At 59.2% G+C, this 56193-nt stretch carries 51 protein-coding genes, 4 tRNA genes and 2 pseudogenes (1 of these 57 only partly in view); 31 read left to right on the top strand and 26 right to left on the bottom strand.

Annotated elements, in window-relative coordinates:
* A partial coding sequence (locus tag AEQ67_RS25150) for a hypothetical protein (RefSeq protein WP_059406491.1) occupies positions 1-325 on the bottom strand: 325 nt, incomplete at its 3' end.
* Between the two features lie 265 nt (positions 326-590).
* Between AEQ67_RS25150 and AEQ67_RS34245 the strand changes: the two are divergent.
* A pseudogene (locus AEQ67_RS34245) lies at positions 591-1214 on the top strand (glutathione S-transferase N-terminal domain-containing protein).
* 118 nt (positions 1215-1332) lie between these two features.
* Here the strand turns inward: AEQ67_RS34245 and AEQ67_RS25160 are convergent.
* Positions 1333-1773: a CBS domain-containing protein gene (locus AEQ67_RS25160; protein WP_046056085.1), complete on the bottom strand. Its 441-nt coding sequence runs from the start codon at positions 1771-1773 to the stop codon at positions 1333-1335.
* 427 nt (positions 1774-2200) lie between these two features.
* Between AEQ67_RS25160 and AEQ67_RS25165 the strand changes: the two genes are divergently transcribed.
* Entirely contained in the window at positions 2201-4561 is a 2361-nt protein-coding gene (locus AEQ67_RS25165) for a DNA polymerase II (RefSeq protein ID WP_161807484.1), read from the top strand.
* Here the strand turns inward: AEQ67_RS25165 and AEQ67_RS25170 are convergent.
* Entirely contained in the window at positions 4526-4996 is a 471-nt protein-coding gene (locus tag AEQ67_RS25170) for a DUF1810 domain-containing protein (protein ID WP_059406494.1), read from the bottom strand. The two genes, AEQ67_RS25165 and AEQ67_RS25170, sit on opposite strands and share 36 nt — an antisense overlap.
* A 28-nt stretch (positions 4997-5024) precedes the next feature.
* A complete protein-coding gene (locus AEQ67_RS25175; protein ID WP_059406495.1) occupies positions 5025-5846 on the bottom strand; it encodes an aldo/keto reductase in 822 nt (273 codons plus the stop codon).
* A 434-nt stretch (positions 5847-6280) separates the two neighbouring features.
* Between AEQ67_RS25175 and AEQ67_RS25180 the strand changes: the two genes are divergently transcribed.
* The 5 genes from AEQ67_RS25180 (at position 6281) to AEQ67_RS25195 (ending at position 11233) form a co-directional block, all read left to right on the top strand.
* Complete coding sequence (locus tag AEQ67_RS25180; protein WP_059406496.1) at positions 6281-7030, top strand: hypothetical protein; 750 nt, start codon at positions 6281-6283, stop codon at positions 7028-7030.
* Between the two features lie 324 nt (positions 7031-7354).
* The gene (locus AEQ67_RS25185; RefSeq protein ID WP_059406497.1) at positions 7355-8140 is read left to right on the top strand and encodes a sulfite exporter TauE/SafE family protein; all 786 of its coding nucleotides are present in this window, start codon (positions 7355-7357) and stop codon (positions 8138-8140) included.
* A 170-nt stretch (positions 8141-8310) separates the two neighbouring features.
* Positions 8311-8928, top strand: a complete 618-nt coding sequence (locus tag AEQ67_RS25190) for a biliverdin-producing heme oxygenase (RefSeq protein ID WP_236710402.1) — start codon at positions 8311-8313, stop codon at positions 8926-8928.
* Positions 8925-9551, top strand: coding sequence for a hypothetical protein (locus AEQ67_RS36395; protein ID WP_063854476.1), 627 nt, complete (start codon positions 8925-8927; stop codon positions 9549-9551). Before AEQ67_RS25190 ends, AEQ67_RS36395 begins: the two co-directional genes overlap by 4 nt.
* Positions 9488-11233, top strand: coding sequence for an ATP-binding protein (locus AEQ67_RS25195; RefSeq protein ID WP_236710403.1), 1746 nt, complete (start codon positions 9488-9490; stop codon positions 11231-11233). Before AEQ67_RS36395 ends, AEQ67_RS25195 begins: the two co-directional genes overlap by 64 nt.
* Here AEQ67_RS25195 and AEQ67_RS25200 read toward each other — a convergent pair.
* Positions 11154-11522 (bottom strand): VOC family protein, encoded by a 369-nt coding sequence (locus AEQ67_RS25200; RefSeq protein ID WP_059406498.1) that lies wholly within the window; start codon positions 11520-11522, stop codon positions 11154-11156. The genes AEQ67_RS25195 and AEQ67_RS25200 overlap by 80 nt on opposite strands.
* A 195-nt stretch (positions 11523-11717) precedes the next feature.
* Between AEQ67_RS25200 and AEQ67_RS25205 the strand changes: the two genes are divergently transcribed.
* Positions 11718-12266, top strand: coding sequence for a DUF4174 domain-containing protein (locus AEQ67_RS25205; RefSeq protein WP_059406499.1), 549 nt, complete (start codon positions 11718-11720; stop codon positions 12264-12266).
* Between the two features lie 331 nt (positions 12267-12597).
* On the opposite strand, the gene AEQ67_RS25210 is transcribed toward AEQ67_RS25205, so the two are convergent.
* The 8 genes from AEQ67_RS25210 to AEQ67_RS25245 form a co-directional block, all read right to left on the bottom strand.
* The gene (locus AEQ67_RS25210; protein WP_236710404.1) at positions 12598-14766 is read right to left on the bottom strand and encodes an autotransporter outer membrane beta-barrel domain-containing protein; all 2169 of its coding nucleotides are present in this window, start codon (positions 14764-14766) and stop codon (positions 12598-12600) included.
* Between the two features lie 99 nt (positions 14767-14865).
* Positions 14866-18432: a transporter substrate-binding domain-containing protein gene (locus AEQ67_RS25215; protein WP_059406501.1), complete on the bottom strand. Its 3567-nt coding sequence runs from the start codon at positions 18430-18432 to the stop codon at positions 14866-14868.
* Positions 18433-18435: 3 nt separating this feature from the next.
* Positions 18436-19059, bottom strand: a complete 624-nt coding sequence (locus tag AEQ67_RS25220) for a response regulator transcription factor (RefSeq protein WP_059406502.1) — start codon at positions 19057-19059, stop codon at positions 18436-18438.
* Between the two features lie 416 nt (positions 19060-19475).
* Positions 19476-20909, bottom strand: a complete 1434-nt coding sequence (locus AEQ67_RS25225; protein WP_059406503.1) for an N-acyl-D-amino-acid deacylase family protein — start codon at positions 20907-20909, stop codon at positions 19476-19478.
* Between the two features lie 24 nt (positions 20910-20933).
* The gene (locus tag AEQ67_RS25230; protein ID WP_059406504.1) at positions 20934-21707 is read right to left on the bottom strand and encodes an ABC transporter substrate-binding protein; all 774 of its coding nucleotides are present in this window, start codon (positions 21705-21707) and stop codon (positions 20934-20936) included.
* Positions 21708-22112: 405 nt separating this feature from the next.
* Complete coding sequence (ampC, locus tag AEQ67_RS25235; protein WP_236710405.1) at positions 22113-23243, bottom strand: class C beta-lactamase; 1131 nt, start codon at positions 23241-23243, stop codon at positions 22113-22115.
* A gap of 227 nt (positions 23244-23470) precedes the next feature.
* Positions 23471-24814, bottom strand: coding sequence for a glucarate dehydratase (gene gudD / locus AEQ67_RS25240; protein ID WP_059406506.1), 1344 nt, complete (start codon positions 24812-24814; stop codon positions 23471-23473).
* Between the two features lie 24 nt (positions 24815-24838).
* Entirely contained in the window at positions 24839-26164 is a 1326-nt protein-coding gene (locus tag AEQ67_RS25245) for an MFS transporter (RefSeq protein WP_442965675.1), read from the bottom strand.
* A 302-nt stretch (positions 26165-26466) separates the two neighbouring features.
* Between AEQ67_RS25245 and AEQ67_RS25250 the strand changes: the two genes are divergently transcribed.
* Both AEQ67_RS25250 and AEQ67_RS25255 read left to right on the top strand, forming a co-directional pair.
* Positions 26467-27180, top strand: a complete 714-nt coding sequence (locus tag AEQ67_RS25250) for a FadR/GntR family transcriptional regulator (protein ID WP_059406508.1) — start codon at positions 26467-26469, stop codon at positions 27178-27180.
* 92 nt (positions 27181-27272) lie between these two features.
* Positions 27273-27503, top strand: a complete 231-nt coding sequence (locus tag AEQ67_RS25255; RefSeq protein WP_059406509.1) for a hypothetical protein — start codon at positions 27273-27275, stop codon at positions 27501-27503.
* Positions 27504-27668: 165 nt separating this feature from the next.
* Here the strand turns inward: AEQ67_RS25255 and AEQ67_RS25260 are convergent, their stop codons facing one another.
* On the bottom strand, positions 27669-28580 hold the full coding sequence (locus AEQ67_RS25260; RefSeq protein WP_059406510.1) for a DMT family transporter: 912 nt from the start codon (positions 28578-28580) through the stop codon (positions 27669-27671).
* Positions 28581-28676: 96 nt separating this feature from the next.
* On the opposite strand from AEQ67_RS25260, the gene AEQ67_RS25265 reads away from it, so the two are divergent.
* Positions 28677-29540, top strand: a complete 864-nt coding sequence (locus AEQ67_RS25265) for a LysR substrate-binding domain-containing protein (RefSeq protein ID WP_059406511.1) — start codon at positions 28677-28679, stop codon at positions 29538-29540.
* Positions 29541-29640: 100 nt separating this feature from the next.
* On the opposite strand, the gene trhP is transcribed toward AEQ67_RS25265, so the two are convergent.
* Complete coding sequence (gene trhP, locus AEQ67_RS25270; protein ID WP_059406512.1) at positions 29641-30978, bottom strand: prephenate-dependent tRNA uridine(34) hydroxylase TrhP; 1338 nt, start codon at positions 30976-30978, stop codon at positions 29641-29643.
* A gap of 162 nt (positions 30979-31140) precedes the next feature.
* On the opposite strand from trhP, the gene AEQ67_RS25275 reads away from it, so the two are divergent.
* Complete coding sequence (locus tag AEQ67_RS25275; RefSeq protein ID WP_059406513.1) at positions 31141-32202, top strand: AI-2E family transporter; 1062 nt, start codon at positions 31141-31143, stop codon at positions 32200-32202.
* On the opposite strand, the gene AEQ67_RS25280 is transcribed toward AEQ67_RS25275, so the two are convergent.
* The 3 genes from AEQ67_RS25280 to AEQ67_RS25290 form a co-directional block, all read right to left on the bottom strand.
* Positions 32199-32381, bottom strand: a complete 183-nt coding sequence (locus AEQ67_RS25280; RefSeq protein ID WP_059406514.1) for a hypothetical protein — start codon at positions 32379-32381, stop codon at positions 32199-32201. The two genes, AEQ67_RS25275 and AEQ67_RS25280, sit on opposite strands and share 4 nt — an antisense overlap.
* Positions 32382-32496: 115 nt before the next feature.
* On the bottom strand, positions 32497-32691 hold the full coding sequence (locus AEQ67_RS25285; RefSeq protein WP_003179723.1) for a hypothetical protein: 195 nt from the start codon (positions 32689-32691) through the stop codon (positions 32497-32499).
* A 233-nt stretch (positions 32692-32924) separates the two neighbouring features.
* The gene (locus tag AEQ67_RS25290; RefSeq protein ID WP_059406515.1) at positions 32925-33293 is read right to left on the bottom strand and encodes a hypothetical protein; all 369 of its coding nucleotides are present in this window, start codon (positions 33291-33293) and stop codon (positions 32925-32927) included.
* 245 nt (positions 33294-33538) lie between these two features.
* On the opposite strand from AEQ67_RS25290, the gene AEQ67_RS25295 reads away from it, so the two are divergent.
* Together AEQ67_RS25295 and AEQ67_RS25300 are read left to right on the top strand one after the other, a co-directional pair.
* On the top strand, positions 33539-34357 hold the full coding sequence (locus AEQ67_RS25295) for a shikimate 5-dehydrogenase (RefSeq protein ID WP_059406516.1): 819 nt from the start codon (positions 33539-33541) through the stop codon (positions 34355-34357).
* A 122-nt stretch (positions 34358-34479) separates the two neighbouring features.
* Positions 34480-34998: a cupin domain-containing protein gene (locus AEQ67_RS25300; RefSeq protein ID WP_059406517.1), complete on the top strand. Its 519-nt coding sequence runs from the start codon at positions 34480-34482 to the stop codon at positions 34996-34998.
* A gap of 267 nt (positions 34999-35265) precedes the next feature.
* Here the strand turns inward: AEQ67_RS25300 and AEQ67_RS25305 are convergent, their stop codons facing one another.
* The 3 genes and pseudogenes from AEQ67_RS25305 to AEQ67_RS35540 form a co-directional block, all read right to left on the bottom strand.
* Complete coding sequence (locus AEQ67_RS25305; RefSeq protein WP_059406518.1) at positions 35266-35913, bottom strand: YceH family protein; 648 nt, start codon at positions 35911-35913, stop codon at positions 35266-35268.
* A gap of 306 nt (positions 35914-36219) precedes the next feature.
* A complete protein-coding gene (locus tag AEQ67_RS25310) occupies positions 36220-37119 on the bottom strand; it encodes a bestrophin family protein (protein ID WP_059406519.1) in 900 nt (299 codons plus the stop codon).
* Between the two features lie 4 nt (positions 37120-37123).
* Positions 37124-37258, bottom strand: a pseudogene (locus tag AEQ67_RS35540) (GTP 3',8-cyclase MoaA); the annotation flags it as partial.
* Positions 37259-37442: 184 nt separating this feature from the next.
* Between AEQ67_RS35540 and AEQ67_RS25320 the strand changes: the two are divergent.
* Positions 37443-37952, top strand: a complete 510-nt coding sequence (locus AEQ67_RS25320) for a DUF1993 domain-containing protein (protein ID WP_059406521.1) — start codon at positions 37443-37445, stop codon at positions 37950-37952.
* A 169-nt stretch (positions 37953-38121) separates the two neighbouring features.
* Here AEQ67_RS25320 and sstT read toward each other — a convergent pair whose 3' ends face one another.
* The gene (sstT, locus tag AEQ67_RS25325) at positions 38122-39354 is read right to left on the bottom strand and encodes a serine/threonine transporter SstT (protein ID WP_059406522.1); all 1233 of its coding nucleotides are present in this window, start codon (positions 39352-39354) and stop codon (positions 38122-38124) included.
* A gap of 282 nt (positions 39355-39636) precedes the next feature.
* Here sstT and AEQ67_RS25330 point away from each other — a divergent pair, with 282 nt between their 5' ends.
* Entirely contained in the window at positions 39637-40791 is a 1155-nt protein-coding gene (locus AEQ67_RS25330) for an MFS transporter (RefSeq protein ID WP_059406523.1), read from the top strand.
* 4 nt (positions 40792-40795) lie between these two features.
* Here AEQ67_RS25330 and nhaR read toward each other — a convergent pair whose 3' ends face one another.
* Entirely contained in the window at positions 40796-41695 is a 900-nt protein-coding gene (nhaR, locus tag AEQ67_RS25335; RefSeq protein WP_059406524.1) for a transcriptional activator NhaR, read from the bottom strand.
* Between the two features lie 176 nt (positions 41696-41871).
* On the opposite strand from nhaR, the gene AEQ67_RS25340 reads away from it, so the two are divergent.
* Together AEQ67_RS25340 and AEQ67_RS25345 are read left to right on the top strand one after the other, a co-directional pair.
* The gene (locus AEQ67_RS25340) at positions 41872-42114 is read left to right on the top strand and encodes a hypothetical protein (protein WP_059406525.1); all 243 of its coding nucleotides are present in this window, start codon (positions 41872-41874) and stop codon (positions 42112-42114) included.
* A gap of 29 nt (positions 42115-42143) precedes the next feature.
* The gene (locus tag AEQ67_RS25345; RefSeq protein WP_059406526.1) at positions 42144-42893 is read left to right on the top strand and encodes a TerC family protein; all 750 of its coding nucleotides are present in this window, start codon (positions 42144-42146) and stop codon (positions 42891-42893) included.
* A 76-nt stretch (positions 42894-42969) separates the two neighbouring features.
* Here AEQ67_RS25345 and AEQ67_RS36025 read toward each other — a convergent pair whose 3' ends face one another.
* Complete coding sequence (locus tag AEQ67_RS36025; protein WP_177333685.1) at positions 42970-43137, bottom strand: hypothetical protein; 168 nt, start codon at positions 43135-43137, stop codon at positions 42970-42972.
* A gap of 167 nt (positions 43138-43304) precedes the next feature.
* Here AEQ67_RS36025 and AEQ67_RS25350 point away from each other — a divergent pair, with 167 nt between their 5' ends.
* The 3 genes from AEQ67_RS25350 to AEQ67_RS34275 all read left to right on the top strand — a co-directional run bounded on the left by AEQ67_RS25350 (position 43305) and on the right by AEQ67_RS34275 (position 44564).
* Entirely contained in the window at positions 43305-44033 is a 729-nt protein-coding gene (locus AEQ67_RS25350; protein ID WP_059406527.1) for a peptidase C39 family protein, read from the top strand.
* Positions 44034-44125: 92 nt separating this feature from the next.
* Positions 44126-44332 (top strand): DUF6021 family protein, encoded by a 207-nt coding sequence (locus AEQ67_RS25355; protein WP_059406528.1) that lies wholly within the window; start codon positions 44126-44128, stop codon positions 44330-44332.
* Between the two features lie 16 nt (positions 44333-44348).
* Positions 44349-44564, top strand: a complete 216-nt coding sequence (locus AEQ67_RS34275; RefSeq protein WP_082377952.1) for a hypothetical protein — start codon at positions 44349-44351, stop codon at positions 44562-44564.
* Positions 44565-44834: 270 nt separating this feature from the next.
* Here AEQ67_RS34275 and pbpG read toward each other — a convergent pair whose 3' ends face one another.
* Both pbpG and folD read right to left on the bottom strand, forming a co-directional pair.
* Entirely contained in the window at positions 44835-45773 is a 939-nt protein-coding gene (pbpG, locus tag AEQ67_RS25360) for a D-alanyl-D-alanine endopeptidase (RefSeq protein ID WP_059406529.1), read from the bottom strand.
* Positions 45774-46001: 228 nt separating this feature from the next.
* Positions 46002-46868 (bottom strand): bifunctional methylenetetrahydrofolate dehydrogenase/methenyltetrahydrofolate cyclohydrolase FolD, encoded by an 867-nt coding sequence (gene folD, locus AEQ67_RS25365; RefSeq protein WP_059406530.1) that lies wholly within the window; start codon positions 46866-46868, stop codon positions 46002-46004.
* 274 nt (positions 46869-47142) lie between these two features.
* Here folD and AEQ67_RS25370 point away from each other — a divergent pair.
* The 10 genes from AEQ67_RS25370 to AEQ67_RS25415 form a co-directional block, all read left to right on the top strand.
* Positions 47143-47219 (top strand) — tRNA-Arg (locus AEQ67_RS25370).
* 32 nt (positions 47220-47251) lie between these two features.
* A tRNA-His gene (locus AEQ67_RS25375) sits at positions 47252-47327 on the top strand.
* A gap of 58 nt (positions 47328-47385) precedes the next feature.
* Positions 47386-47470: transfer RNA gene (locus tag AEQ67_RS25380), tRNA-Leu, on the top strand.
* A gap of 78 nt (positions 47471-47548) precedes the next feature.
* Positions 47549-47624 (top strand) — tRNA-His (locus AEQ67_RS25385).
* Positions 47625-48026: 402 nt separating this feature from the next.
* Positions 48027-49337, top strand: coding sequence for a trigger factor (gene tig, locus AEQ67_RS25390; RefSeq protein ID WP_059406531.1), 1311 nt, complete (start codon positions 48027-48029; stop codon positions 49335-49337).
* Between the two features lie 93 nt (positions 49338-49430).
* On the top strand, positions 49431-50066 hold the full coding sequence (gene clpP / locus AEQ67_RS25395) for an ATP-dependent Clp endopeptidase proteolytic subunit ClpP (protein ID WP_059406532.1): 636 nt from the start codon (positions 49431-49433) through the stop codon (positions 50064-50066).
* A gap of 112 nt (positions 50067-50178) precedes the next feature.
* Positions 50179-51462, top strand: coding sequence for an ATP-dependent Clp protease ATP-binding subunit ClpX (gene clpX / locus AEQ67_RS25400; protein ID WP_007946893.1), 1284 nt, complete (start codon positions 50179-50181; stop codon positions 51460-51462).
* 251 nt (positions 51463-51713) lie between these two features.
* A complete protein-coding gene (gene lon / locus AEQ67_RS25405) occupies positions 51714-54110 on the top strand; it encodes an endopeptidase La (RefSeq protein WP_059406533.1) in 2397 nt (798 codons plus the stop codon).
* Positions 54111-54257: 147 nt separating this feature from the next.
* Positions 54258-54530 (top strand): HU family DNA-binding protein, encoded by a 273-nt coding sequence (locus tag AEQ67_RS25410; protein WP_024674124.1) that lies wholly within the window; start codon positions 54258-54260, stop codon positions 54528-54530.
* A 233-nt stretch (positions 54531-54763) separates the two neighbouring features.
* Positions 54764-56193, top strand: partial view of a SurA N-terminal domain-containing protein gene (locus AEQ67_RS25415; protein ID WP_059406534.1) — the 5' portion only. It continues 442 nt past the right edge of the window; 1430 of the gene's 1872 nt are visible here — the first part of the coding sequence; it begins with the start codon at positions 54764-54766; its stop codon lies off the right edge, out of view.

A 56193-nucleotide genomic window follows, 5' to 3' on the forward strand; every position in this document is an offset into this window, starting at 1 on the left:
CGGAGACGTGTATAAAAGACAACAGACGATCCGAACCACCTTCAGCGACGCGGCTTTCGATCAGACGATCCGAACCACCTTCAGCGACGCGGCTTTCGATCAGACGATCCGAACCACCTTCAGCGACGCGGCTTTCGATCAGACGATCCGAACCACCTTCAGCGACGCGGCTTTCAATCAGACGATCCGAACCACCTTCAGCCACACGACTTTCGATCAGACGATCCGAGCCGCCTTCAGCGACAACCGGGTGAGTCGAGGTAGCGGCGAAAGCGTTGATTGCAAAAACCGAGAAAGCGATGCTGAGGATGATTTGGCGTTTCATGATCGTGTGCTCCGGGGTGTTGTTGGTTGGTATGGAGCTGATGTTACGCCGCGGATTTTTTATGAGAACTTCATTGACGTGATGGTAAACATCGACAGCAATGATGGGGCGAATAAGTTACCCCTTGCGAGCATGATGGTGCGGTCGACGGGTGGCTACGGTGTGGTCGATGGCGGCTTCTACACTGATTAGCCTGATGCCGCAGGCTGCGATCCTGTGATCCACCGATGCGACTCAAACAAAACCGAGTCTCGAGGACGTGTTTATGTACCAGCTCTACGGACACAAAAACTCTGGCGCCGCGGCGATTGAAGCGGCGCTGGAGCTTTGAGAGATTCCTTATCGCTTCATCGATATCGAGTCATCCCCGGAGGCGGCCAAGGCCCTGGAAAAGCTCAATCCGCTCAAGCAGATTCCAACGCTGCAAAAGCCCGACGGCGGTATTCTCACCGAAAGTGCGGCGATCCTGATTCATCTGGGGCTGACGTTTCCCGAGTCGAATTTGCTGCCAAAAGACCTCGCCGAGCGCGATCAGGTGATCCGGGGGATGGTGTACATCGTCTGCAATTGCTATGCGGCCATCGGCATCATCGATTACCCCGAGCGTTGGTTGGCCGAGGCGGATCAATCGTCCAGGGAAAACCTCATGGCCGGTGCCCGCCAGCGACTGCACCGGAGCTGGGAGGTGTTTGCCGATCAGTTCTCGGGTGATTTGTATCTGGGCGATGAGACGCCGGGGGCGCTGGATGTGCTGGCGGCGGTCGTGACGCGGTGGGAGGGCAGCCGGGAGTACCTGCGCCATGCCCGACCTGGTTTTTTCGTATGGCTTACACGAATCGACCGGCACCCGACGCTGGCACCGGTCTTTGCCCGGCATTGGCCCTCCTGACAACACAGCCGATCAATTGTAGGAGCGCGCTTGCTCGCGAAAGCGGGTCAGCCAATGCGGGCGTTGACTGACCCACTGCCTTCGCGAGCAAGCGCGCTCCTACAGGGGATTTGGGCAGTTATTCGCCGCGGATGTACTGCTCCAACTGCCGGATCAGTTCAGCCTGTTCGGCGATGGCTTCCTTGACCAGATCGCCAATCGACAGCAAACCGATCAACTGGCCGTTTTCCACCACCGGCAAGTGGCGCAGACGCTTGTCGGACATGATGCCCATGCAGGTTTCGACGGTTTGGTGGGTATCCACGGTGATCACCGGCGAGACCATGATGTCTTCGACCGGTGTGCCGACCGAGGAGCGCCCCTTGAGCACCAGTTTGCGCGCATAGTCACGCTCGCTGATGATGCCGACGACCTCGCCATTCTTCACGACCGGCAATGCACCGACGTTTTTCGCGGCCATGACCATCAGCGCTTCCAGCACCATTTGGTGAGGCGCAATGGTGTGGACTTCATGATTCTGTTCAGCCTTTAACTTCAGCAGTTGGGCGACGGTTTTCATGGTGGCTTCTCAGGTGTTGTCGTTATTCTTGAAGAATCGTAGACCTGAGCCCGAAGGGCAAGGCAGAAAACGGCAGATAACGCGCAAAAAACGTCATTCGGCGGTTTTTCTTCCACAAACCTCAAGATCACACGCACTTTGTAGCAGCTGTCGAGCCTGCGTCCGGCCCTGTAGCAGCTGTCGAGCTTGCGTCCGGCTCTGTAGCAGCTGTCGAGCTTGCGAGGCTGCGTTCGGCTGCGAAGCAGTCGTGAGATCAGACACTGCGGTGTGTCAGGAATAACGTGCGTTCAGGGTTTACGACTGCTTCGCAGCCGAACGCAGCCTCGCAAGCTCGACAGCTGCTACAGAGCGGGGCGCAGCCTTGTTCGCGTGCGATGCCGCAATGACGCGTAGAATTGCGCCTTGAACCAGATTTGAGGTTGCAGTGGTGGATTTACAGCAGGGCTTCGTCCTGACCCGGCATTGGCGCGATACCCCGGCCGGTACGGAAGTCGAGTTTTGGCTGGCGACCGATAACGGTCCCCGACGAATCCGCCTGCCTTATCAACCCTCGGTGGCGTTTATCCCCGCAGAGCAGCGCGAACAGGCCGACGTCGTACTGCGTGGCGAGAAAAACGTCGAACTGAAACCATTGGCCCTCGAGGATTTCGAGCACCGCCCGGTGCTCGGCTTGTATTGCCGGCAACACGGTCAGTTGATGCGCCTGGAAACCGCGCTGCGCAGGGCCGGCGTCGATATGTTCGAAGCCGACGTGCGCCCGCCGGAACGCTACATGATGGAACGCTTCATCACCGCGCCGGTGATCTTTGGCGGCACGCCGAATGCCGAGGGCCTGCTGCTCGACGCGCAGATGAAACCCGATCCCGCCTACCGTCCCAAGCTCAGGCTGGTGTCGCTGGACATCGAAACCACCGCACAGGGCGAGTTGTATTCCATCGCCCTGGAAGGCTGCGGCGAGCGTCAGGTGTACATGCTCGGCCCGCCCAACGGTGACGACAGCGAGGTGGATTTCCAGCTCGAATACTGCGACTCCCGAACCCTGCTGCTGAAAAAGCTCAACGAATGGTTCGCCCGGCACGACCCCGACGCGATCATCGGCTGGAACGTTGTGCAATTCGATCTGCGCGTGCTTCACGAACATGCCCGGCGCCTGGGAGTGCCGCTGAAACTGGGGCGCGGCGGCGAAGAAATGCAATGGCGCGAACACGGCAGCCGCAACCATTACTTTGCCGCCGCCGCTGGCCGGTTGATCATCGACGGTATCGAGTCTCTGCGTTCGGCGACCTGGAGTTTCCCGTCATTCAGTCTGGAAAACGTCGCGCAAACCCTGCTCGGCGAGGGCAAGTCGATCGACAACCCATACCAGCGCATGGACGAAATCAATCGCATGTTTGCCGAGGACAAACCGGCGCTGGCCAAATACAACCTCAAGGACTGCGAACTGGTGACGCGGATTTTCGCCAAGACCGAACTGCTGACCTTCCTGCTGGAGCGGGCCAGCGTCACCGGTTTGCCGGCCGACCGCAGCGGTGGCTCGGTGGCGGCGTTCACCCACCTTTATATGCCGTTGATGCACCGCCAGGGCTTTGTTGCGCCCAATCTCGGCGGCAAGCCAGCTGAAGCCAGCCCCGGCGGTTTTGTCATGGACTCGCAGCCGGGGCTGTACGAATCGGTGCTGGTGCTCGACTACAAAAGCCTTTATCCGTCGATCATCCGCACCTTCCTCATCGACCCGGTGGGCTTGATCGAGGGACTCAAGCATCCGGACGACCGTGAGTCGGTGCCAGGTTTTCGCGGCGCGCGTTTTTCCAGAACCCGGCATTGCCTGCCGGCCATCGTCGCCCGAGTCGCCGAAGGCCGGGAAACCGCCAAGCGCGAACACAACGCGCCGCTGTCCCAGGCGCTGAAGATCATCATGAACGCCTTCTACGGCGTGCTCGGCTCCAGCGGCTGCCGTTTCTTCGATACGCGCCTGGCGTCGTCGATTACCTTGCGCGGCCACGAGATCATGCTGCGCACCCGACAGTTGATCGAAGCCCAGGGCCACACGGTGATTTACGGCGACACCGACTCGACCTTCGTCTGGCTGCGCCGTGCCCACGGTCAAGAAGAGGCGGCGAAGATCGGTCACGCGCTGGTGGATCACGTCAACCAGTGGTGGCGTGAGCATGTGCAGCAGGAATTTGGCCTGGTGAGTGCGCTGGAGTTGCAGTTCGAAATCCACTACAAACGCTTCCTGATGCCGACCATCCGTGGTGCCGAGGAGGGCAGCAAGAAACGCTACGCCGGGCTCGTGACCCGTGCCGACGGCACCGATGAAATGGTCTACAAGGGCCTGGAAACCGTGCGTACCGACTGGTCGCCGCTGGCCCGGCAATTCCAGCAGGAGCTGTACCTGCGCATCTTCAATCGCAAGCCTTATCAGGATTACGTGCGCGACTACGTGCGCAAAACCCTGGCCGGTGAGTTCGACGACCGGCTGATCTACCGCAAGCGCCTGCGCCGAACCCTCAATGACTATGAACGCAACGTGCCGCCCCATGTGCGGGCGGCGCGGATCGCCGACGAGTACAACGACCAGCAGGGGCGTCCAAGGCAGTATCAGAACGGTGGCTGGATCAGTTACGTGATCAGCGTCGCCGGGCCTGAGCCGCTGGAAATTCGTAGCGCGCCCATTGATTATGACCACTACGTAACACGGCAACTGCAACCGGTGGCGGACGCGATCCTGCCGTTCGTGGACGACGACTTTTCAACCTTGATTGGTGGGCAGTTGGGCCTGTTTTGAGTCCAGCAGCGACAGCGTCCAGTCATCCAGAATGCCGTGGAAGTAGCGGTTCAAGGCCTGCTGGAAGAGACTGTCGTCGGCCGCTACCTGGGCGAAGAGTGTCATCGAGGAGTGAAACTTTAGGTCGTCAGGATGGCCGAATATGGCTGCAATTGAGCTCTTTTCGATGTTCAGCACCAGCTGTGTGCAGGTACGCAGTCGTGACCCCAGCAGCGGGTGATCCAGGTAAGCCGCAGCTTCCTCGGCGGAACGAATGGCAAAATGGCGCGACATTTCGCTACCACCCAGCCCGGCAAGCTGCGGAAAGATGAACCACATCCAGTGACTGCGCTTGTGACCGGCGCTCAATTCGGCCTGAACCCGGTTGAACACCGGGTTTTGCGCCTGGACAAAGCGTTGCAGATTGAAAGAATCGAGCGGATCGGTGCTTCTCATGCCGAGGCCTCAGACAGACCGCGATGGCTCAGACCATGGCCAACCGCTGCTTTCGTTGTGGCGCGTGAAAAGCCTGGTCCAGCGCCTCCAGATCCCCGGCTTCCAGATGCAACTGCGCCGCTTGCGCATTGAGCCTCACATGCTCGGGTCCGACCGCTTTGGGGATGGCGATCACTCCTTCCTGACGAAGAATCCATGCCAGCGATACCTGGGCAGGCGTCACTCCGTGACGGTTGGCAACCTGCTTGAGCGTTGAATTGACCAGCATATGCCCACCCTGGCCGATCGGACAGTAGGCCATCAATGGCAGCCGCTGCTGTTGGCACCAGGGCAGCAGATCGAATTCGATGCCTCGCTCTTCCAGGTTGTAGAGCACCTGGTTGGTGGCGCAGGCGGGTGAGTCCAGTTCGTGCAAATCGTCGCGGGCGGAATTGGACACCCCCCAACGGCCGATCTTGCCTTGTTCACGCAGGCGCTCGAACGCTTCAACCGTTTCCTCCAGGGGATACTGGCCGCGCCAATGCAGCAGGTACAAATCGATAAAATCGCTGCCGAGCCGCCGCAGGCTGCGCTCGCAAGCCTGGGGGATGCCTTTGCGGCTGGCGTTGTGCGGGTAGACTTTGCTGACCAGAAAGACCTTATCGCGCAGGCCGGCAATGGCTTCCCCCACCACTTGCTCGGCACCGCCTTCGGCGTACATTTCTGCGGTGTCGATCAGGGTCATGCCCAACTCGATGCCTTGGCGCAGCGCCGCGACTTCCTGGCGATACAAGGAACGCTCTTCGCCCATGCGCCAGGTGCCTTGGCCGATGACCGGTACGTTAATGCCGGCCAATTGCAGCGTGCGCATGCAAACCTCCTTTTTCGACATTCAATTAATACATCAGTTGGCAGCAAAATCGCCCGGAGGTTCCGTGGACTTGTAGCAGCTGCCGAGGAAGTCCTCGCAAAACTTGTGTATTACGCGCAAGTTCGCGGATTTGTAGCAGCTGTCGAGGTACGAGGCTGCGTTCGAGGACGTAGTCCTCGCAAAACGTGCGAGGCAGGGGCTCCCAGACATTGCGGTGCTTGATTGACGACTGCTGCGCAGCCGAACGCAGCCTCGTTCCTCGACAGCTGCTACAGGGGCGAACGCAGTTTTGTGCCGGTAGTTGCAGGGGTTGTGTCGTGGCTGGGTTTTGTTGAACGGACCGCCGGCACTGCACTTTTTCAGGATTGGCGGTTCTATCCTTGGCCAGCCTGCGGCGATCCCCACCGCAAGCCCATGCCCAAGTTCCAGACCCCGTGGCTCGCGTTTTCCCCGTTGTTACCCCGCAAATCCGCCGCACCGGCCTGCTGTTGGCCTGCTTGTCGATGTGCTTCGCCACGGGGTGCAGTCAGCAGCAGGGCAGCGACATCGTCAACCAGTTCCGCGAAGGCAAACCCCAGGAGTTCCTCCAGACCAGCGTCGACCGCATGGCGACCCTGACGATGCGCGACAACCTCGACAGCCTGTATCTGCTCATGAGCAAGCTCTACCTGCGCAATCCAGACGAGCTGAAAAAATCCGGTTTCCTCGACGCCCGCACCGCTGAAAAGCAAGTGCGCATGGCCATCGAACAGCAACAACCGCTGCCGACGCTCGGAGGCAAAAAAGACCTGGCGGCACTCAGTTATGCCATGAGTCCGGAGTTCCTCGGCGACCGGGTCGGGGCCTTCATCTATGCCATTGGCAGCATGCTGGTCACCGCCCACGGTAATCGTCTGGAGTTCTACATGACGGATGCGATCAACCCGACCTTCGTCAGTAACGCCGCGCGCAACATCGAGAAAGCCACCTGGATCCTCAGCCAGCGGCAAAACAAAAGCGGCGAGCCTTTATTGTTCTCCAACGAAATCTCGGAGGAGGGCAGCAACCTGAGTTTTGCCGTGGAGTTCGGCAAGATTGTGGCGCGCCTGGATTTGCTGACGCAGATGCTCGATGAGCGCTACCGTCGGATCGGCCTGAACTACGCGCAGAGCCTGCTGTTCCTGAATTTCCTGCCTGTGCAGTAATCCCCTTGCACAACCGATCCCGTAGCAGCTGTCGAGCCTGCGTTCGGCTCTGTAGCAGCTGTCGAGCCTGCGAGGCTGCGTTCGGCTGCGAAGCAGTCGTGAAATCAAGCGATGCGGTGCATCAGGGAGACCGCGCACTCAGGTTTTACGACTGCTTCGCAGCCGAACGCAGCCTCGCAAGCTCGACAGCTGCTACAGAGCCTCGCGTTGCTACATGAGATAAGTGTTTGGGGAATAACGATAGTTCTTATCGATATAAGTGGTTATAAGAAAAATCGCTATGCTGCGGGCCAGTTTTTTCATGCGTTTTTTGTGGGCGTGTTAATGGATTTCGTTAACTTCGGTTTGGTAGTTGCAGGTTTGGTGGTGGGTTTCATCGTCGGCATGACCGGCGTGGGCGGCGGCTCGCTGATGACGCCGATCCTCCTGTGGTTCGGCATCAACCCGGCGACGGCGGTGGGCACGGACCTGCTGTACGCGGCGATCCCCAAATCCAGCGGCGTGCTGGTTCACAGGAAAAACCAGAACATCGATTGGGCGATCACCGGTTGGCTGACCCTCGGCAGCGTGCCGGCAGTCGCCATGACGCTGTGGTTCCTCAACAGTTTGCACACCTCTCCAGATGCAATGAACGCCGTGATCAAACAGGCCTTGGGCTTCGTTTTGTTTGCCACGGCGCTGGCAATCTTCTTCAAGAAACGCCTGCTTGATTTCGCTCACAAACGCGCCGGTGGCAACTACAACCCCAGCGGCTCGCGCCTCAATGCGCTCACCGTCATCACCGGCCTGGTCCTCGGCACCATGGTCGCGCTGACCTCCATCGGTGCTGGCGCCCTCGGCACCGTGGCGCTGTTCATTCTGTATCCGCTGCTGCCGACCCGTCGCCTGGTCGGCACGGAAATCGCCCACGCCGTGCCGCTGACCCTGGTCGCAGGCCTTGGCCATGCGAGCATGGGCAACATGGATTGGCATGTGCTGGGCTACTTGCTGGTCGGCTCGCTGCCGGGGATTTACCTGGGCAGTCATTTGACCGGCCGGATCTCCGATGAAGTGCTGCGCCCATGCCTGGCCACGATGCTGGTGCTGATCGGGTACAAACTGGCGTTCTGATTCCGCCCGTTGCACAAACAAACCCCCTCCTGCAGCGTATCGGTGCTACGGTGGAAAGCCAGCCTTCATTCGCCCACGAATGACTTGTCGGCATTTCCCCCGAATTCGACAAGGAAGAGGTGGCACGTGTACACGCTCATTACCGACTATCAAACCCACGGAGTTGGGTATTGTTTCGACACACTGTCGTGACCGCCCCGCCCAAAAGCCTGCCGCTGATTCTCAGTGACCTGCGCACCGCCACCACCCGCCAGCATCAAGTGCTGGAAAAACGCATTCCGTTTTTGACCACCGATTTAGTGGGCTATACCCGCCTGATCGAAGCCTATTACGGCTTTTATCGGCCGCTGGAAAACCTGCTGTTCCAGAGGGCCATGAGCATTCCCGATCTGGACTGGTTGATTCGCAGCAAAACCCCATCGCTCGAAGCCGACCTGTATGCGCTGGGCCTGGACGCTGCCGCAATCGACGCCATTCCCCTGCGCACTTTTTCCTTTCAGCCCCGTTCCGCTGCCGATGTGCTCGGCGTGTTGTACGTCCTTGAAGGCGCGACGCTGGGTGGCCAGTCGCTGCGCAACGGACTGTACTCGCGCCTGGGTATCGATGAGCGCAGCGGCGGGAGGGTTTTGACCGTCTATGGCACGGCGGCGGTGCTGCTGTGGCGCGGTTTCCTGGCGTGCCTGTACGAAGTGTGTGCTCCCATTGAACGGGCGGCGTCGGTGGTCGCGGCCCAGTCGACCTTCAAGGCTTTCGAAGATTGGCTCGAACAGCGTGAGGTGTTGCTATGAATCGCCTTACTGATGCGCAACTCGACGCCGCGCTCGCCGAATGCGCCAGCGAAGCGATTCGGATTCCGGGGTCGATCCAGCCTCATGGCGTGTTGCTGACCTTGAGTGAACCTGAGTTGATCATTCAGCAAATCAGCCGCAATTGCGCGGCGTTGCTGGGGCAGACCGCCGCCGCATTATTGCAGCAACCTTTGACGATGCTCGCGGGTAGCGCAGCGGCAGAACAGGTTCGCCAGGCGCTGTTGTCGAATGACCTGGAAGTGGCCAATCCGTTAGTGCTGGAGATTGCTGCGCAGCGCTTCAACGGTTCGCTCAACCGCCATGACGGGTTGATTATTCTTGAACCGGAGCCGGTGCTCGAGGCGGCGCCGGACAACACCGCCGGCCTATTGCGGGCCCTGCGGCGGATGCAGGCCGCCAGCACGCTCGACGATTTGTACAGCGTCAGTGTCGATGAAATCCGCCACCTGAGCGGCTTCGACCGAGCGATGATTTATCGCTTCCAGCCAGCGGGGCACGGGCAAGTCATCAGCGAGGTGCTGGGCGGAATTTTGCCTGGTTGCCGGGGCAATGTTTCCCCGCCTCGGACATCCCGGCTCAGGCCCGTGAGCTGTATCGCCTGAACTGGATTCGGGGGATCCCGGACGCGCGTTATGAGCCGGTGCCGATTCTTCCGCTGTTGCGCCCTGACACCGGGCAACCCCTGGACCTGGGGTTTTCGGTGTTGCGCAGCGTATCGCCGGTGCACTGCCAGTACCTGGAAAACATGGGCGTTCGCGCGTCCATGAGCCTGTCACTGCTGGAGGGCGATCAGCTGTGGGGACTGATCACCTGCGCACATCCAGAACCGCTGCTGGTCAGTCATTCGGTGCGCACGATGTGTGCGGCGATCGCCCAGTTGCTCAGCGTGCAAATTTGCGCGCTGCAGATCCGCGACGCGCAGCATCAGCGTGAACAGAAATCGCGCCTGATCAATGAGCTGAGTGCAGCCATGCGCCAGGCGGACAGCGATGTGCTGGAGGGCTTGCTCAATCACCCCGAGCAACTGCTGGCCTTGACCGGTGCCGGCGGTGTTGCGGTGCTGATCGAAGATCGTTTGCAGCTGATCGGTGAATGCCCGACGGTGGAGCAAGTGCGAGCGCTTTACCTGTGGGTACGCGAGCAGTGCCTGGAACGCAGTGAGCCGTTGCTGACCAACCACCTGCAAGGTCTGCACGGTGCCAGTGCGCTCTACAGCGAGGCAGCCAGTGGACTTCTGGCTTTTGTCCTGCCCAAACCGGTGGACAACGGCGTCCTGTGGTTCCGCCCGCAAATACGTTCGAGCATGAAGTGGAGCGGCAACCCTGATGAGCACTTCAGTGCCGCGGGCGACAACCGTTTGCAACCGCGCACGTCCTTTGCCCTGTGGGAACAGCAAGTGGAGGGCAGGGCGCGCGAGTGGAGCGCGGCGGATGCCTACGCGGTCAACGAGCTGCGCCGTTACGCGATTGAAAACGACCTCGCCCGTCAGGTTCACCGCGAGCATGAAGCGGTCAGGGAACGTGATGAATTAGTGGCGGTGGTGTCCCACGACCTGCGCAACCCCATGACCATTATCATCATGCAATGCGGAATGATGCAGCGCCTGGTGGCCAAGGACGAAGGCAAGCACACCGTGCGCCTGAGCGCAGCCCTGGGCACCGTGGAGGAAGCCACGGAGCGAATGAATGCGCTGATCGCCGACCTGCTGGACAAGTCGAAACTCGATGCCGGTCAGTATCCGCTCGAGTGCAAGCCGCTGGATGTGGTCGAGTTGCTGCAAAAAGTGTGTGCATTGCTGGTGACCCTCACATCCGACAAGAACATCGAACTCAACTGCACCAGCTCTGAAGGGTTGAGCATCGACGCCGATCCCCAGCGGCTGTTTCAGGTGCTGTCGAACCTGTTGGGCAACGCCATAAAATTCACCCCGTCAGGTGGCCGTATCGACCTCAACGCCTGGCAGGTGGACGGCAAGGTGCTGATCTCGGTGCGCGACAATGGTGGCGGTATCCACCCCGTGCACTTGCCGCACATCTTCGAACGCTACTGGCCGATTCGTGAGGGCAACCCGAACGGCAGTGGCTTGGGTTTGTACATCTGCCGCAGCATCGTGCAGGCCCATGGCGGTGAACTCTGGGCCGAGAGCGACCCCGGCGTGGGCGGTGTGTTCCCTTTTCGCTCCCCGCGCTGGTCGCCGCCCTCGCTTAGGCTCGGGTCATTCCCCCCAGCAGGTGCCCGCCCGGGTCATCGAAGTAGCCCCGCCGGCCACCGCCATAATCGTTGATCTCGTTCGCTCGCTGCTTGCCGGGGTCGGCCCACCAGGGCTGATGGCGCGCTTGCAGGCGGGCGGAGACGGCGGCGGAATCCCTGTCACCGATCAAAAACGCATAGGGCTGCGGGGCAATCGGCGGGTCATTGTCGGAGAAATCCAGCGCCACGCCGTTGTCGAGCTGGACGATCAGCATCGGGCCGAAGGGTTCGGGCGCAGGCAGGCCGAGGATGTCGGCCAGATAGTTGGCCGATGTCTGCTTGTCGCGGCACCAGACGATGGTGTGGTTCAGCTGAGTGCTCATGGCGTGATCCTCATAGCGCGATCCTCACGGCGGTTCAGGTATCTCGTTTTAAGCCATGAGATTAGCTCAGCCTGTTGCGCAATGACCGCCCTGACCTAAGCTTGGGGCAAGGCGAGAGACAATTTGCGGTGCGTCACCCGGAACGAACGCCGCGATGCGCAATCATTAGAGCGTGGATATCAAAAGGAGATGCGCATGCTCATCAGGTCATTGACCCTGGCTACTTTGCTGGCTTTCGCCGGCCCCTTGTTCGCCGCCGATGGCGACTCACCTCTGGACATGGACAAGGGCAGGTCCCGGCCGTTGATCGTCATCGCTCCGAGCACGGTTGATCCGACGTGGGTCAGCCTGAAAAAGTCGCTGGATGAACCGGCTAACCGCAAGGGTTTCACTGACCGAAACATGGTGCTGTACACGGTGCTCAATTTGATGGGGCAGCGCGACGGTAAAGACCTGGGGCCACAAGACACGGCGGCATTGATCCGCTCGCTGAAGTTGGGGGCCGGGGCGAAGAGCAAGGTGATTCTGGTTGGCAAGGACGGGGAGAAAAAGCTTGAAGAGTCGGGAGCGGTCGAGCTGAAGACGATTTTCGATGCCGTTGACCAACTGCCCGCGTCCGAGAAAGAAGCTGCGGTGCCGGCGCCAGCACCGGTTGAGGAAGCTGCACCGGTCAAGGGTGCCAAAGGCACAAAACCGGGCAAACCGGCCAAGCCCACCAAACCGCCAGAAATGCCGGATGATTGAGTAGCCGCTGCCGATCCTGCGTTCGTCTGCCGCCTCTGCCGAGCCTACGTTCGCCTGTAGCAGCTGTCGAGCCTGCGTTCGCCTGTAGCAGCTGTCGAGCCTGCGAGGCTGCGTTCGGCTGCGAAGCAGTCGTAAAACCTGAATGCTAGGTCTGTCTGAAACACCGCATCGCCTGATTTTACGACTGCTTCGCAGCCGAACGCAGCCTCGCAGGCTCGACAGCTGCTACAAGTAAACGCAGCCTCGCAGGCTCGACAGCTGCTACAAGTAAACGCAGCCTCGCAGGCTCGACGGCTGCTACAAGTGAACGCAGCTGCGAAGCTTCGATGTATTACCAGTTGTAGCGATAACCGACGGTTACCGCCCAAGGCTGTTCGATATCGCTGCCCTTGGCGTATGCCCCTTCGGCGTAGACGTTGTGCTTTTGCGCCGCCGTCACCATCACCCCACCACCCATCTCGGCCCGTGAGCCCGGCAGTCGGCTGTCCAGTTTTGCGCCGTTGACCTTCACGTGACTGTCGCCGGCATGCTCGGTAACCCAGGTCGCTTTGGCGTAAGGCTTCACGGTCATACCGTTGCCCAGTTCCAGATCGCGTCCGAGCATTCCACCGACACGACTCTGAACCGAGTTCATCGCCTCCTGCTCGACGTCCAGGCCATTGCTGGCCGTGTACCGCCCACCACTGATGCGCGCCATTTGCAGTCCCGCCTGCGGTTCGACAAACCAGCCACGGCCCAGATCGATGTGCTTGCCGACTTGTACGTCAGCGCTCACCGCATGGTTCTTGTAGCGCGCCTTGACCTTGTCGCCGAGGTTGCTGGTGATGTCGATTTCATTGTCCAGACGGCTGTATTTCAGCGCGCCATCGACGTACAACCCGCTACGGTCCAGGTAGCTCGCATACGCGCCGAGCGTGGTGCTATCGATTGTGCCTTTGCTGGCCTCGCCGAATTGTTGCCGGCCCTGACCCTGGCCGAGCAAGCCACCGACATAGAGCGTGCCGTCGGCAAAGGCCAGGGCGTTGTCGGCGCCAATTTCCATACCGTTGACGTGCTGATCGAAGGCGCGGCTGGTGCCGGTGTCCAGACGTTGTTCGGTGCCATAAGCGCGGGTCCACACACCGCCCTGATCCTTGCCCGAGCGCAGTTCGCCAAAATGCCCGGTGGTGGCGCTCATTTGCGCGCTGATCAACGTCGCGCTGGCGGCATGGCTGGCGACCGCTGCGTTGGCGCCTTTGCTCAGGGTTTGCGCCTGAGGCAGGCGAGGTGGTTGAACGGGCGGTACAGGCTCAACAGGATCCACAGGAAAAACCGGGGGGATCGGTGGGATGGGTGGGATGGGTGCAACCGGTGGCTGTGGATCCAGCTGTCCATCCGGCTGGTCGATCGGATCACCCCCAGCCAGATTGGCCAGATACCAGTCGTCACCTTCCTGCTGCAACTGGTAACGATAAGCCCCGGCATCCACCGTTTCACCGTAGAGCGTGAAGTCGCCTCTGCCGCCGTTGCCATCCACCAGCATCAATTTCTGTTCCGCGCGACCGGGTGTATTACCCGAGTCGGCGACCACCAGCGTGTGACTGCCGCTGATCGGCCCCAGCACATTGAGCCGATCACCGCGCAGGGAGGCCAGATCGGTGTTCATCATGAAAGTGCCGTTGCCGGTCAGCGGGCCTTTGATCATCAGGGTATGGAAACCGTTGATGGCCGGGTCGGCGAAGTTGACTTGACCGTCGACATGGCTGGCACCGCCCAAGATTCCATCGCCCTTGAGTTGCAGAACACCACCGGAATTGAGCGTCGTGTCACTGGCATCGGCGCGATCGCCCAGCACCATCAGCCCACCGTGATTGACCGTGGAGAAGTGCACGTGGGTGCCGGCCACGCTCTCCAGCATGCCGCCCTGGTTGACGACGGTGTCGATGGCCGAAGCGTTATCGCTGACCGACAGAACCCCACCGTCGTTGACCATCGTGCGTTCGGCGTAACCGTTTTGATAGACCGTCATCTGGCTGTTGTTGACGCGCGTGCCATAGGCGACGGCGTTGGCGTACACCCACAGGCTGCCGCCGTTGAGTTGTGTATCGCCGACCACCGCCTGCTCGGCGACGTCGAAATTACCGCTGGTGACGGTGGTGCGAAGCGCCGTGGCCGAACCGACGACAACCATCTGGCCGCGGGTCAAAACGCTGTCATAGGCCGAACCGTTATCGTTGATCTGCAGCCAACCGTTGTCGCCGTCAATGGTGGTGCCCACCGATGTTCCTGAGTCCCAGACTTGCAGGTGGCCATTGCTCACCGTGCTGTTGACGACGGCGCCGCCACTGCCGACATGGAGCGTGGAGCCATCGTTGACCAGCACATTTTCCTGACGCGAGGCCAGGCAATTGAGCGGGTCACAACTGGCTGCGTTCGACATCCCGGGCATGGCGCCCAGCATCAACAACGCACCTGACATCGAAACGCGAGAAAAACGCACACCAAACGTAAACATGGACATCCGCCGACTGCAGGGGAGAAGAGCCATGGATTCTGCGGACAGGGGCGGAGCAGGTAACGCAGCGGCTTCCTAACTTTTTGTGGGAAACGTCCTACACAATTAGGTATCGGTACTGAGCCGGATGCTGTCCTGAAGACGCGTCATCTGCGTGACGAAGGCTTCAAGCAACAGGTTCATTTCGGCGCCCCGAACGGAGTCGTGGCAACCTTGTTCAAGTTGCTCGCAAGCACTGATCAGCGGCGCTGCGTGGATGATCCGCGCACTGCCGAGAATCTTGTGGCAGCAGCGGCCCATGGCGCTGAAATCAGCGGCGGCATACAGCGCCAGCAAGGTGTCGAAGTCTTCCTGATTGGTGCGCAGCACCGTGGACAGCAGTTGCCGGGTCATCGCCGGATCGCCGGCCGTGGTGTCCCGGACTTTGTTGATATCGAAGCATGCAACCGTCGCGCTACGCTTCTGTTCCGCGTCACCCAGATAACGCTCCAGGACGCTGCGGGTCACGGGTTTGAACAGGCAGTCATTCATGCCCGCCGCCAGGCAACGCTGGATTTCCTGGGGCTGGGCGTTGGCCGTCAACCCGATCACATGCGTGGCCGCGCGTCCGTCGCGCGCCTCGGCTGCCCGCAACTGGCGGGTCATCTGATCGCCACTCATCTGCGGCATGTTGCAGTCGGTGATGACGTAATCGAAGGCTTCCTCGCCCCAGCGCTGCAATCCTTCCACGCCGTTTTCAGCACACGTGACGCGCATGCCCAACGACTCCAGTTGTCGCTGCAACACCACGCGATTGAACTCGTGGTCCTCGACGATCAGGATGCGCCGGGCGGGCAGGGACGCCACGTTTTCAGCCTCGACCGAGGGCGCTGTCTCGGCGTCCGCCACCACCGCAACGTCCAGCGCCAGGGTGAACACTGAACCGTGTCCCGGCGTGCTGACGCAGCTCAGTTGTCCACCCATCAACTGCGTCAGTTGCTGACAGATCGCCAGCCCCAGACCGGTGCCGATCTGCAACTCGGTGTCACTGGACTCGAACTGCGTGTAAGGCTGAAACAGCCGCTGGCGCTGCTGCTCGTCCATGCCGATGCCGGTGTCTTGTACCCGCAGCCGCAAGTGGGCGAGACCGTCATCGGTCTCAAGGTGCAGTTCAACGCTGACCGTGCCTTGTGGGGTGAATTTGATCGCGTTGCTGATCAGGTTGGCGACAATCTGGCGGAACCGCAGGGAGTCCAGTTCCACCGCAATGTCCACCCCTGGTTTGACCCACGTCAGGGCGACGTTTTTCTGTTGCGCGAGGCTGGCGAAGCTCTGGATCACCGTGCTCACCAACCGCTCGGGATGGCAGGTGCCGGTACGCAGTTCGAACTTGCCGGATTCGATTTTCGACAGGTCGAGAATCTCGCCAATCAACTCCATCATGCCGCCGGCCGATTGCTGGGCGATGTCGATCAGCTCGGCGTCGGGACGCTTGTCGCGCAGCAGTTCGAGGACACCGATCAAGGCGCTCATGGGCGTGCGGATCTCGTGACTCATCACCGCCAGGAAGTGGCTCTTGCCGCGATTCGCCGCCTCGGCCAGGTCCTTGGCCTGGTGCAATGCATGTTGCAGATGCTGCTGTTCGGTAAGGTCGATCCAGCCGCCGATCACGCCGGTCATGGTGCCGTCGGAGTCGCGATAGGGCAGGGCCCAGTGGTAGATGTGATAGGTCTTGCCGTTGACCGTCATGGCGAAGTTGTCGAAGGACGGTTCGCCGCTGTCGAGGGTGGCGCGGTGGATGCGCTTGTAACTGTGGGCGTCGTTGACAGGCAGTATGTTGGCTTCGATCAAGCCCTTGTTCAGCACCTGGTCGAGCTCGACTTCCATCACGTGCAGGTACGCGCGATTGCAGGTCAGCAGCAGGCCCTGGCGATCCCGCACGTAGATCGGGTGCGGTGTGCCGTCGACAAGGACCTTCATGAACACCAATTGGTCGTTCAAGGCTTTCTGTGCTTTCTGGCGCTCGGCGATCTGCCGACGCAGCCCCAGGTTCCACGCCAGAATGACCAGCAACACCGCCAACAACCCCAGCACCGCTTTGTAGAACCAGCTTTTGTAGGCGTTCCAGCCGCCCTCGCTCTCCTGCGGGTTTTGCCAACGATTGGCCAGGTCGGTGAATTCGTCGGGACGAATATCGAGCAGGGCTTTGTTGAGGATCGAGACCAGCTCGGCGTTCTGATTTCCGGTGGCGAAGCCGATCAGCGCGGGCTGCGAGCCAATCACCGAATCGATTTGCAAGCGGCCGCGGAAGAAGCGGTCGATCAGGTAGGCGGCACTCAGTTGTGGCTGGATCACGCCCGCAACCCGACCTTCGGCGAGCAGTTCATAGGACTCGATGGGGACGTCGACTTCTTCCCGTTGAATGTCCGGCCACTCACGCTCCAGCCAGTTGGCGGCGGCGGAGCCCTTGATGATTGCCACGCGCTGGCCCTTCATGCCGGTGAGGCCCGCATGTTCAGTCTGGGCGCGGGTGACCAGCACAAACGGGTTGACCAGGTAGGGACGAGAGAACGCCAGGCTGGCATCGCGGCGCTCGCTGTACGTCAGCGCGCCGATAATGCTCACCGGATCGCGCTGCACGCGGCTGATCATGGCGTCGATGGAGGTGATCTTGCTCGGCCGGAACACCAGCCCGGTGCGGTCGTTGATCAACTCCAGCAGATCGGCGGCCATGCCGCGTAGCTCACCGTCGGCGTTAAAAAAGCTGAAAGGCGAGTACAGGTCGTTGGCCAGCACGTCGATCTGCGGATGATCCTTGATCCATTGCTGTTCGGTCGCGGTCAGTTGCAGACGGCTGTAGCCCAGCTTCGGATTGTCGCCGATGCCCCAGCGCCGGGCGATCACGGCGCGCTCCTGGGGTGAAATCTTCGCCAGGGCGCTGTTGAGCAAGGTGCGCAACTGGCTGTCCTGACGTTGCACCGCGAAGCTGAAGCCCAGCCCTTCGGAATCGCGCTGAATGGTCTGTTTCAAGCTCTGCTGATAGCTGCGTTCCAACAGGTACTGCGCGGAAATCGCATCGGTCAGCAGCACCTTGCCTTCGCCATAGGCGACCCGTCCCAGACCTTGCTCGGTGGAGCGCACCGACGCTACCGTCAATTCGGGAAACAGTGCGGCCACGCGTTCCTGTTGAATCCAGTCGGGATCGAACAACACCGTCGTGCCGGGCGGTGGTTGGTCGTTGGGCCAGTGCGTGCCGAAGCGGCTGATCAACACCGCCTGATCGTAGGCGTAGGGCGCGCTCAGCAGCAGCTCGCTATTGCCCGCTTCGAGGTGATTGATCCGTGGGACCAGATCGACTTCACCCTGTTCAAGCGCGGCCAACGCTTGCTGCTGATCGGCATAGCGATTGACCTGGAGGCGCACGCCCAAACCGCGCGCCAGCACATCGAGGTAATCGGCGGACAGGCCTTCGTAATCCTTCTGGTTGGCGGTCATGTCCAGCGGCGGGCGGTCGGGCAGATAAACGCCAACTCGCAGCACAGCCTTGTGCGCCAGCCATTGGCGCTGAGTGGTCGTGAGTGTTAGCGCGACGCTGCTGTCGGCCGCGCGGCTCAGTAGCGACAACGGTTCGGCGGAGGCCTGCAATGTCAGGAACATCAGCACGCCCAGCAGCACACGACAGATCACAGTCATGACTCAGACCAGGTCATTACGCTTGGCGAATTCGATCAGTTCCAGCAGCGTGGAAGCATTGAGCTTTTGCATCAGGCGGGTTTTGTAGGTGCTGACGGTTTTGTTGCTCAGCAGCATATCGTCGGCAATTTGCTTGTTGCTTTTGCCCAGTGCCAGGCCGTGCAGGTCCTTGAGTTCACGGCGGGTAATCGCACTCAACAGCTGCGCATCGTTCTGCGCAAAATCGCTTTTGCGGACCGAGTCGAACGTGCTGGCGGGAAACCAGGTCTTGCCGCTGGCCACGGCTTTGAGCGCGGTGACGATTTCCACCGGGTCGTCGATTTTCGACAGGAAGGCCGACGCGCCGGCACGCAGGCATTGCGCCGCGTAGGCCTGGCTTTTCAGCCCGGTGTGGACCAGCACCCGAGCCGGGCTGCCACCGAGGCGCAGCCGATCGATGACCGCCATGCCATCGAGTTGCGGGATGTCCAGGTCGAGCACAATCGCATCGGGCTTGAGCTCGAATGCTTTGCTCAGGGCGTCGACACCGTTGTCGCACTCACCGACGATCTCATGGCCTTCACGGGCCAGAATCATCCCGATCGCCATGCGCACCACCGCGTGATCATCGACCAACAGCACTTTCATCGATTCGTCCTCAGGCCCTGATTCAGCATAGTCCCTGGGCCGTAAAGCGACGTGGAGGGCCAGATGCGTGGCGGGTGGATTAAAAAGGGCGCGATCGTACCCGGTTTGGACGGCGATGCAATGGTATCCATCGATAGCCGCATTGAAATGGCCCCGTAGCAGCTGTCGAGCCTGAGAGGCTGCGTTCGGCCGCGCAGCGGTCGTAAAACCTGGATACGCGGTCTTTCTGGAACACCGCATCGCCTGATTTTGCGACTGCTACGCCGCCGAACGCAGCCTCGCAGGCTCGACAGCTGCTACGGGATTTGTGTTTGCCGGCACCGAACTCTGTGGGGGCGAGCCTGCTCGCGATAGCGGTGTGACAGGCAAAGGAGATGTCGGAAGTTATAGCCTCACACCCGCCACAAAAGTTTTGATTAGCGCCGAATAAACTGCCCGCCTCGCGCCCCGGTGCTTTGGCCCTGGCTATACGACAACTCGCCATTGACCCACACCGCCTCGATGCCTTGCGGTTGCAATGTCGGTTGTTCGAACGTGGCGCAGTCGCGGATGGCCCCGGCGTCGAACAACACGAGGTCAGCACAGGCCCCCACGCGGAGTCGGCCGCGATCGCGCAGGCCAAAGCGTTCGGCCGGCAGCCCGGTCATTTTGCGCACGGCTTCCTCCAGCGGGAACAGTCCCTGATCACGACTGTAATGGCCCAGCACCCGAGGGAAAGTGCCCCACAGCCGGGGATGCGGGCGCGGGTCGTTGGGCAAGCCGTCGGAGCCGATCATGGTGTGCGGATACGCGAGGATGCGCGAGACATCGGCCTCATCCATCTCATGATAAATCGCACCGCCCGGTTCCAGCCGTCGCGCCGCGTCGGCCTGTGGAAGGCCCCACAGCGCGGCGATGTCCTTGAGATCTTTACCGGCCATCTCGGGGTGCGGCGTAGACCAGGTGATCTGGATCCTGAAGCCTTCGTCGACAATGCGCGGGTCGATGGTGGTCGAGCTGGCGGCATAGGGGTAGCAGTCGCAGCCCACCGGATGCTGCTGTCGCGCCGCTTCAAGCCGGCCGATAATCGCTTCGCTGCGCCCCCAGTTCCCGCGCCCGGCGCATTTGAGGTGCGAAATGATCACGGGCACGGCGGCGGCGCGACCGATGTCGATGGCCTCGTCGAGGGCTTCGATGATTTCGTCATCTTCGGAACGAATATGACTGACGTAGATGCCGCCGACGTCCTGCAAGGTGGCTGCGAGGAAATCGACTTCCGTCGTGGGCGCTTGCAGGGCATTGCGATAGGCCAGCCCGGTGCTCAGGCCCAAGGCGCCTTGTTCCAGCGCAGCCTTGAGGTCTTCGCGCATGGCTTGCAGCTCGTGGGCCGTCGCTGCACGGTCGAACTGTTGCATATGGTTGGCGCGCAATGCGGTATGCCCCACCAGCGCGGCAACGTTCACCGTCGGTCGAGCCGCTTCGATAGCCGCTGCATAGGCAGCGAAGCTCGGGTATTTGAAGTCCGCAGCCTCGCCGAGGAGGTTCATCGGGTCCGGTGGCTCACCGCGAAGGCGCACCCCGGCGGCACTGATGCCGCAGTTTCCGACGATCACCGTGGTCACGCCCTGGCAGATTTTCGGCAACATTTGCGGCTGCTTGAGCAGCGCCAGATCATCGTGGGTATGGACGTCGATGAAACCCGGGCTGAGGATTTTGCCCCGGGCATCGATCACGTTGCGGGCATCGAGGTCGGGAAAGTCGCCGATCCCGTGAATCCTCCCGGCAACGACTGCGACATCCCCGACAAAGGGCGGTGCGCCGGTTCCGTCGATGAGCGTGGCGTTGCGGATCAGGGTGTCGATGAGGGTCATGCAGCTTGCTCCGTGAACCGGGACTCAATCGCCGTAGATGTTGTAATCGAAGTACTTTTTCTCGACTTGTTGGTAAGTGCCGTCGGCGCGCAGGGCTTTGATCGCCGTATTGAAGCGCTGGGCCAGTTCCGTGTTGCCCTTGCTCACCGCTATGCCGGTGCCTTCGCCAAAGTATTCCTGGTTGCGCAGCTCCGGTCCGACGAAGGCGAAACCCTGGCCCTGCGGCGTCTTCAGGAAACCCTCTTGCAGCGGCGCGGCATTGGCGATGGTGCCGTCGAGCCGATCGGACTGCATGTCCAGGTAGATTTCCGACTGGGAGCCGTAGCGCACAATGTCGGCGCCCAGCGGTTGCAGCTTGTCGGTGGCGTAGCGATCCTGGGACGTGCCGCGCTGCACGCCAATGCGCTTGCCCTTGAGCTGGTTGAAGTCATCGTCGACTTGAGTCCCGGCCTTCATCACCAGCCTTGCCGGGCTCGCATAGTATTTGTCGGTGAACGTGACCGAACGCTTGCGCTCCTCGGTGATCAACATCGAGGAAATTACCGCATCGATTTTGTGCACTTTCAGCGAAGGGATCAGGCCATCGAACTCTTGCTCGACCCACACGCATTTGGTCTGCATTTGCGCGCACAGGGCGTTGCCGATGTCGTAGTCGAACCCCTCGATGCTGCCATCAGATGTCTTGAAGGCAAACGGTGGATAAGCGGCTTCGATACCGATACGCAGAGGTTTGTCATCCGCCAGGGCACTGGTGACACACAATGCCAATGCAAAGCCCAGGCACATTGTTTTTATCATGGCTTATCTCCTGCGGATCATCTGGATGTATTTGTCCATATTGGACGTGTAAGTCCAGATTCGTCAATGGCGGCGCACGAACGAAAATGGGCGACCTCAAGGGGTCGCCCATTTTTGTATGCCGGCCGATTACCTGTAGCAGCTGCCGAGCCTGCGAGGCTGCGTTCGGCTGCGAAGCAGTCGTAAAACCTGAATACGCGGTCTTTCTGAAACACCGCATCGCCTGATTTCACGACTGCTTCGCAGCCGAACGCAGCCTCGCAGGCTCGACAGCTGCTACAAAGCCGAACGCAGCCTCGCAGGCTCGACAGCTGCTACAACGCCGAACGCAGCCTCGCAGGCTCGACAGCTGCTACAAAGCCGAACGCAGCCTCGCAGGCTCGGCAGCTGCTATAGGGGGCTGAGTTATTCTGGGTGGGCCAGGGCGTTCAGTATCGTGTGAGCGATTTTGACTCGGTCCGGGATTGGGTAGTTTTTGTTGGCCAGGATCACGATGCCGATGTCTTTCGAGGGCACGTACGCGATGTACGCACCGAAGCCACCCGTCGAACCGGTTTTGTTGATGAGCACGTTTTCCGGTTGCGCTCGAGGCGGGTTCAGCCACTGGACTGTGTGCGCTTCCATGGCCATTGGCGTCGAGTTGCCGGCGAGCAATTTGTCGAGGGTGATCGGGTAGCTATAGAGCTCCCAACCCAGGCCCTGAGTCATGTCGCCGACCGTGTAATAGCCGGTGTGAGTCGTCGCGATAGCTTGCTGGAGAGGTTTTTCCAGACCCTCGGGTTTCATGTTCGCCTCAACAAACCGGATCAGGTCCGCCGCACTGGTTTTAACCCCATACGCCTCTGAGTCCAGCGCTCCCGGCGTAACCCGCACCGGTTGGTCTTGCTTGTTGTAACCGTTAGCGTAAAGCCCCATCTGATCCTGCGGCACCTTGAGGTAGGTGTGCTTCAACCCGAGTTTCGGCAACAGGGTCTTTGTCATCACGTCATCAAACGAAGCGCCCATGCGGTGCGCCGCGAGGTAACCGAACAACCCGATACTCGGGTTTGAATACAGCCGATGGCTGCCAGCGGGATAGGTCGGTTTCCATTGTTTGAAATAGCCGAGCATCTTCTCCGGCGCGTCGCTTTCGCTTGGGAATTGCAGTGGCAGGCCACCGGCGCTGTAGGTGCCGAGTTGCAACACACTGATGGTGTCAAACGCGCTGCCACGCAATTCAGGAAGAATATGGCTGGCCTTGTCCGACAGGGAAATTTTGCCGCTGGCCTGGGCGTAGGCGGCGAGGGTGGCGGTGAAGGTTTTGCTCACCGAGCCGATCTCGAACAGGGTGTTTTCGGTGACGGCGTTGCCGCTCTCTTTCAAGGCCACGCCGTAGTTGAAGTAATGCGGCTTACCGTTGACGGTCACGGCCACGGCTATTCCGGGAACGGCCTGGGCTTGCATGACCGGTCGTACGGCGTCATTCACCACCGTCTCGATGTTATCCAACGCAAAACACGGGCCTGTGGCGAACAAGGCCAAACCCATCGCCAGCATTTTTGGGCTGGCAACGCCGGCAAGGGTTTTCATCGATTTGTGAGAGTTCATTGCGCTGACCGCTGATTTCAGAGCGGTCATTAAAACCCGTCCCTGATGATCAGGCCAAGTTTCTGTGGGAGCGAGCCTGCTCGCGAAGACGGCGGCACATCATGCATCAATGTGACTGAGAGACCGCTTTCGCGAGCAAGCTCGGCTCCTACAGGGTTGCGGTGTTTTCCAGAGCGCTAGCGCACCAGGCATGGCCGCTTGTTATCGAATTTCCACCCCGGAATAAGAAACTGCATCGCCACGCTGTCATCCCGCGCGCCCAATCCCATGCCTTTGTACAGTTCGTGGGCCTTGGCCAGTTGATCCATGTCCAGTTCAATCCCCAGACCGGGTTTCTTCGGCACCTGCACGCAGCCGCCGACGATTTGCAGCGGAGCTTTGGTCAGGCGCTGGCCGTCCTGCCAGATCCAGTGCGTGTCGATGGCGGTGATTTCACCCGGCGCGGCGGCCGCGACGTGGGTAAACATCGCCAGGGAAATGTCGAAGTGGTTGTTGGAATGCGAGCCCCAGGTCAGGCCCCATTCGTGGCACATCTGCGCCACGCGGACCGAGCCCTGCATCGTCCAGAAATGCGGGTCGGCCAGCGGAATGTCCACCGATTGCAACTGAATGGCGTGGCCCATTTCCCGCCAGTCGGTGGCGATCATGTTGGTCGCGGTTTTCAGGCCCGTGGCACGGCGAAACTCGGCCATGACTTCGCGGCCCGAGTAACCGTTTTCCGCGCCGCACGGGTCCTCGGCATAAGCCAGCACATGATGCTGATCGCGGCACAAACGGATGGCTTCTTTCAACGACCAGGCGCCATTCGGATCAAGGGTAATGCGCGCATCAGGGAAGCGTTCGGCCAGGGCGGTGACGGCTTCGATTTCTTCGTCGCCACTGAGCACGCCGCCCTTGAGTTTGAAGTCCTTGAAACCGTAGCGCGCATGGGCGGCTTCGGCTAGACGGACCACGGCGTCGGCGGTCATGGCTTTCTCGTGACGCACGCGGAACCAGTCGTTGTCGGCGTCGGGGTCGCCGCGGTAAGCCAGGTCGGTTTCGTTGCGATCGCCGACGTAAACCAGATACCCGGGCATCTTCACTTCATCGCGCTGCTGGCCTTCGCCGAGCAGCGCCGCCACGGGCACGTCCAAGTGCTGACCGAGTAGATCAAGCAGCGCCGCTTCCAGGCCGGTGACTGCGTGAATGGTGATGCGCAGGTCAAACGTCTGCAGGCCACGGCCGTCGGCGTCGCGGTCGGCGAAGGTCTGGCGCACCTGATTGAGAATCTTCTGATAGGTGCCAATCGGGCTGCCGACCACCAGGCTGCGCGCATCTTCCAGGGTCTGGCGAATGCGCTCGCCACCCGGTACTTCACCGACGCCGGTGTGTCCGGCGTTGTCCTTGAGGATCACGATGTTGCGAGTGAAAAATGGCCCGTGGGCGCCGCTCAGGTTGAGCAACATGCCATCGTGCCCGGCGACCGGAACAACCTGCATGCTGGTGATGATCGGGGCTTTAGCGGCTTCTTGTGGGTTCATGTTCTTGTCCTTTCAAAGCAATGTTCAGGCGTGATTGGGCGCTGGTTGGTCCAGTGCAACGGCAGGTGCGGATTTCGGTGTGTTGCGAGCGGCGAAGACGATGATCGCGGCAATGATCGACGTCGCGGCCAAGCCATACAGCCCGCCCTGAATCGAACCGGTGTGTTCTTCCAGCAGGCCGAAGGTGGTCGGCGCGACGAAGCCGCCGAGGTTGCCCACCGAGTTGATCAAAGCGATCACGCCAGCGGCGATGCGTGCATCCAGGTAAGCCTGGGGGATCGGCCAGAACAGCGACGATGCCGATTTGAAACCCAGCGCCGCGAAGCAGATCGCGACGAACGCGAAGATCGGCCCGCCGGTGGTGGACATGAACATCCCGGCCGCCGCGATCAGCAGGGCAGCGGCGACCCAGGCCTGTTGGTGTTTCCATTTGGCCGACAGCGAAGCGAAGGCGTACATGCCGACGATCGACAGCAACCACGGGATCGAGTTGAACAGCCCGACCTGAATGTCATTGAGGTCGCCCATCTTCTTGATGATGCTCGGCAGCCAGAAGGTCGCGGCATAGATGGTCAGCTGGATAAGGAAGTAGATCAGGCAGAACAGGATGATCTGCCGGTCCTTGAGCAGCTTGCTCAAGGACGGCTTGATCGGCGTCGCGGCTTCGCGGGCCAGTTGCTCGTCGTCGATGGCTTTGACCAGCGCGTCCTGCTCTTCGCGGCTCAGCCACTTGGCGTCGTGAGGTTTGGAGTCGAGCCAGAACCAGACGAACACGCACAACCCGACCGAGAACATGCCCTCGATGAAGTACATCCATTGCCAGCCGTGCAGGCCAAAGCCGCTGAGTTGCAGGAGCAGGCCGGACAACGGGCCGGAAATCAGCGACGCGATGGCCGAGCCGCTGAGGAAGATCGCAATCGCCTTGCCGCGTTCTACGCCGGGTAACCAGCGGGTGAAGTAATAAATCACTCCGGGAAAGAAACCGGCTTCCGCCACGCCCAGCAGGAATCGCAGGATATAGAAGTGGGTTTCGTTCTGGATGAAGGCCATGCCGGCAGCCACCAGGCCCCAGGTCAGCATGATGCGGGTCAGCCAGATTCGTGCGCCGACTTTTTGCAGGAGGATGTTGGAGGGGACTTCGAACAGCGCGTAACCGATGAAGAACAGGCCGGCGCCGAGGCCGTAGGCGGCAGCACCAATGCCCAGGTCGTGCTCCATGTGGGCGCGGACGAAGCCGATGTTCACGCGGTCGATGTAGTTGACGATGAACATGATGACAAACAGGGGCAGGACGTGCCGTTTCACTTTTGAGATGGCGGACGTCAGGACCGAATTGGCGCCGTCGTGCATCCCGGATAGGGGTGTATTCACTGCGTTATCTCCCACTGATTATTTTTATGCGGGGTGTGACTGGGTGTTTCTTGTTGATAGACATCATACAACTAGGTTTTTTCGTCCTGCAAGGGCTAGTGTTCAATAAAATAGAGCTGTTGTGGCGCTTCGTTATTCATTTTGCGGTTGGCTGCTGCAGCTATTGTGGTTTCAATTGCCTCAAATGTTGAGTGTTGTCATACAAGTTGCGGCGGGTTTTCGGGAGATTCAAACCGGTCGCAGTGCTACGATCCCGTTAGCCCTGCTTTTGGATGATTGCCATGCAAGAAGACCTCGACGCGCCTGCGCGCAAGCGCACTCACAACCTGGCCCATGACCTGGTCGCCAAACTGACCCAGAGCATCCTGCTCGGGCAGATGTTGCCGGGCGACAAGCTGCCGTCGGAGAACTCGATCGTTCAGGAACACGGAGTCAGTCGCACCGTGGTGCGTGAGGCGATCTCCAAGTTGCAGGCCTCAGGGTTAGTGGAAACCCGCCACGGCATCGGCACGTTTGTGATTGAGCGAGCACCGGAGCAGGGCCTGCGACTGAACGTCGATACCGCGCTGGGGGTGCGCAGCATTCTGGAGTTGCGCATGGGGCTCGAAACCCAGGCTGCGGCGCTGGCTGCGATCCGTCGTACTGACCCGCAATTGGTGCAGATGCGCGAAGCGCTCGATGATTATCAAAGCCTGCTGGCCAACAACGACAGCTGCGTCGAGGCCGACAAACGCTTCCACCTGCTGATCGCCGAAGCCACCGGCAATGTGTGCTTCACCGAGATCATGCAGCAACTGGGTAACGCCATGATTCCGCGCACCCGGGTCAACGCGGCGGAGCGAGGATCGGCGGATTTGAGCAAGCTCGGGCAGCTTGCCAACCTTGAGCACGAGGCGATTTTCAACGCCATCAAACGCCGGGATGCCGATGCGGCGCGGGCGGCCATGTGGCTGCACTTGAGCAACAGCCGCGACCGCTTTTCGGCGGATCGCTGACAACCGTTGGTCTTCCCGATAGCACCCCGATCACGAGGCCGTTTCCAACGAGTACGGCCCAGATTTGCTGGACCTCATCAGTGAGGTGCGTCATGGCTAACGATTCAATGTTCCAGGGTGGAACGTCCAACATCGACCCCACCAGACCGATCCCCGGTACGGAGGAGGTGCCTGCGGACAACGATATGCCGCCCGGCCGGGATCCTTCGCTGGACCCGGCCAGCGCAGACTCGGATCCACCTGAAGACTGGATGGACCCGGGAGCGAAAGAGGACGTGCCTCCGGCGGATGAACCGACACCGCTGTCCGATGACAGGCGATAAACAGAACCCGGCCAATGTGCCTGGCAGGTCAGCCGCGTCATCGTTCATCGCGGGCAAGCCACGCTCCCACAGGGTGTGTGTCGATCACATCATTTTGATCAACACACACACTGTGGGAGCGGGCTTGCCCGCGATAGCGTCAGACGCCTCAACACTGTTCACAGATCAGCCGCTAGCCGCCTGACCCCCCCCCCCCCGCCGCTCCAGATTCAACGCCAACACACTCACCAACACCACCAGCCCACCCACGACAATCATCAACGTCGGCCGCTCACCCAGCGCAAAAGACGCAATCGCCATGGCCATCGGTGGCACCAGATACAGCGTCATCGTCGCGCGACTCAGGTCAACATGAGCCAACACATACGCCCAGGCCAGATACGCAAGGGCACTGGGAAACACGCCTAACGAAACCACCGCCAACTGCACATGTACCGGCGCACTGAGCACCTGATCCACCAAGCCAGGCAGGTAAATCAACAGCAGCGCCGTCCCGGCCCACACCGTGTAGCACACCAGCGTCAGCCCGTCGTAGCGCCGGGCATGATGCTTTTGCAGGGCAAAGTAGATACTCCAGGACAACGCCGCCAGCAGAATCAGCAAGCCGTGCGCGTCAATGCTCCCCAGTCCGTGATCGCCGGCCACCACGATCACCACGCCGATCAACCCGAGAAAAACACAGCCCCAACGCCACAGGCTCACCCGGTCCTTGAACACGAAGCGCGCCAGCAGCGTGCTGAACAACGGAGTCGACTGTGCCAACACGCTGGAGGCTCCGGCACTGACACCTTGCTGGCCGAAATTGATCGCCACGTGGTGCAGGCTCACCGCAAAGAAACCGAGGGCGAACATCAGCGGCAGGTCGCGAAGCGTTGGCAGGTGGATACCTCGGAACACGGCGACCACGGCCATGAACACCGAGGCCAGCAGAAACCGCAGCAGCGCCAGATGAACAGGGTCGTAGGCCTGCAAGCCGATGTGGATGCCGGTCGGGGAATAACCCCAACAGGCGACGACAAACGCCATGGCCAGGATGATTTTGACCGGAGAGTGGGAGTCGGCTGCGAGCGCTTGCATGGTCGGACACCTGAGGGGATAGGCACCGAGTATCAGAATTCAGACTGCTCGCTACAACTGACTTATACTGCGTTAACTGTTCACTTTAGGTGATGTATGGAATTGGCTCAGTTACGCATGTTCAAGACCGTCGCCGACGTCGGCAGCATAGCCCGGGCGGCCGAGCTGTTGCATTGCGTGCCGTCGAACATCACGGCACGGATCAAGTCCCTGGAGGCGGAGCTGGGTGTCGCGCTGTTTCTGCGCGAGGGGCGCGGGCTGCGCATCAGCCCGTCGGGGCAGACTTTTCTGGTGTACGCCTCGAAGATTCTCGCGCTGACGGCTGAAGCCAAACGCGCGGTTGATCCTTCGGCCGAACCGTCCGGGCCCTTGCGCATTGGCGCCATCGAATCTTCCGCCACCGGGCGCTTGCCGCGTTTGCTGGCCAAATTCCACAAGCGCTTTCCAGCGGTTGCACTGGAGCTGACCACCGGCACCTGGGGGCAATTGCTCGATGACACGGTCAATCACCGGCTCGACGGCGCGATCGTCGCGGTGGATGTCGAGCGCTCACAACTCAAGCGCACGCCGATGTACCGCGAAGAGTTGCTGCTGATTGCCTCGACGTCGATGGGGCCGGTGCGCGATATCGCCGATTTGCAGGACAAGACCGTATTCATGTGGCCCCAGGGTTGTCCGTATCGGGCGGCGCTGGAGCATTGGCTGTTACGCCAGGGGCAGGCGTTGCCGATTGTCAGCCTGGCCAGTTACGGGGCGATTGTCGGGTGCGTCAGTGCTGGCGCCGGCGTCGCGTTGGTGCCCAAAGGCGTCTTCGACCAATACGCCAAGGGCGCCGGTTGCGTGGGGTATGAATTCCCCGAACTGACGGCCATCGACAACCTGTTTTACTGGCATGAAAACGCCGGGGTGCACCCGGCGCGAGAAGCGTTTGTGGCGATGTTGCACGAAGAATTCGCGTAACCCTGTAGGAGCTGGCTTGCCAGCGAAGGCGGACTCAGCGGCGATGTAAACCTCAAGGGCCTCTTCGCTGGCAAGCCAGCTCCTACAGGTTCGCGGTGTTTCAGAGATCGCTCACATCGCGCATCAACAACCCGAAATCCAATTCCACCGCATCCGGAATCGGCAAATACACCGTGTGTCCATCCCCCGGTGCTACGTCGACTGGCTCGCCTTTGACGTTTTGCAGCTGATGCAAATCGAAGTGGAAGTTGCCCTTGGGCGTCATCAGTTCCATGTGATCGCCCAGGCCAAAACGATTTTTCACTTTGACTTCAGCCAAGCGATCACGCCGCTCCCCCGTCAACTCACCCACAAATTGCTGGCGCTCCGACACCGAGCTGCCGTGCTGGTAGTTCTGGTATTCGTCATGCACATGCCGACGCAAAAAGCCTTCGGTGTAGCCGCGCTGGGCAAGGGATTCCAGATCCGTCATCAGGCTACGGTCGAAGTCGCGACCGGCCACCGCGTCGTCGATTGCGCGGCGATAGACCTGAGTGGTCCGTGCGCAATAAAAGTGCGATTTGGTCCGCCCTTCGATTTTCAGTGAGTGCACACCCATCTGCGTCAGGCGCTCGACATGCTGCACGGCGCGCAGGTCCTTGGCGTTCATGATGTAAGTGCCGTGCTCGTCCTCGAAGGCGGGCATCAGTTCGTCAGGTCGATTGGCTTCCTGCAACAGGAACACTTGATCGGTCGGTGCGCCGATGCCCAGTGTGGGTTCGGGCTGGAAAGTCTGCACAATCTCGCCGAGCTGGTTTTCCGTGGCTTGCTGCGCCGAGTATTTCCAGCGACAGGCGTTGGTGCAGCTGCCCTGATTGGCATCGCGCTTGTTCATGTAGCCCGACAGCAGGCAGCGCCCGGAGTAGGCCATGCACAGCGCACCGTGGACGAAAACCTCGAGCTCCATCGCCGGGACCTGCTGGCGGATTTCGGCGATTTCTTCCAGGGACAGTTCCCGCGACAGGATGATCCGGCTCAAGCCTTGTTGCTGCCAGAACTCGACACTCGCCCAGTTCACCGTGTTGGCCTGCACCGACAAGTGAATCGGCATCTGCGGGTAATGCCGGCGCACCAGCATGATCAGCCCCGGGTCGGACATGATCAGGGCGTCCGGTGCCATGGCGATCACCGGCTCCAGGTCCTTGAGGAAGGTCTTGAGCTTGGCGTTATGCGGGGCGATGTTCACCACCACGTAAAAGCGCTTGCCCTGGGCTTGCGCCTCGCGAATGCCGAGCGCCAGGTTGGCGTGATCGAATTCGTTGTTGCGCACCCGCAGGCTGTAGCGCGGCTGGCCGGCGTACACCGCATCGGCACCGTAGGCGAAGGCGTAACGCATGTTTTTCAGGGTGCCGGCGGGGGCCAGCAGCTCTGGGGTTGAAAGGGGCGTGGCGAGGGTCATGGCGGGGTCGATCGCAAAAGCTGCCGAGAGTATGCGGCTTGTCCCCGGGGTTCATTGATCTGGATCTATGCTTGATGAACAAACGGATGGCACTCGCGCGAACCGTGGCGGACTAAGCATCAGGACGCGCTATGGCGTCTGGCGGACTGACATGGATCGGACATGAACGAAGAGACGGTACAAAACAAATCACTGGTGATTTTGCTGGGGCTGGTCACCGCCGCTTTCATCTGGATTTTGCTGCCGTTTTACGGCGCTGTGTTCTGGGCGGTGATCCTCGGCATCCTCTTCGCGCCCCTGCAGCGTCGAATCCAGTTGAAGTTCGGCTGGCAGCGCAATTTGACGTCGCTGGTGACCCTGAGCATCTGCCTGGTGATTGCTATTTTGCCGGTGATCATCCTCGGTTTCCTGCTGGTTCAAGAGGGGGCCACGCTGTACAAGAGCATCGAAAGCGGCGAGCTGGATATCGCGGGGTATGTCACGCATTTCAAGCACAGCCTGCCTCCGTACTTTCAACACCTGCTCGATCGGGCCGGGGTCGGCGAGTTGAATGGGCTGCGGGAGAAAATCATCAAGAGTGCGGTGACGGGCAATGAGTTTATCGCCACCCAGGCCTTCAGTTTCGGCCAGGGCACTTTTGATTTTGTCGTGAGCTTTTTCATCATGCTCTACCTGCTGTTCTTTTTTCTGCGGGACGGGGCAGAACTGGCACGCAAGGTTCGCGCTGCCGTACCGCTGCAGGAACACCAGAAACGCCGTTTGCAACTCAAGTTCAATCGCGTGGTGCGGGCCACGGTGAAGGGCAACCTGTTGGTGGCAATCACGCAAGGTGCGTTGGGCGGTTTGATTTTCTGGTTTCTGGACATCCCCAGCGCGTTGCTCTGGGCGGTGTTGATGGCGTTTCTATCGCTGTTACCAGCGGTGGGGGCGGGGATTGTCTGGGCGCCGGTGGCGGCATTTTTCCTGTTCACCGGGGCGATCTGGCAGGGCGTGGTGCTGGGGCTGTTCGGGGTGTTCGTGATCGGCCTGGTGGATAACGTGCTGCGCCCGATCCTGGTGGGCAAGGATACGAAGATGCCGGACTATCTGATCCTCATCTCGACCCTGGGCGGCCTGGCGATCTTCGGCCTCAATGGCTTTGTGATCGGGCCGCTGATCGCCGCGCTGTTCATGTCGAGCTGGGCGATCTTCATTGAAACCAAGCCGCGGGTTCAGCTGCCTTAGGCACTGAGTCGGCCTTGGCCGATGCGTTGCGACAGTGCCTGGGCGGCCGGCAGCGAGGTGAGCGGACCACTGATCGGTTCGCCGTCCTGCACCAGATACCAACAGGCGAGCAATCCTAGCTCTCTTAGTGGTGCGGGAACGGCGCTGCCAATAACGGACATAATCTGAACCTGGGACATAATAAGTACCTCCATCAATCTATGGAGCTACCTTACGGACCTGACGCTCGAACGGACAATCAACGCTTTCGATAGTCGTCATTGACGCCAGTGAGTGCAAACGACCGGCTGTCGGTCAGTCGACCACCAGATCCAGCATATGAACCACTTCCTGCTCGTTGAGCAGGCCTTTACGGACCAGGTTTTCTGCCAGCAGCGAGAGAAACTTGGCGCTGCGATGGCCTTCCAGGTGCTTGAGTTCGGTCAGGGCGTTGTACACCTTGCTGGAAGTGCACAAGCCGACAATGCGGTGCGGGTTTTGCGTGGGCATGAGGTCGTCCTTGTTGTTATCAACCTGTTGTTTGCGGACAGATCCAAGCTTGCGGACCTGACATGACATAAATATGACCGTTTTCCCCGCAGGGGAAGGGCGGTCGAGTCAATCTTGCCAACTTAAAGCGCCGAGACTGTCCCGACAGCGACCTTGACGCGATTTTTTCAGACCTGCGCCGACGAGCGGCCACAAAAAAGGCCCCGCTGTTGAGGCGGGGCCTGATGAATCTGTTACCAGCGGCCATAACCATGGGGAGGGCCGTAATAGCCACGCGGTGGACCGTAGTAACCACGCGGCGGACCGTAATAAACCGGTGGAGGCGCGTAGTAGACCGGTTGTTGCACGTAGACCGGCGCTGGCTGGTAGTAAACCGGTGGCGGTTGTTGCACGTAAACCGGCTGCGGCTGGGCATAAACCGGTTGCTGTACATAGACCGGCCGGTTGCTGTTGATAATCGCCGAACCGACGATGGCCGAGCCGACGATCGCGCCAAATACCGCTGGACCTTGCCAACCGCCACCGCCGCCATGGGCTTGCGCTTGCCCTGCGACAGCGAGAACACCGATCAGCAAGGCTACTGTGGGGATTTTACGGATCATGATAATTCCTCGGTTCTTCGACCCGGCGCTTGCGTCTGCAATAGACCCAAGGATTGTCGCGGGGATACATCTAAGACAGCGTTTTTTTGAAAATCAGCACAGCCGTTGGGTAAATTTTGTGTAAGGTCTGTACCGACTTCCTTACCGACCTGCGGTGCAGCGCGCAGGCAGGCCTTTATGATCGATCAGAACACGGTGGCATGGCTAATCCCGTCCATCTGAAAGTGCTATTGAAGGAGATTCACATGCAGATGAACCCCAACAAAGACACCCAATTGTGCATGTCCCTCTCGGGGCGCCCCGGGAACTTTGGCCTGCGTTTTCACAATCATCTGTACGAGCAACTGGGCCTGAACTTCTACTATAAAGCCTTCAGTAGCCAGGACCTGCCGGGGGCCGTCGGTGGCATTCGTGCCCTGGGAATTCGGGGTTGTGGCGTGTCGATGCCGTTCAAGGAGGCCTGCATTGCGCTGGTCGATGAGTTGGACGCCTCCGCTGCGGCCATTCAATCGATCAACACCATCGTCAACACCCAGGGCCATCTCAAGGCTTACAACACCGATTACATCGCCATCGCCCAGTTGCTGGCCACGCACCAGGTGCCCAAGGATTCGACCTTCGCCCTGCGCGGCAGCGGCGGCATGGCCAAGGCGGTGGCCAGCGCGTTGCGCGATGGCGGCTACAAAAACGGCTTGATCGTCGCCCGCAATGAACAAGCCGGTCGTGCGTTGGCAGAATCGCTGGGTTATGAATGGCAAGCCGAATTGGGCGCCCAGCGCCCGCAAATGCTGATCAACGTCACACCGATCGGCATGACGGGCGGGCCAGAGGCCGATCAACTGGCATTTGATACTGAAACCATTAAAGCGGCGGAGACTGTCTTCGATGTGGTGGCGATCCCCTCGGAAACGCCGCTGATCGTGCGTGGTCGTGCTGAGGGCAAGCGAGTGATCACCGGGTTGGAAGTGATCGCGATCCAGGCGCTGGAGCAGTTTGTGCTTTACACCGGCGTGCGGCCGACGGATGAGCAGTTTCAGCAAGCGGTGGCGTTTGCGCGCAGCTGAACCGTGAAAGATCAAAAGATCGCGGCCTTCGGCAGCTCCTGCATGCGTACATCTGTAGGAGCTGCCGAAGGCTGCGATCTTTTGCGTTTGTGCCCATAACAACAATGTGACCGAGGTTTCCCATGCATCCCGCCATCCTCAACCTGAATCAGGTCGAACTTGAGACGCTGCCTGAAGCGCTCGCCCCAACCGGTGACACCGCTGGCCGCTATCAACAGCGCCTGGCCCGCATTGGCCAGCAACTGGGCGCGCAGAAACTGGGTTATCGCTTGTATGTCCTGGAACCGGGCATGCGTGGCAGCCCGTTCCATAGCCACCGGGTCAACGAGGAGATGTTTTATATCGTGGCCGGGGAAGGGCAGATTCGCCTGGGCACCGAGCGTTTTCCAATTCGTGCGGGGGATGTCATCGCCTGCCCACCGGGCGGTCCCGAAGCCGCGCACCAGATCATCAATAACAGCAACGGCGAGTTGCGCTACCTGGCGGTCAGTACCCAGCAATCGCCGGAGATTTGTGAGTACCCGGATTCCGGCAAGTACGCGGTGATGGACAACTTTCAGGTCGACGCCGAGGGCCATGCCACGGGCTTCGTCGCCGTCGCCCGACAGGCCGATGGCGTTGATTACTGGGACGGCGAGTAAACACACATCCCCTGTAGCCGCTGCCGAGCTTGCGTCTGGCTCTGTAGCAGCTGTCGAGCTTGCGAGGCTGCGTTCGGCTGCGAAGCAGTCGTAAACCCTATATGCACGGTACTCCTGACACACCGCAGTGCCAGACTTCACGACTGCTTCGCAGCCGAACGCAGCCTCGCAAGCTCGACAGCTGCTACAGAGCCGAACGCAGCCTCGCAAGCTCGACAGCTGCTACAGATCTTCGCGTTGCTCGACAGCTACAGAGCCGGACGCAAGTTACTCGAGGCGGGCCAGGCGTTCTTCCAGCGCTGCAATCCGCGCTTCCAGTTCTTCAATCCGCTCCACCGACACGCCGCTGCCAGAGCCACGTTCCACCGGGTTCTGCCGTGCCGCGAGGATCACTTCGATATCCGCCGGATCGCCCAACGCATGCATATAACGGTCTTCACGCTGGCCGGCCTGGCGCGGGATCAGCAGCGCAAGACCGCGAGCAATCAGCCGCTCCAGCTGATGCACCACCTGTTCGGCGTCTTCGAAGTCATGCATGCGGCCGCTGCGGGTCAGCAGTTCATTGACCGTTTGTGGACCGCGCAGAAACAGCAGCCCCGCCAGAATGACCTGCGCCGGCACCAGTTCCAGCGCCTTGTCGACCTTATGCTCCCAGCGATCGGCACGGCTGCCCATCACCAGTTTGGTGAAGCCGCGTCCTTCAAGGGCGCGCAGGCTCTGGCCGACCTGACCCTGGGTGAGGTTCATCACCGGCTCGCGGCTGGTCTTCTGGTTACAGGCAAGCACCAGCGCATTGAGCGTCAGCGGATAGGTTTCCGGGCTGGTGGCCTGTTTCTCGATCAGCGAACCCAAAATGCGGATTTCCGTGCTGTTGAGTCGCGGCTCGTCGAAGGTCGTCTCTTGCTCGGTGCTCATAGGTTCTGGACCCTTACCCACAATAGGTTCATGGGCGCTGTATTCAGCGCTGTCAAAAATGCTAGCTCCCGACGAGTTTGCCTGTACTGCAAGCCAAGGACAAAGGGCGGTGTGCGGGATCTGGGCAGAGATTAGCTGAAGCGCCGCCCTGTCAGGCAGACTTCTTGCGTATTCAGTCATGAGGCTGGCGCATCCGGCATTGATGTTGACTGTCACGCCGCCATCGTGAGCAGGCTCGCTCCCACAGTTTGATCTGTAGGAGCGAGGCTTGCCCGCGAAGAGGCCAGCCGCTCCAACTCAGGCCCCTCAACTCAACACATAATCCACCGGCTCCAGCTGCGGCGGCAGTGGCGACACGCCCAGCGCGGCCACGACATCCCGTTCGATGGTGCGCACCAGTGCGTCAGTGGGCAGGTCGTTTTCATCGCGGCCGAACGGGTCTTCCAGTTCATCGCCAATCGCATCCAGGCCGAAAAACGTGTAGCCGACAATCGCCGTGAAAACCGGTGTCAGCCAACCCAGCGGTTCGGCCATCGCGAAGGGCAACAAGATGCAGAACAAGTAGGTGGTCCGGTGCAGCAACAAGGTGTAGGGGAAGGGCAGCGGCGTGTGTTTGATCCGCTCACACACAGCCTGGGCCTGAGTCAGGCGAGTCAGATGATTGGCCATGAGCGTGTAGCGCCATTCACTGATCGCCCCGGATTCGCTGAGCGCCGAACACTGTTGACCGACCTGCATCAAAATGCGCCCGCTGATGTCAGTCGTGGTGCCGGTGGGCATCGGATTGAGCCAGCCACCACTGGCCGTCAGTTCGCTCTCCGAGCGCAGCTTTGCATTCAGCGCATGGGCGAAGCCGCAGAGGTTGCTGAGGATTTTGTGCCGCTCGCTGGCGTCCTCGATGATCTGGGTTTCACGAATCATCGAACGGACATCCACGATGATGTCACCCCACGCCTTGCGCGCTTCATACCAGCGGTCATAGCAGGCGTTGTTGCGAAAGCTCATGAAGATCGACAGCGACAAGCCCAGCAAAGTAAACGGCGTGGCGCTGACCTTGGAAAAATAGCTGGGGTGCAATGTTTCGACCAGCACGATGGCCGAGGCGAGTAGCGTCACCATCAGGGCGCGCATGGCAATGCGTTTGGCGATCGAGCCCTTGAGTGAAGTCAGCACGCCGATCAGATTGGGTTTGGGTCTAACGATCATGGTTTCAGCCGCCTGTCATGTTCATGAAGTGAACCACCTGAACGTCATCGTTCACTTCGAAATTGTGCCGATACGGCTTGAGCTTCATCGCCTCGATGATGGCTTTTTCAAGGCGTTCGGACCGGCCGGGATGGCTGCGCGAGCGCAGGCTAAGTACAACGTGATAGACCGTCCAATCACTATTAACGACCGGGTGATCGACGGGCTCTATGAGGGATTGAGCCGGCGAGGGCCTGCGGCAGGATAAAAGACCGGCCGCAGGAGGGACGCGCATGGCTATAATCGACGCCGACGTTTCCCTCCTGTCACCACACGAGACTGCCATGACCATTTCCCTGTACGCCGCTTCCGTTCCGGTTTTCCAACAAATGCTCAACGCCCTGAGCGACGTTCTGAACAAGGCCGAAGCCCACGCCACCGCCAAGAACATCGACCCGAACGCTTTCTTGCAGGCCCGTCTGTACCCGGACATGTTCCCGCTGGTGCGTCAGGTGCAGATCGCCGTTGATTTCGCCAAGGGCGTTTCTTCGCGTCTGGCCGAAGTCGAGTTGCCGAAGTATGACGACACCGAAACCACCTTCGCCGAGCTGCAAGCGCTGATCGCCAAGGTGCTGGCCTACATCGGCGAGATCAAGCCTGAGCAGATCGATGGCAAGGAAGGCATCGAGATCGTTACGCGTCCAGGCACGCCTAAAGAGAAGCGCTTCACCGGCCAGGCTTACCTGCTGAGCTACGGCCTGCCGCAATTCTTCTTCCACGTCACCACCGCTTACGCACTGCTGCGTCACAACGGTGTGGAAGTGGGCAAGCGCGATTTCATGGGCGCGTTCTAAGCCGCCCAGGTACAAAAAAAAGCCCGCCAAGGTGTAAGCCTTGGCGGGCTTTTTTTTGTGTGGCTCAAAAGATCGCAGCCTCGTTTCACTCGACAGCTCCTACAGGCGGTACGCAGTTGTCTGTAGGAGCTGTCGAGTAAAACGAGGCTGCGATCTTTTGATCTTCTTCTTACGCCAGACGCTGAGCTTTCTGCTCCTCACCCAAGCAAGCGGCTGCGGTAAATAACACGTCAGTAGACGAGTTCAACGCTGTCTCCGCCGAATCCTGCAACACCCCAATAATGAAACCCACCGCCACCACCTGCATGGCGATTTGGCTTGGAATGCCGAACAGGCTGCACGCCAGCGGAATCAGCAACAACGAGCCCCCGGCCACGCCCGAGGCGCCACAGGCACAGATCGCCGCAACGACGCTGAGCAGAATGGCCGTCGGAATGTCCACGGCAATGCCCAGGGTATGCACAGCCGCCAACGTCAGCACGGTAATGGTGATCGCCGCACCGGCCATGTTGATGGTCGCGCCCAGCGGAATCGACACCGAATAGGTGTCTTCGTGCAGGCCCAGACGCTTGCTCAGTTCCAGGTTGACCGGAATATTCGCCGCCGAGCTGCGCGTGAAAAACGCGGTGATGCCGCTTTCCCGCAGGCACATGATCACCAGCGGATACGGGTTGCGACGCAGTTTCCAGAACACGATGATCGGGTTCATCACCAGCGCCACGAACAGCATGCAGCCGAGCAACACGGCCAGCAGATGCACATAGCCGATCAACGCGCCGAAACCGGAGGTGGCGAGGGTCGATGCCACCAGACCGAAAATCCCCAGCGGCGCAAACCGGATCACCAGGCGCACGATCAAGGTCACACCATTGGACAGGTCGCCGAGCACCTCGCGCGTGGTGTCACCGGCATGGCGAATCGCAACGCCCATGCCGATGGCCCAGGCCAGAATGCCGATGAAGTTGGCGTTCATCAGCGCACTCACCGGGTTGTCGACCACACTGAGCAGCAGGCTTTGCAGCACTTCGCCGATACCGCCGGGCGCAGTGACGGCAACGTCGTGAGTGGCCAGCACCAGGCTCGACGGGAACAGCATGCTCGCCACCACCGCGACCACCGCAGCGGCAAAAGTACCCAGCAGATACAGAAACAGAATCGGCCGGATGTGGGTTTCCTGGCCGTGCTTATGATTGGCGATCGAGGCCATCACCAACACAAACACCAGAATCGGCGCGACGGCTTTCAGCGCGGCGACGAACACCTTGCCGATAAAGGCAGTGGATTTCGCCACCTCAGGTGCGAACAGCGCCAGGGCGATCCCGGCGATCAGGCCGATGATGATTTGCGCGACCAGGCTCAAGCGTTTCAGGCGGAGCAATAGAGAAGGGGATGAAGCGGTCATAAAAACGGCATCTCTGATTTTTTTAAGTGCGGGGGTATCGCGACATCAATGCCAAAAACTGGCCGATGATCAGGGTGTACGTATCGCAGGGCGCGGACTTTATCACAGCGTCGTCTTGATCCTTCAGCCCTGTGACGATCTGCCGCCCGCGTGTTAAACGAGATAGGCAGGTTCGTGCAAGCCCATTTGGAAACACTCTGTTAAGCTTGCGCCTCCTCATTTTCAAGTTCTGCCAGTGGGCCTTCCGGCTATCACTGGTGTCGTCGTTTTCTGGAGTTCTGCATGCTGTTGCCCATCCTTCTGTTGTCCGCCGCCGGTTTCACGGTGCTGACCACGGAATTCGTCATCGTCGGCCTGTTGCCGGCCATCGCCCGGGACCTGGACGTCAGCATCCCGCAAGCGGGTTTGCTGGTGACTTTGTTCGCCTTCACCGTCGCCGCGTTCGGGCCGTTCCTGACGGCGTACTTCGCCCGGTTTGAACGGCGCAAGCTGTTTATCTCGGTGCTGATCATGTTCGGCCTGGCCAACACCCTCGCGGCATTTGCGCCGAACATTTGGGTAATGGCCATCGCCCGGTTGATTCCGGCGCTCGGGCTCCCGGTGTTCTGGGCGCTGGCCAGCGAAACGGCGGTGGACATCGTCGGGCCGGACTACGCCGGCCGCGCCATCGCCCAGATCGGTTTCGGGGTTGTCTGCGCCACGGTGTTCGGCATTCCCGTGGGCACGCTGATTTCCGATGCGTTCGGCTGGCGCAGTGCCTTCGGCATTCTGGCGGTGATCGCGTTTGCCAAGGCGTTGCTGCTGTTTATCTACCTGCCGAAAACCAATCTGCACCAGCATCAAGTGAGCTTCCGTTCGCAGTTCAAGATCCTGCGCAGCCCGCTGATGGTGGGGCATGTGGTGCTGTCGATCCTGGTGTTCAGCGGCATGTTCACCGCTTACACCTACCTGGCGGACATCCTTGAGCGCCTGGCCGGGTTCAACGGCACGGTGGTCGGCTGGTGCCTGATGGGCTTCGGCGCGGTCGGTTTGATCGGCAACTCGCTGGGCGGCCGCGCGGTGGATCGCCATCCGCTGATCGCTTCGATGATGTTTTGCGCGTTCATGATTGCCGGGCTGGTGGCGTTGGTGCCGAACATTCATTCGCCGCTCGGTCTGGCGGCGGCGATGGGCATCTGGGGCGTGACTCAGGCGGCGTTGTTTCTGGTCAGTCATGTGCGCTTGATGAAGGCTGCGCCCGAGGCGCCGGCGTTTGCGGCATCGTTGAACATTGCCGGGGCCAACCTCGGCATCGGCCTGGGCGCCATGATCGGCGGCCGGGTCATCAACGGCGTCGGGCTGCAAGGTTTGGGTTTCGCGGCTGCCGCTTTTATCCTGGCCTCGATCCTTTTGGCCATGGCGCTGATGACCATGAAGCCGCGCGAAGTCTGCGCCTGACGCTTCACATCTCGGTAAACAGCTCGCGTCGGGCACCTTCGGTTATCGCAACAATGCCGGGGTGCTTGACCTTGCGTTCCACCGAAATGGCGTAGAACGACTCGGTCACCGCGTCAGTCTGGCCAATCAATTCCACACCGTATTGGCGTTTCACTTCATCGGCAATCACGCTCGGGCCGATGAAAATCCCGCTGCCGGATTGACCGAAAGCCTGCATCAATGCGCTGTCGTCGAACTCGCCGACGATGCGCGGCTGAATCTGCTGCTCGGCGAACCAGCGTTGCAAACGACTGCGTACCACGGTTTCCGGGCCGGGAATCAGCAGCGGAGCGCCGTGCAGGCTGCGCGGGAAATCCTGACCGTAACGCGCCGCCAGTTCGGCGGTGGCGAAGAAACTGATCCCGCACTCACCGAGCTTTTGGCTGTAGCCCTTGATGTCCAGGTGCGACGGCATCGGGCTGTCCGAGATCACCAGGTCGAGGCGCTGGATCGCCAGGTCGGCGAGCAAGCGTTCGAGTTTATCTTCGCGGCAGGTGATGCGCAGCGGCTCGCTCAATTCCATGGTCGGCGCGATCAGCCGATAGACGATGGATTTGGGCACCACGTCGGCCACGCCTACCCGAAATAGAATCTGCTGCTCATTGGGTTGCGCCCGCAGCATCAACTCCAGCTCGCCACCGAGTTGAAACATTTGCTCGGCGTAGGTCAGGGTCTGGCGCCCGGCTTCCGTGAGCTCCAGTTGCCGGCCGACCCGGCGGAACAACTCGATGCCATACGTTTGTTCGAGCAAGGAAATCTGCCCGCTGATGGTCTGCGGCGTCAGGTTCAGCTGCTCGCAGGCGCGCACGATGCTGCCGGTTTTGGCCACCACCCAGAAGTAATGCAGCTGTCGGTAATTCAGCATGGCGTTTATATCCCCCTACGCAGCTCTTGCGTAAAGCGCTCCAATTTTCTGGATTCGTAAAAACCGAAGTATAACCGCTAAAAATACGAATTTTCCTGAAGTGTTTGCCTCCCTAGAATGCCCCGCTATCGACGGATCGCCTTTTCGGTCCTGTCTGTTCTATCGAGGAAAGCATCATGAAGCTTAAAACCACGGCGCTGCTGTTTACGTCTTTACTGGTATTGGCCGGTTGCGACCAGGCCGAAAAGAGCGCTCAGCAATTGATGGGCAAGGCTGCCGAAACCGCCAAGCAAGCGATCGACGACACCCACAAGGCCGCAGAACAAGCGATCAGCGATGCTACGGGCGGTCTGATCAGCAAAAAAGAATCAACGGAAAAAGACGCGGATAAAACCAACTCTTCTTCCCAGGAAATCTAAACCGTCTTACAGCGAGTCAGGACTGACCCATGGAATACCTTTTACAACTTGCCGCCAGCCCCACTGCCTGGGTCGCCCTGGCCACCTTGATCGTGATGGAAATCGTGCTCGGCATCGATAACCTGATCTTCATTTCGATCCTGACCAACAAACTGCCGGAACAACATCGGCAGAAGGCGCGGCGCATCGGTATCGGCATGGCGCTGATTCTGCGATTGGGCCTGTTGAGCACCATCGCGTTCATTGTTCAGCTGACCGAGCCGGTGATTGAGCTGCTCGGCCACGCGTTCTCCTGGAAGGACATGATCCTGATCGCCGGTGGCCTGTTCCTGTTGTGGAAGGCGACCACCGAGATCCATCACAGCATGGACCCGGCGCCGGAAGGTCCGAAGTCGGCTACATCGACCGTGACCCTGGGCTTCGCCGCTGCGATCGGTCAGATCCTGATGCTGGACATGGTGTTCTCCATCGACAGCATCATTACCGCTGTCGGTATGACGGAACACTTGCCGATCATGATCATCGCGGTGGTGGTGTCGGTGCTGGTGATGTTGCTGGCGGCTGATCCATTGGCCAAGTTCATCAACGACAACCCGACGGTGGTGATGCTGGCGCTGGGCTTCCTGATCATGATCGGCATGACGCTGATCGCCGAAGGTTTTGGCGCCCACGTACCGAAAGGCTACGTCTACGCCGCCATGGCGTTCTCGGCGACGATCGAGGGCTTGAACATGATGTCGCGACGGGCCAAGCAGAAGCGTGTCGCCACTGAGGCGTAACCTTCGATAAAACAAACGGCCGCCTGCGCTCGAAAGAGCCCGGGCGGCCGTTTTTGTTTGAGGGCGAAAACCTCAGTCAGTGTGCGGCTGCATGCCGTGCAGCGGCTTTATCGGATTTCACCACCGGCGCCGATTGCACAGGATGATGGTGCCGACGGGCAATTCGCAGGACTCCCCACAACATGGCGGCGGCCACAGCCAGCCAGCCGCAAATCAACATCAAAATGGTCATTGTCAGGCTCATCAGCGCCTCCTCTTTGCCCTGCTTCGGGCACACGCTCTTTGCAAATGACAGTCTAGTCGCTGCCATGTTTCAGGCTATTGACCAAAGGTCGGCTGTCACCAACCAGTTCGCTCTATCGAATGCAATCAACTGCCGGTTAAGGCTATACCGCTGCCGCGCGGCGTCCTATGATCGACGGCCAAGCCGGGAGCGCGAATGCCTGGCGTCTGAACAAGAGAGTGATGATGGTGCGGGTATTTTCTCGAATTCTATCGGCGGCGCTGCTGGTTGGTTGCGTTGCAGGTCTGACGGGTTGCGCGGGGAGTGTTGCGCCTGAGATCAAGCGACTGCCGGAACGTGTCGAACTCAGTGGCCGGTTCTACCGTGGCGTGGCCAATCAAAGTGGACCGCAGGTGTTGGCCAGCATGTTGTCCCAACAAGGTGTGGTGATCACGCCGGGATTGCTCGACAAGCCTTTGCATTTGCCGGGCGGCGAAGCCCAGTTGCAGCAGAACATGCAGAGCCTCGCCCGCGAGTACGGCATGGTCGTTTATCCCCTCGACAGCAATCTGCCTGCGCTGCTGACCCAGGTCGCGGCCGGTTATTCGGTGATGGTGCGTTTTACCGAAGGCTCGGCGTTCTGGGCTGAACCCCGTTATGCCATTCTTGCCGGCTACAACCGTCAGAAGCAGACTGTGCTGCTGCGCGCCGGAATGGATCGCCGGACGTTGATGAGTTTCAGTTCATTTGAATCCGCGTTCAAGGACGCGGGCGGTTGGGCGGTACTGATCCAGCGGCCGACGCAGATTCCTGCGCAGGTTGATCGCCAGCGCTGGCTCAAGGCTGCGAACGATCTTGCTCAGACTGGCCAGGAGCAGGCTGCCGCCAGGGCGAAAAAAGCCCTCGACGGGCAATAACTCCGTTCGTCATCTGCCGGGCACCTCCGCCCATTGCGAGCCTCCATATGCATAGCGCCCGGATTTTTCCGGGCCTTGATCAGGAGGCGCCCATGGCACATTCCAATACTCCCTCCGGCCCGCACTCGTCCGAGCATTCGTCCGGCGATGACTTGGGGTTCGATCCCGATTCTCCCGACCTCGCCGATCCTCAGGTCGACCCGATCGGACCTGCCAAGGCGCCCAGGGATGTGAAGCCGGGCGACAACAGCAAGGCGCCGGCGAAGCCTTACGATCCACTCGCCGATCTGAAACCTTGAGCTTAGTGAGGTGTGTATGTCGACTGATTCGAGTTTCAATGACAAGCGTCCGGACAGTGTCCCTACAACCCCGGAAAAGGATATGGACCCGGTGATGGATCCGAATGATCCGTTAAGGGACCCGCTGGCCAGGCCGGCTGTGGTGACGACGGAACATCCGCAGGGGAGGAGAGACCCGAGTGCTGGAGATGGTATTCCGGATGATGATCAGATGCCGTTGCCTAATGACTGATTGCTGAGGGTATATCCGTTTTTTTGGTTGCACCTGTAGGAGCTGGCTTGCCAGCGAAGGACGTCAACGATGACGCGTTTCAACAGGATAAACACGGCGCATTCGAATGCTTCGCTGGCAAGCCAGCTCCTACAGGGGGGCTGTGATATTTAGAGGTTGCGTGCGCTTTTGCTCTTGATCTGTTGCCGCTTTCACAGAGGCCGGGCGCCGCGGTAGCCGCCCCCAGCCATGGATGGCCGATGGCGGCGGACCCCCGGTGTTACTGCAAATTTACTTCGAAGCTTCCACTACGCCACTCTGACGGTGCTTGAGGTTCTTTTCCGATTTGTACTGCAAGGCTACCGATGGCACGTTCGTACCCTTGCCGGTTTCGACCCAGTTACGAATACGGCTCGCATCGGCAAAGTGAGTGTACTTGCCGAAAGCGTCCAGGATGACCAGGGCAACCGGGCGATTACCCATACTGGTCACCAGCACCAGGCAATGCCCAGCCTCGTTGGTAAAGCCGGTTTTCGTCAGCTGGATGTCCCAGTTCGGTTTGCCGACCAAGTGGTCGGTGTTGCGAAAGCCCAGGCTGTAGTTAGGCTTGCGGAACGAAACAGTTTTTTCCTTGGTGGTACTCAGCTCAGTCAATATCGGGTACTTGTGCGCCGCGACCAGCAATTTGCTCAGGTCACGTGCCGTCGATACGTTACGAGGAGAAAGACCCGTCGGCTCGACGTAGTGCGTACTGGTCATGCCCAGCGCCCTGGCCTTGGCGTTCATGGCAGCAATAAACGCGACATAACCGCCCGGATAGTGATGCGCCAGGCTGGCGGCAGCACGGTTTTCCGAGGACATCAGGGCAATCAGCAGCATTTCCCTGCGCGGCATTTCGCTGTTGAGTTTAACCCGGGAAAACACACCTTTCATTTCCGGGGTGTCACTGATGTTGATGGAAATGTACTCGTCCATGTTCTGCTTGGCTTCTACCACCACCAGCGCCGTCATCAGTTTGCTGACCGACGCGATCGGCACAACCACGTCCGGGTTGCTGGCATAAATGACTTTGTTGGTCTGCAAATCCATCAGCAAGGCGCTGCCGGAAGCTATCTTCAATTGTGACGTGTCGCGTGGTGCCGCGGTGGTGTCCGCAGCGTTAACTGTTGGCGTGATGAACGTCCCTGTAAATGCAAAAAATAGGCTCAGGATGGAAAGACGGATTTTCACGCTGGCAGACTCATAAGGGTGTGGATAAGCCGTTATGTAACGGGCTGTTTCTTAAAAACCGACGCATTTTAGGAGTATGGCTGAAGAACTGTCGATGGTTGTTCAACGATCAGGTGAAACTCCTTGAAAACCCCTTAAAAACAGTGGGTTTCCGGCGAGCGGTAGTGCTTTTTATTTGGCCAAAAAGAACCCCGCCATTGGCGGGGGTCTTTGGGGGGTCGCTCAGGCTCAATCAAGAACTCCGCTGTGCAGGGGTTCCGCTGCATACAGGGGGGTTTCCAGCAGGCAAGCGCGGGTCATCGGACCAACGCCACCCGGGACTGGCGTAATCCAGCCGGCGCGGGGCAGGGCGGTTTCGTAGATCACGTCACCGACCAGTTTGCCATCTTCCTGGCGGTTGATGCCGACGTCGATCACGATCGCGCCTTCCTTGATCCACTCGCCCTTGACCAGTCCCGGCTTGCCGGCGGCAACGACCACCAGATCGGCTCGGCCGACGTGGCCCGCCAGATCCTTGGTGAAACGGTGGGTGACGGTCACGGTGCAACCGGCCAGCAGTAATTCCATCGCCATCGGACGGCCAACAATGTTGGAAGCCCCGACAATCACCGCGTCCATCCCGTAAAGATCGACGCCGGTGCTTTCCAGCAGGGCCATGATGCCTTTAGGGGTGCACGGGCGCAGCAGCGGAATGCGCTGGGCCAGGCGGCCGACGTTATAAGGATGGAAACCGTCGACGTCTTTGTCCGGACGAATGCGCTCCAGCAATTTGGAGGCGTCCAGGTGTTCAGGTAAAGGAAGCTGAAGCAGAACGCCGTCGATAGTCGGGTCGTCGTTCAGGCGATCGATCAGATCGGTCAGCGCTTCTTGAGTGGTTTCGGCAGGCAGGTCATAGGCTTGGGAAATGAAGCCGACCTCTTCACAGTCTTTACGCTTGTGCGAGACATAAACCTGAGAGGCAGGATCGCTGCCGACCAGGATCACCGCGAGGCCGGGCGTGCGCAGGCCTTGCTGGCGACGCTCGGTGACGCGTTTGGCGATCTGCTGGCGCAGGCTGGCGGCGATCGATTTGCCGTCGATTAGTTGTGCAGTCATTGCGCGTGATTAACCATCGAGAGGGGAAAAAAAGAGAACGCATTCTCGCATGTCGTGAGGTGAGGGCAAAGGCGCTTGGTCTGCAAATTCCCCTAACCCCTTTAATTAAATGAATTTTTTTTAAAAAGGATTTGACGGCCTTTAGGGTGCTCTATACTATTCGTCGCACTTGTCGGGCACAGCCTAGCACTGGATGAGAAGGTCAAGCGGGATTACGGTTCCGTGAGGCTGGAAGCACTTAGTTTGTAGTCCTCCAAGAGTACAGATTAGTAAGGCGCCCGTAGCTCAGCTGGATAGAGCATCCGCCTTCTAAGCGGATGGTCGCAGGTTCGAGTCCTGCCGGGTGCGCCATTAGGCAACTTTGGCACAAGTAGCGCAATATGGTGGGCGTAGCTCAGTTGGTAGAGCACGGGATTGTGACTCCCGTTGTCGAGGGTTCGATCCCCTTCGTCCACCCCATATTTCGAAAGGCGCCAGATTTAACAGTCTGGCGCCTTTGCTTTAACAGCTTCAAACTGCGGATGTGGTGGAATTGGTAGACACACTGGATTTAGGTTCCAGCGCCGCGAGGCGTAAGAGTTCGAGTCTCTTCATCCGCACCAAATAAAGCTTCACTCAGGCCGGCTGGCTTGGCTGGAGCGCAGCAAGGAAGTTGTTTGGCTTCTTTGTAAGGCAATATGGTGGGCGTAGCTCAGTTGGTAGAGCACGGGATTGTGACTCCCGTTGTCGAGGGTTCGATCCCCTTCGTCCACCCCATATTTCGAGAGGCGCCAGATTTAACAGTCTGGCGCCTTTTTTGTTTTAGCGGTTCGAGTATTCAGCGACTGCAGGTTCTGGGTCGCAGGGGTGGGGGTTTCGTCGTATTTATGTTTCTCGATGATGCGCCGCCGCCCGCCGGCCTTGCTCGCAAGATCGGCTGTCAGGGAGATGATGGGCAGCTTCTTCTATATATAGAAGGATTGATGCAGAGCCCTGGCATGATTGGCTGTATTTGCTAACAGGGCGAGGCACAACCGTTTGTCCCCGCCTAATAAATTGCCTGCTGCTTTTTTACCCGTTTTCAGTAGGGTGACTTCTTGAGTTTGACCCACTAGAATGCATGCCCTTGATTCTGGGGTCGGAAACGGCCGGCTAACGTCTGTGCAACGAGGAATATCCATGCAAGTTTCTGTTGAAAATACTTCTGCTCTTGAGCGCCGCATGAGCATCACCGTGCCGGCTGAGCGCATTGAGACTCAGGTCAACAAGCGTCTGCAGCAGACTGCCCAAAAGGCCAAGATTGCTGGCTTCCGTCCAGGCAAAGTGCCAATGAGCGAAATCAAGCGCCGTTTCGGTGCTGATGCGCGTCAGGAAGCTGTAGGCGACGTGATCCAGTCTTCTTTCTACGAAGCTGTTGTCGAGCAAAAGCTGAACCCGGCTGGCGCCCCTTCGATCGAGCCTAAGTCGATCGAAGCTGGCAAAGACCTGGAATACGTCGCAGTTTTCGAGGTGTTCCCAGAGTTCACCGTTGCCGGTTTCGACGGTATCACCGTAGAGCGCCTGAGCGCTGACGTGGCTGACGCCGATCTGGACAAAATGCTGGACGTGCTGCGCAAGCAGAACACCCGTTTTGAAGTGGCCGATCGCGCTGCCCAGAACGAAGACCAGCTGAACATCGATTTCGTCGGCAAGGTTGACGGTGAAGTGTTTGCTGGCGGTTCCGCCAAAGGTACTCAGCTGGTTCTGGGTTCCGGCCGTATGATCCCTGGCTTCGAAGACGGTCTGGTTGGCGCTAAAGCCGGCGAAGAGCGCGTTCTGAACCTGACCTTCCCTGAGGATTATCAGAACCTCGACCTGGCTGGCAAAACCGCTGAGTTCACCGTTACCGTGAACACTGTTTCCGAGCCAAAACTGCCAGAGCTGAACGAAGAATTCTTCGCTCAATTCGGCATCAAGGAAACCGGTCTGGAAGGCTTCCGTACCGAAGTTCGCAAGAACATGGAGCGCGAGCTGCGTCAGGCGATCAAATCCAAGGTCAAGAATCAGGTGATGGACGGTCTGCTGACCACCAACCCGATCGAAGTGCCTAAGGCGCTGCTGTCCAACGAAGTTGACCGTCTGCGCGTGCAGGCTGTTCAGCAGTTCGGTGGCAACATCAAGCCTGACCAACTGCCGGCCGAGCTGTTCGAAGAGCAAGCCAAGCGCCGCGTTGTGCTGGGTCTGATCGTGGCTGAAGTGGTCAAGCAATTCGACCTCAAGCCTGACGAAGCCCGCGTTCGCGAAATGATTCAGGAAATGGCTTCGGCCTACCAAGAGCCTGAGCAGGTTGTGTCTTGGTACTACAAGAACGACCAGCAACTGAACGAAGTTCGTTCGGTTGTGCTGGAAGAACAAGTTGTGGATACTGTTCTGCAGAAGGCTAACGTGACCGACAAAGCGGTCTCTTACGAAGAAGCAGTCAAGCCGGTAGAAGCTCCACAAGCCGACTGATCATTTCTGCGCTAAGAAGTAATCACCATAAGCCAGCCTTCGCGCTGGCTTATGCGTATTCAAGACATAACTATTTGGGAGTGACTGCAGAGCATGTTCCGTAATTCGTATATTCAGCAGAACTCTGATATCCAGGCCGCAGGCGGCCTGGTCCCGATGGTTGTCGAGCAGTCTGCTCGTGGCGAGCGCGCTTACGACATTTACTCGCGCCTGCTCAAGGAGCGAGTGATCTTTCTGGTTGGCCCGGTAGAGGACTACATGGCCAACCTGATCTGTGCGCAACTGCTGTTCCTTGAAGCGGAAAACCCGGACAAGGACATCCATCTCTATATCAACTCCCCGGGCGGTTCGGTGACAGCTGGCATGTCGATTTACGACACCATGCAGTTCATCAAACCCAACGTGTCGACTACCTGTATCGGCCAGGCGTGCAGCATGGGCGCGTTCCTGTTGACGGCCGGTGCCACCGGCAAGCGTTACTGCCTGCCGAACTCGCGTGTGATGATTCACCAGCCACTGGGCGGTTTCCAGGGCCAGGCGTCGGATATCGAAATCCATGCCAAGGAAATCCTCTTCATTCGTGAGCGTCTCAACACGCTGATGGCCAAGCACAGCGGGCACACGCTTGAAGAAATCGAGCGCGACACCAACCGCGATAACTTCATGAGTGCAGAAGCCGCGCGTGCGTACGGCTTGATCGATGAAGTGATCACCCAGCGCCCCGCTTAAAATAAGCAGCTCAAAATAGGCGTGGTCGGCTGCTCCGATCACTAGCGGGCTTGAAAAAGCCCGCAATAGCCTTCATCTTGTGTTGCAAGCCTATCGGATTTGGATCGAACGAATGACTGACACCCGCAACGGCGAGGACAACGGCAAGCTGCTCTATTGCTCCTTCTGTGGCAAAAGCCAGCATGAAGTGCGCAAATTGATTGCCGGCCCCTCGGTCTTTATCTGCGACGAGTGCGTCGACCTGTGCAATGACATCATCCGAGAGGAGGTGCAGGAAGCCCAGGCCGAGAGCAGCGCGCATAAATTGCCTTCGCCTAAAGAAATCAGCGGCATCCTTGATCAGTACGTGATTGGTCAAGAGCGTGCAAAAAAGGTTCTGGCCGTAGCGGTGTACAACCACTACAAACGTCTGAACCAGCGTGACAAAAAGAATGACGACGTCGAACTCGGCAAAAGCAACATCTTGCTGATCGGCCCGACAGGCTCGGGTAAAACCCTGCTTGCCGAAACACTGGCCCGCTTGCTGAACGTTCCGTTCACCATCGCCGACGCAACCACCCTCACCGAGGCGGGTTACGTAGGTGAAGATGTCGAGAACATCATTCAGAAGCTGCTGCAGAAATGCGATTACGACGTAGAAAAAGCCCAGATGGGCATTGTCTACATCGATGAAATCGACAAGATTTCGCGCAAGTCTGACAACCCGTCGATCACCCGGGACGTTTCCGGTGAAGGCGTGCAGCAGGCCCTGCTCAAGTTGATCGAAGGCACGGTCGCTTCCGTTCCACCTCAAGGTGGTCGCAAGCATCCGCAGCAGGAATTCCTTCAGGTCGACACCCGTAACATCCTGTTCATCTGCGGTGGCGCGTTCTCTGGTCTGGAAAAGGTTATCCAAAACCGTTCCACCAAGGGCGGCATCGGCTTCAACGCAGAAGTGCGCAGCAAGGAAGAAGGCAAGAAAGTTGGTGAGTCCCTGCGTGAAGTCGAGCCTGACGATCTGGTCAAGTTCGGTCTGATCCCGGAATTCGTCGGTCGTCTGCCGGTACTTGCCACGCTGGACGAGCTTGATGAGGCTGCGTTGATGCAGATTCTCACCGAGCCGAAAAATGCCCTGACCAAACAGTATGCCAAGCTGTTCGAGATGGAAGGCGTAGACCTGGAATTCCGCGCCGACGCGCTGAAATCAGTCGCCAAGCGTGCACTGGAACGCAAGACCGGTGCCCGTGGACTGCGCTCGATTCTCGAAGGTGTATTGCTCGACACTATGTATGAAATCCCCTCGCAGTCCGAGGTGAGTAAAGTAGTGATCGATGAAAGCGTTATAGAAGGCAAGTCCAAGCCACTGTATATCTACGAAAACAGTGAGCCGGCTGCCAAGGCCGCGCCAGACGCTTAAGCGTCACGCAGCTGGAACAAAGAAGGGGCCTTCGGGCCCCTTTGCTATTGTGGGAGCTGGCCTGCCAGCGAGACGGCCTTACGCTCAACCTGATTTTTGAATGTAATCCGGACCTATGCAATCGCTGCCTTAGGCGGCAATCTTTTAAGTGGTTCTTTTATCCGCTTGTTTTTTTCCAAACCAGCCCCCATCTTGGTTTCAAGCTTACTTCCATCTGTTTACGGCCTTATGGCCGCCGTAGAGGCGAAATCATGAAGACAACCATCGAATTGCCTCTCCTGCCATTGCGTGATGTTGTGGTTTATCCGCACATGGTTATCCCGCTGTTCGTGGGGCGCGAGAAATCCATCGAAGCCCTCGAGGCTGCGATGACGGGCGACAAGCAGATCCTTCTGCTGGCTCAGAGAAACCCTGCTGACGACGATCCCGGTGAAGATGCACTCTATCGCGTAGGTACAATCGCTACCGTTCTGCAGCTGCTGAAGCTGCCTGACGGCACAGTCAAGGTTTTGGTCGAAGGTGAGCAGCGGGGCGCCGTGGAGCGCTTCAGCGAAGTGGACGGCCACTGCCGTGCCGAAGTCTCATTGATCGACGAAGTGGATGCGCCTGAGCGCGAGTCGGAAGTGTTTGTCCGCAGCCTGCTGGCTCAGTTCGAACAATACGTGCAGCTGGGCAAAAAAGTCCCCGCTGAAGTCCTGTCGTCGCTCAACAGCATCGACGAGCCAGGCCGCCTGGTCGACACCATGGCCGCACACATGGCCCTGAAGATCGAGCAGAAGCAGGAAATCCTCGAAATCATCGATTTGTCGGCCCGTGTCGAGCACGTCCTGGCGTTGCTGGATGCCGAGATCGACCTGTTGCAAGTCGAAAAACGCATTCGCGGTCGCGTTAAAAAACAAATGGAGCGCAGCCAGCGCGAGTACTACCTGAATGAGCAGATGAAGGCCATTCAGAAAGAACTCGGCGACAGCGACGAAGGCCACAACGAAATCGAAGAGCTGAAAAAGCGCATCGATGCTGCTGGTCTGCCCAAAGATGCCTTGGCCAAGGCCCAGGGCGAACTGAACAAGCTCAAGCAAATGTCGCCAATGTCCGCGGAAGCGACGGTGGTGCGTTCGTATATCGACTGGTTGGTCCAGGTGCCGTGGAAAGCTCAGAGCAAAGTCCGTCTGGACCTTGCGCGCGCTGAAGACATTCTCGACGCCGACCATTACGGTCTGGAAGAAGTCAAAGAGCGGATTCTCGAATACCTCGCCGTGCAAAAGCGCGTGAAGAAGATTCGTGGTCCGGTGTTGTGCCTGGTCGGTCCTCCTGGGGTGGGTAAAACCTCGCTGGCGGAGTCGATTGCTCACGCTACCAACCGTAAATTCGTGCGCATGGCCCTCGGCGGTGTACGCGATGAAGCGGAAATTCGTGGTCATCGCCGTACTTATATCGGTTCGATGCCAGGAAGATTGATTCAAAAGATGACAAAGGTGGGCGTTCGCAACCCGCTGTTCCTGCTCGATGAAATCGACAAAATGGGCAGCGACATGCGTGGCGATCCGGCGTCGGCGTTGCTGGAAGTGCTCGATCCTGAGCAAAACCACAACTTCAACGATCACTATCTGGAAGTCGACTACGACCTGTCCGATGTGATGTTCCTTTGCACCTCCAACTCCATGAACATTCCTCCGGCGCTGCTGGACCGGATGGAAGTGATTCGTCTGCCGGGCTACACCGAAGACGAGAAGATCAACATCGCGGTCAAGTACCTTTCGCCGAAGCAGATTACTGCCAACGGCTTGAAGAAAGGCGAGCTGGAATTCGAGGCCGAGGCGATCCGCGACATTATCCGCTACTACACCCGCGAAGCCGGTGTACGTGGGCTGGAGCGCCAGATTGCCAAGGTTTGCCGCAAGGCGGTCAAAGAGCATGCCATGGAAAAACGCTTCTCGGTGAAGGTCACGGCCGACATGCTGGAGCACTTCCTGGGTGTGCGTAAATTCCGCTACGGCCTGGCTGAATCGCAGGATCAGATCGGTCAGGTGACTGGCCTGGCGTGGACTCAGGTGGGCGGTGAATTGCTGACCATTGAAGCCGCCGTCGTACCGGGTAAAGGCCAACTGATCAAGACCGGTTCCCTGGGTGACGTGATGGTCGAATCGATCACCGCAGCCCTGACTGTTGTCCGTAGCCGCGCGAAGAGCCTGGGCATTCCCCTGGACTTCCACGAGAAGCGTGACACGCACATCCACATGCCGGAAGGGGCAACCCCGAAGGACGGCCCTAGCGCTGGTGTAGGCATGTGCACGGCTCTGGTGTCGGCATTGACCGGGATCCCGGTACGTGCGGACGTCGCCATGACGGGCGAAATCACCCTGCGTGGCCAGGTGCTGGCGATTGGTGGCTTGAAAGAAAAACTGCTCGCGGCTCACCGTGGCGGAATCAAGACAGTGATCATTCCTGAAGAGAACGTACGCGATCTGAAGGAAATTCCTGACAATATCAAGCAAGATCTGCAGATTAAACCGGTTAAATGGATTGACGAGGTCCTGCAAATTGCGCTGCAATACGCGCCGGAGCCGCTACCTGATGTGGTTCCCGAGATAGTTGCAAAGGATGAAAAACGCGAGTCTGACTCTAAGGAAAGAATTAGCACGCATTAGTACGTATTTGCCTGGGGGGCTTGTTGACAGCTTTTTAGAGCCCTTGTTATAAAGCGGCTCTTAAGTGTCTGTAGGCCATTCAGCACTCGTTTTTGCTTTCACCAAAAAACTTAGAATCATACTCAAATAGATATAAGGGGACTTAGAGTGAACAAGTCGGAACTGATTGATGCTATCGCTGCATCCGCTGATATCCCGAAAGCTGCTGCTGGCCGTGCGCTGGACGCTGTAATCGAATCCGTCACTGGCGCTCTCAAGGCTGGCGACTCTGTTGTTCTGGTTGGTTTCGGTACTTTCTCCGTCACTGATCGTCCAGCTCGCATTGGTCGTAACCCACAGACCGGTAAGTCGCTGGAAATCGCAGCTGCTAAAAAACCAGGTTTCAAAGCCGGTAAAGCACTGAAAGAAGCTGTCAACTAAGTTCGATTCAGGTTTTTGCCTATCCGGGTCGGGGTCATGCCTGACCTGGCAGCGGAGCGGTAGTCCAGTCGGCAAATTGCCGGTCCGAGACACCGAGGCTCGCAAGTTCGAGTCATCGGTCCGCTCCGCCAGTTACGAGAAGGCGCATCCTCGGATGCGCCTTTCTTCTATCCGGATTCTACCCACGCTCCACGGTTGCCTAATTTTGAAGTTCAACCGTTTCTGGGGGACGCATGCTGCAGAATATCAGGGACAATTCACAAGGCTGGATTGCCAAGACCATCATCGGGGTCATCGTCGCACTGATGGCTTTGACCGGTTTCGACGCCATTTTCAAGGCCACCACGCACAGCAATGATGCGGCCAAGGTCAATGGTGAAGAAATCAGCCAGAACGAGCTGAGCCAGGCGGTCGATATGCAACGCCGTCAGCTCATGCAACAGCTGGGCAAGGATTTCGATGCTTCCTTGCTCGACGAAAAAATGCTGCGCGAATCGGCCCTCAAGGGCTTGATCGATCGCAAGCTGCTGCTGCAAGGCGCAGAAAACTCGAAATTCGCTTTCTCCGAAGCTGCTTTGGACCAGGTGATCCTGCAGACGCCTGAATTCCAGGTTGATGGCAAGTTCAGTCCTGAGCGTTTCGACCAGGTTATTCGCCAACTTGGCTACAGCCGTATGCAATTCCGCCAGATGCTGGCTCAGGAAATGTTGATCGGTCAGCTGCGCGCAGGGCTGGCAGGTAGTGGTTTTGTCACCGATGCACAGGTGCTGGCATTTGCCCGTCTGGAAAAACAGACGCGCGATTTCGCTTCCCTGAACGTCAAGGCTGACCCGGCGGCTGTGAAGCTGACCGACGAAGAGGTCAAGGCCTACTACGACGAACACGCCAAGGAATTCATGACGCCGGATCAGGTGGTCATCGATTACCTCGAGTTGAAGAAGGCTTCCTTCTTCGATCAGGTCAGCGTCAAGGACGAAGACCTGCAGGCCGCGTATCAGAAAGAAACCGCGAACCTGTCCGAACAACGTCGGGCTGCGCACATTCTGATCGAAGTGAATGACAAGATGACCGAGGCGCAAGCCAAGGCCAAGATCGAAGAGATCCAGGCGCGTCTGGCCAAAGGCGAGAAGTTCGAGGCTCTGGCCAAGGAATTCTCCCAGGATCCAGGTTCGGCGAACAACGGCGGTGACCTCGGCTACGCAGGTCCTGGCGTTTACGATCCAGCCTTCGAAAAAGTCCTGTATTCGTTGGCCAAGGATCAAGTCTCGGAGCCGGTTCGCACTGACTTCGGTTTCCACCTGATCAAGCTGTTGGGCGTGGAGGCACCTGAAGTGCCGACATTCGCCAGCCTGAAAGACAAGCTGACCCGTGAGCTGAAAACCCAGCAGGTCGAGCAACGTTTCGTCGAGGCAACCAAGCAATTGGAAGACTCGTCGTTCGAAGCCTCCGATCTGGCCCAGCCGGCGCAGGACCTGAAGCTGACTGTGCACACCTCCAAGCCGTTCGGCCGTGAAGGTGGCGAAGGTGTCGCGGCCAACCGTGCCGTGGTCACTGCTGCGTTCAGTCCTGAAGTGCTGGATGAGGGTGCCAACAGCACCGCCATCGAGCTCGATCCGGAAACCGTGATCGTGCTGCGCGCCAAGGAACACCTGAAGCCTGCGCA

The sequence above is a fragment of the Pseudomonas sp. RIT-PI-q genome, assembly GCF_001297125.1.
In the GTDB taxonomy this organism is placed as follows: domain Bacteria; phylum Pseudomonadota; class Gammaproteobacteria; order Pseudomonadales; family Pseudomonadaceae; genus Aquipseudomonas.

Excerpts from the sequence above, each read along its gene's own strand:
- AEQ67_RS25160 (WP_046056085.1), bottom strand. The coding sequence starts at position 1,773 with ATGAAAACCGTCGCCCAACTGCTGAAGTTAAAGGCTGAACAGAATCAT.
- AEQ67_RS25170 (WP_059406494.1), bottom strand. The coding sequence starts at position 4,996 with ATGAGAAGCACCGATCCGCTCGATTCTTTCAATCTGCAACGCTTTGTC.
- AEQ67_RS25175 (WP_059406495.1), bottom strand. The coding sequence starts at position 5,846 with ATGCGCACGCTGCAATTGGCCGGCATTAACGTACCGGTCATCGGCCAA.
- AEQ67_RS25185 (WP_059406497.1), top strand. The coding sequence starts at position 7,355 with ATGGATTTCGTTAACTTCGGTTTGGTAGTTGCAGGTTTGGTGGTGGGT.
- AEQ67_RS36395 (WP_063854476.1), top strand. The coding sequence starts at position 8,925 with ATGAATCGCCTTACTGATGCGCAACTCGACGCCGCGCTCGCCGAATGC.
- AEQ67_RS25200 (WP_059406498.1), bottom strand. The coding sequence starts at position 11,522 with ATGAGCACTCAGCTGAACCACACCATCGTCTGGTGCCGCGACAAGCAG.
- AEQ67_RS25205 (WP_059406499.1), top strand. The coding sequence starts at position 11,718 with ATGCTCATCAGGTCATTGACCCTGGCTACTTTGCTGGCTTTCGCCGGC.
- AEQ67_RS25210 (WP_236710404.1), bottom strand. The coding sequence starts at position 14,766 with ATGTCCATGTTTACGTTTGGTGTGCGTTTTTCTCGCGTTTCGATGTCA.
- AEQ67_RS25215 (WP_059406501.1), bottom strand. The coding sequence starts at position 18,432 with ATGACTGTGATCTGTCGTGTGCTGCTGGGCGTGCTGATGTTCCTGACA.
- AEQ67_RS25220 (WP_059406502.1), bottom strand. The coding sequence starts at position 19,059 with ATGAAAGTGCTGTTGGTCGATGATCACGCGGTGGTGCGCATGGCGATC.
- AEQ67_RS25225 (WP_059406503.1), bottom strand. The coding sequence starts at position 20,909 with ATGACCCTCATCGACACCCTGATCCGCAACGCCACGCTCATCGACGGA.
- AEQ67_RS25230 (WP_059406504.1), bottom strand. The coding sequence starts at position 21,707 with ATGATAAAAACAATGTGCCTGGGCTTTGCATTGGCATTGTGTGTCACC.
- ampC (WP_236710405.1), bottom strand. The coding sequence starts at position 23,243 with ATGCTGGCGATGGGTTTGGCCTTGTTCGCCACAGGCCCGTGTTTTGCG.
- gudD (WP_059406506.1), bottom strand. The coding sequence starts at position 24,814 with ATGAACCCACAAGAAGCCGCTAAAGCCCCGATCATCACCAGCATGCAG.
- AEQ67_RS25245 (WP_442965675.1), bottom strand. The coding sequence starts at position 26,164 with ATGCACGACGGCGCCAATTCGGTCCTGACGTCCGCCATCTCAAAAGTG.
- AEQ67_RS25250 (WP_059406508.1), top strand. The coding sequence starts at position 26,467 with ATGCAAGAAGACCTCGACGCGCCTGCGCGCAAGCGCACTCACAACCTG.
- AEQ67_RS25255 (WP_059406509.1), top strand. The coding sequence starts at position 27,273 with ATGGCTAACGATTCAATGTTCCAGGGTGGAACGTCCAACATCGACCCC.
- AEQ67_RS25260 (WP_059406510.1), bottom strand. The coding sequence starts at position 28,580 with ATGCAAGCGCTCGCAGCCGACTCCCACTCTCCGGTCAAAATCATCCTG.
- AEQ67_RS25265 (WP_059406511.1), top strand. The coding sequence starts at position 28,677 with ATGGAATTGGCTCAGTTACGCATGTTCAAGACCGTCGCCGACGTCGGC.
- trhP (WP_059406512.1), bottom strand. The coding sequence starts at position 30,978 with ATGACCCTCGCCACGCCCCTTTCAACCCCAGAGCTGCTGGCCCCCGCC.
- AEQ67_RS25275 (WP_059406513.1), top strand. The coding sequence starts at position 31,141 with ATGAACGAAGAGACGGTACAAAACAAATCACTGGTGATTTTGCTGGGG.
- AEQ67_RS25280 (WP_059406514.1), bottom strand. The coding sequence starts at position 32,381 with ATGTCCCAGGTTCAGATTATGTCCGTTATTGGCAGCGCCGTTCCCGCA.
- AEQ67_RS25285 (WP_003179723.1), bottom strand. The coding sequence starts at position 32,691 with ATGCCCACGCAAAACCCGCACCGCATTGTCGGCTTGTGCACTTCCAGC.
- AEQ67_RS25290 (WP_059406515.1), bottom strand. The coding sequence starts at position 33,293 with ATGATCCGTAAAATCCCCACAGTAGCCTTGCTGATCGGTGTTCTCGCT.
- AEQ67_RS25295 (WP_059406516.1), top strand. The coding sequence starts at position 33,539 with ATGCAGATGAACCCCAACAAAGACACCCAATTGTGCATGTCCCTCTCG.
- AEQ67_RS25300 (WP_059406517.1), top strand. The coding sequence starts at position 34,480 with ATGCATCCCGCCATCCTCAACCTGAATCAGGTCGAACTTGAGACGCTG.
- AEQ67_RS25305 (WP_059406518.1), bottom strand. The coding sequence starts at position 35,913 with ATGAGCACCGAGCAAGAGACGACCTTCGACGAGCCGCGACTCAACAGC.
- AEQ67_RS25310 (WP_059406519.1), bottom strand. The coding sequence starts at position 37,119 with ATGATCGTTAGACCCAAACCCAATCTGATCGGCGTGCTGACTTCACTC.
- AEQ67_RS25320 (WP_059406521.1), top strand. The coding sequence starts at position 37,443 with ATGACCATTTCCCTGTACGCCGCTTCCGTTCCGGTTTTCCAACAAATG.
- sstT (WP_059406522.1), bottom strand. The coding sequence starts at position 39,354 with ATGACCGCTTCATCCCCTTCTCTATTGCTCCGCCTGAAACGCTTGAGC.
- AEQ67_RS25330 (WP_059406523.1), top strand. The coding sequence starts at position 39,637 with ATGCTGTTGCCCATCCTTCTGTTGTCCGCCGCCGGTTTCACGGTGCTG.
- nhaR (WP_059406524.1), bottom strand. The coding sequence starts at position 41,695 with ATGCTGAATTACCGACAGCTGCATTACTTCTGGGTGGTGGCCAAAACC.
- AEQ67_RS25340 (WP_059406525.1), top strand. The coding sequence starts at position 41,872 with ATGAAGCTTAAAACCACGGCGCTGCTGTTTACGTCTTTACTGGTATTG.
- AEQ67_RS25345 (WP_059406526.1), top strand. The coding sequence starts at position 42,144 with ATGGAATACCTTTTACAACTTGCCGCCAGCCCCACTGCCTGGGTCGCC.
- AEQ67_RS36025 (WP_177333685.1), bottom strand. The coding sequence starts at position 43,137 with ATGAGCCTGACAATGACCATTTTGATGTTGATTTGCGGCTGGCTGGCT.
- AEQ67_RS25350 (WP_059406527.1), top strand. The coding sequence starts at position 43,305 with ATGATCGACGGCCAAGCCGGGAGCGCGAATGCCTGGCGTCTGAACAAG.
- AEQ67_RS25355 (WP_059406528.1), top strand. The coding sequence starts at position 44,126 with ATGGCACATTCCAATACTCCCTCCGGCCCGCACTCGTCCGAGCATTCG.
- AEQ67_RS34275 (WP_082377952.1), top strand. The coding sequence starts at position 44,349 with ATGTCGACTGATTCGAGTTTCAATGACAAGCGTCCGGACAGTGTCCCT.
- folD (WP_059406530.1), bottom strand. The coding sequence starts at position 46,868 with ATGACTGCACAACTAATCGACGGCAAATCGATCGCCGCCAGCCTGCGC.
- tig (WP_059406531.1), top strand. The coding sequence starts at position 48,027 with ATGCAAGTTTCTGTTGAAAATACTTCTGCTCTTGAGCGCCGCATGAGC.
- clpP (WP_059406532.1), top strand. The coding sequence starts at position 49,431 with ATGTTCCGTAATTCGTATATTCAGCAGAACTCTGATATCCAGGCCGCA.
- clpX (WP_007946893.1), top strand. The coding sequence starts at position 50,179 with ATGACTGACACCCGCAACGGCGAGGACAACGGCAAGCTGCTCTATTGC.
- lon (WP_059406533.1), top strand. The coding sequence starts at position 51,714 with ATGAAGACAACCATCGAATTGCCTCTCCTGCCATTGCGTGATGTTGTG.